Below are 57,671 nucleotides of genomic sequence, written 5' to 3' on the forward strand. Positions count from 1 at the left end.
TGACCGCTCTGATTCCGGCCATCCCAGCCTACATTGGGGTCGGTGGAATAGAACAGCCGTTTGCCGTCACGGGCGTAAACTTCTACGGTAGCGCTTTTATAGCATTTTAAATCGGGGATGATCCAGGTATCGTTCCTGCCATCGCCGTTGGGTGTAAAGGTGTTCACCAGCCTAAAACCTTCCAGTACGGTTACATCGCTGGAAACAGTTAATCCAAGCGGGTTTACTGTTCCGTTTGCCGGGATCAGTTTTCCAACCATGGTATAAGTGCCCATTTTAAACGGATTGTAAACAGTTTTCGGCGACCAGGTTATACCCGCCACACCGGTTGTACCATCCTCATAGGTTACAGCTACCTCTTTAGCTAAAGGCAGCAGTTCCTGGATGGTTTTTTCGGGTACCTGAATAGAGGGCACTGTGCCAACACTGGCAATTTTAGGAACAGCAATAACCGGCTCTTCATTTAATACGATATTATCAATATCAATAGTGGCCGTAAAATTTGGGTTATTAGAGAATTTATAGCTTGATAATTTGATACTTGGGGTATAAGCCGGATCTTCGTTTATAGCCAGTACCGCCATACCGTTCTCATTTACCAGCCAAATGTCAGAAGCGTCATCTCCTACGGTAGATATATTTCCTGTAGGGTCAATATAACCTGCCGGGGATCCGCTGTTATTCACATACCACACAATGGTTTGGGTACCAGAGAAAGTGCCATCAGCGGTTTGCGTAGGAGTAGCTACTTTAAATTCGCCGGCATTTTTGGTAGGGTTCAGGTAAAAGTTAGAGTGGGTAACAGCCAGGCTCGGCCCACCGGGCGCCCCGGTCACTTCGCCTAAGGTAAACATAAAACCAGTAGGCACATTGGCATTATTGCCGGATATGGTGACCTCTACAGATACCTTCAGGAAAGAAGCTCCCGTAGCAGGTAGCCCGCTAAACTGTGTATTTTTTACAAAGCCTGAACGGTTAGTGCCGTCGGCATTGGTTTTTGTAAACCGCAGCTTACCATCTACAATGCCCATCGTCGCGTTTCCGCTAACCGCTATACTGTTAAAATTGTTTTGCTTAGTGGCCGAGGTAGGAAAATAGTCGCTAACATTTGTTGAGGAACTAAAATCCTGGGTAAAATAAATTTTCTGGGATCTACCGATATGCCAGGTAAACAGTATCCCCAAAAGTATTATATATCTTTTCATGGTTGTTTAGTTTAAACTTTTACGTTATACGTGTTATTTTTTCATTATTCATTGTCAATTGTACATTGTCAATTGTACATTGTCAACTGTCCACTCTCAATTGTCCATTATCCATTGTCCACTGTCAACCCTCCACTCAGTTTCCCCATCCCGGGTTCTGTGGACCGAAGTTTTTATTCTGAAGCCGCTCTGTGGCCGGAACAGGGAACAACAGGAACCGGGGCACGGTTACATTAAGCGTAGGCTTGTAAACCGTATTATAAGCGCTGTATAATTTAGTGGTATTATTAAATGTAAGGGTAAGGGGATCCATTGCGGTGTATGTAGGATACCCGGCGCCGGTAATCTTATTTTGAAACCGGTACAAAAACTGGTACGCGTACATGGTTTCATCATAGCTGCGGGGGCTACGCATCCGCACCAGGTCAAACCAGCGCTGACCTTCGCCTACCAGCTCCAGGCCACGTTCATCAAAGATCTTCATCCTGAACTTATCCTTATCTCCCGCCGTAACGGTTGTTAAATTGGCAGGAATAGCCCTTGCAACACCATTGGCGTTGCGGGCCCGCTCTCTGACTTTGTTAAAGGCTGCCAGGGCGTCGGCGTTAGGGCCGTATAGCTCATTTAAGGCTTCGGCCTTGATCAGGTACAGCTCTGCCAGGCGGATAATAAAGAAATCGTTACCGTGATTACGGCTATCCTTGCCGGTAGGATCAATATATTTCCGGCACAGTGGGTACGGGATAGTATAATTAGAAGCACCCGACGGAACCGGGGTTGGATAGATATAATACGTACGGTTCTGCCGCCCGGTTGCACTTTGCCAGAAAGCGGCTTCGTTGCGGTAATCCAGTACATCGCCGGCAGAAGATGCATAATCGCCGGTACGGTAATAATCGGCAAACCAGGGCATTACCCGGTAGGTAGCATCGCCGTTCTGCTCATCGCCGTTGGCCGATACAAAATAGGTATCTACACCATTAAACCGTAACGCATACTCAGAACCGGCAGCTGACATTCCGCGGGTGGTACCATCGGTCTGAAAACGGATACCGAAGATCACTTCTTTATAGGCCTGCAGTTCTTTTGCCACTTCAAACAGATCGGCATAATCATTTATTAAAGAATATTGCCCGCTGGTAAGTACCGAATCGGCATAGGTAACCGAGCTCTGAAACTGTGCGGTTCCATCCTGGCCATGTAATGTAAGCTGGTCGCCATAGGTGAGGTATGCCTGTGCCAATAATGCTTGTGCTGCACCCTTAGAAGCACGCCCCAGCTCTGATATGGTAATGGAACTTTGTAGGGGAAGACGTTCTGAGGCTGCTTTAAAATCCTTAAATATCTGGGCGTAGGTTTCATCTACAGATGCCCTGGGCAGGTAAAAATTACTATTTATGGAAGTGGGTTCAAGCCGTAACGGAACTCCGCCATATAAGCGTACCAGGTAATAATAGCAAAAGGCCCGGATAAAATAAGCATCGCCATAGGCTCTTTTCTTAAAGTCAGCGTTAAGCTGCATGTTATCCAGCACATTGATCAGGTTATTGGCATTTGCAATAGATGCATACAGGTTATCCCACATGGGGGCGGTATGCTGGTTGGTAAAGGTACGCTGGCCATAAGGGCCGAAATCGTAACCTGCTTCCGAATAAAAATCATCTGCACAAAGCACAAGCATCAGGTGTCCTAAATATTTAAACATGTTTGAATCATTCAGGCGGGCATACGTGCCATTAATAATCGCGGTTACATCGTTCTGGGTGGTGATGGTTGCCGGGGTCGGCTGATCTTTAATATGCTCGTCAAGGCTACACGACTGGACAGTCAGCAATGCCACCGTGGTTAATACAATATAGAAACATTTCAGAGTTTTCATTTTCATTAAGTTTAAATCAGTTAAAATATCACTTTCACTCCGGCAGATAACGAACGGGCCTGTGGCAGGGTAGCTATATCAATACCGTTATTGAGCGAGCTTTGCCCGAATGAATTTACATTGGGATCATAACCGGTGTATTTGGTAAGCGTAAGCAGGTTGGTACCGGTTACAAATACCTTTATTTTACTGATGTTCAAAACCTTAGAAGTATTAAGAGTATATCCCAGGGTGATATTCTGTATTCTGAAGAACGATGCATCCTCCACCATCCAGTCGGGGAAACGCCCTTGTAAACGTACTGCATCTGCAGTAAGGGCCGGGTATAGATTGCTGGTACCTTCGCCTTTCCAGCGCCCCAGGTAAGCATCACGTAATGAATTTCCGCCTACATTGGCCGTGTTCGCACCGATCATCCAGCGGTTCATATTTAACAACTGGGCGCCATAGCTGCCAAAACAGGTCATGCTGGCCGAAAACTTCTTCCAGGTAAAATTGGTAGTAAACCCGTAGGTAAAATCGGGCGTAGCCTTTCCAATAACTGTTTTATCATCATCAGATATCTGCCCGTCGCCATTTACATCTACATACCTGATCATACCCGGGCGTATAGTTCCCTTAACCGGATCATTGGCCAGGGCAGGGTCATGATCGATCTCGGCCTGGTTCTGGTAAATACCATTGGTTTTAAATCCCCAGAAAGAGGATATGCTATGCCCCGGAACCGCCGCGGTAACCGGCAGGTTTAGCACATAGCTGCCATTGGCAAAAAACTTGCGCCCGTAAGCAATGCCGGCATCGCCCATATTATTTACCTTGCTGTTAACCAGCGAGAAATTTGCGCTGATATCCAGCGACTTGTTTCTCTTTCTGAGCAGCGAGTACGATGCTTCAACATCAATACCCTTATTGGTTACCTTACCCATATTGGTATAGTAAGTTGACATTCCCGCCGATCCGGGCAGTGGCAAATTGATCAACAGGTCTGTAGTTACTTTGCTGTAGGCATCAACGGTAAGGCTAAGCTTATCTTTCAAAAACCCGAAATCGCCACCCAGGTTATACTGTGTGGTCTTTTCCCATCTTAGATTAGGGTTTACAAAATTCTCTACCACGTAGCCGGTACTGGTGGTGGTTACCCCCATCGGGTAAAAATTCAATCCGTAAGATGCTTGTGAACCGCCAATGGAGATGTTATCATTACCGGCAACACCTACACTGGCACGCAGCTTGAGCGATGACATGAATTTAACTTGTTCTTTAAAAAAGTCTTCGTTAGTTGCGTTCCAGGCAAAGCCCAGCGAAGGGTAGAACTGCCACTTGTGCCCGGGTGCAAGACGGGATGAACCATCATAACGGCCGGTTGCCATAATAGAATACCGCCTGTTGTAGGTATAATTTATCCGGCCAAGCACTGATTCTAAAGCTCTTGCCTTATCGGTGTTAGAGTACCTGCCCGGATAGCCCGCCCCTTTCATATTAAAATAAGTCAGGGTATTTGACGGGAAATTAAGGTTGGTTACGCTACCCGAAGTCCTAAACCATTGCTGCCATGAAAAACCGCCAACAGCATTGATGGAATGTTTACGGTTATATACCTTTTTAAACGTAAGCAGGTTATCGATCAGGTAGTTTGAATTGTCATTCTCGGCCTGCATGGCAGAGCCTCCAGGTGCATTATCGCCAATGTTTGTACCGGTGGGGTAATACACATTACGGCGTGAGTATATATCGTTTATCCCGGCACGTAGCTGATACGATAACGAGGGATTGAATTTGTAATCGAGCGAGAAGTTGGAGATAAGCGTACGCATAGCGGTACGGTCAGTCACCTTATACAACAAGGTTAAGGGATTATTGGTAAAGGTTTCCTCATCCTCATCACCGCTGTTATCGGCACTTGTCGGTTCGCGTAAAGGGTTATACCATAAGGCGCCTAATACTACTGATGAACCTGCCAGACCTGTCCAGCTGGACTGTAAGCCAAATTTACGATCGGTCAATGACAGAGCTGTGCGTAACCCGAGCGTAAGCTTAGGACTTACATTCCGCTCATAATTTAGCCGGACGCCGCCTTTTCTGTACCCGGCGTTAATAATGATACTTTGCTGATCTGAATAATTGCCGCTAAGCAGGTAATTGTATTTTTTGTTTTCACGGCCAGAAAACGATATCTGGTAATCCTGCGAAAGCGCATTACGGTATATCAGATCCTGCCAGTCGGTATTGGGCATTCTGGATGCCGTATCAAGCTGGGCCTGCTTATAGGTAGGCGCCAGCCCATCGTTGACCATTGCTTCATTTTTAAACAGCATGTACTCGTAGTTATTAAGCAGTGGTATCTTCTTGGGCAGCTGGCTTACATCAAAACGGCTTGAGAACGCTATATTATCTTTGGCATTACCTTTACCGGATTTGGTTGTAATAAGCACTACCCCGTTAGAGCCCCGGGAACCATAAATGGCTGTTGAGGAGGCGTCTTTCAGGATCTCTATAGACGCAATATCGTTAGGATTCAAAGCGGCCAGCGGATCGGATGGCGGAATATCAGAGCCATCGTCAGAATTTGAGTCGCCGGCATACGTGGCGCTGAAAGAAGATTCTATAGGCTGGCCGTCAATAACAATGAGCGGTTGATTGCTGCCGGTAACGGAGGTCATACCACGTATATTAAACGTCATGGCCCCACCCGGCTCGCCGGTATTGGTAATGATATTTACCCCGGCTACTTTACCCTGCAGCGCTTCAGGTACCGATACCGCTTTTATTTCATCCACATCGCCCAGCTTTGCCGATGTGATCGCCCCGGTAATATCGCTTTTCTGCATGGTTCCGTAACCTACAACAACCACCTCATCAAGCGTTGTTGCGGTAGATGTCAATACTACATCCAATTGCGGTTTGCCGGCTATACGGACTTCTTTTCGCTCAAAGCCAAGATAAGTAAACACTAAAACACCATCTGATGGAGCGTTAATGGTGTACCGGCCTTCCGCATTGGTATTAACACCTTTGTTGGTTCCTTTAATTTTGATACTGACACCCGCCAACGGCTCACCGTCTGACGATTTGACGATACCCGTTACCCGGATATCTTCCAGAGAGCGCATTGCAGCCTTTGCCCCGGTATAGGTGCTGAGCAGTACCAGGAAAACAAGGCCCAATAGTTGGGAGCGGGCGCATCGGCCTCTCCTGATCATAATGGTTTTATTCATTGTGCTTATATTTAAGTTAAAGTTTTTATTATTTATTAAATCGGTACGGATAAGATAATAGCTACCACAGCCCTTTTTTCAAGCAAAAAGGCTGTGGCAGAATCAGATGTATAGTATAGTTAACTTATCGTTTTACAAACCTGTCGCTGCCAAGCAGCTCAAGCGTCAACGCATCACGCACCTCAAGTATGTATATTCCACTGTAAAGCGTAGAAACATTCAGGGCTGCATCTTTATCCGCAGCATTGATCAGAGAACGATGAACCTGCTTACCCTGCATGGTGTACACAGTTGCCTGCAACTGCTGCCTGCCCTGATCTTTAAGCAGCACATGCACCTGATCTTTTGCCGGGTTGGGATACACCTGCACGGTACTACCCGATCTTGCCATGGTAAAATCAAGCGCAACTATTGTTTTAAAATCTACTGATGTACCGTCAAAATCCTGCTGTTTCAGCCGGTAATAATTCAGCCCCGGGTACGGGTTGTTATCTAAGAATGAGTAAGCAAGGGGCCGGGCAGCATTTCCCGCCCCTTTTACATCCCCTAATTCATGAAACGAATTACCATCGGTTGACCGCTCGATGATGAAACGGGCATTATTTTGTTCTGATGCAGTTTGCCAGGTAAGGTAAGAACCGTTAAACTGCTTACGGCCTGTAAATGCCGTTAGCTCAACCGGCAAAGCCGAGTTTGTGCCGGGCCCGTTATAAAAGCCCAGGTTTGGCGCCTCCGAGGCAGAAACCGGGTTGCCGAAATAATCCAGCCCGCCGTTATTGGCTATCACGATGCCGGTTGTCAAGGCTGGCGAGCCGGGCTTCAGCTTATATCCGCCAACCGTACTCAGGCCGGTTGTAGCCGTTCCCGGCTCTACAAACAAAGGATCTGATGTGCTGTTCGACCCGGCATTGATCTGCGACGGTAGATTGGTACGGTAAAAAATATTATTGGTGATGGTCCTATTCTGTTTGCCATCATCAAACATAATATACCTCGGGTTTCCAACTGCATTGGCATCGGCATTATATACAATGTTATTCTGGTAGGTATAGGTATGCGCAACATTCTCAACTTCCTTGATGATGGCCGGCTTTAAGCCTGCACCGATATAAAAGGTATTATTATAGATCTGGGCGCTGGTAAACTCGAAATTGATCTTTACCAGGTCTCCTTTATCATTCTGGCTCACGTTGTATCGTGCTATAACATTATCGTCACGTGGATCTGTACAAAATACGATCAGACCGTCGCTATTATCGTGGCTGTAGCTGTACTGCCAGATGGTTCCCGGACTATTGAGATCCGGATCGTACAGACTACCGTCAAAGTCACCATTTTCAAGGGCACGGTTCAGGTAACCTTCGTTATACTGAAAAACGGTATTGCGTGAGCTCCTTGAAAAAATGGTATTGCCTGTCGTTCCGGTTGCGGTTTCATAACACAGGTTATGCTCTACCAGGCCACCGTCTGCCAGACGGATGATCATGGCATTTTTAGAAATATGATGGATCACGTTATTACGTATCACCAGGTTAGTAATTCTCCGATTGTTCCAGTTGGCACTGCCCGGATAATTGGAGGAAGAAACTTCATTGTTGGTTACAATACCCTGATTCTGGCAGTTATAAATCAGGCATCCTTCTACCAGGATATCATCATATCTTGTAGCTACTGCATCATCGTTACTCACCGTAAAGTAAATTCCTGCTGATCTTTTATCTGATAATGCACCGCCAATAGTCCCTCTTATATTGTGAACTTCCAGATTTTTTAAATGTATATGCTGTACCAGACCGAAATTTGACGCATTTATCTCTACCCCCCTTCTTTCAGCATCAGAAGATCCATCATTAACAATTTCCAGATTATTAATCTCCCAAAAAGACTGATTAAAGAGCTTAACTACACCATTCGCAATTATTCCATTGCCATCGAAAAGGGGTTTGGCACTATCACCATATTTATCTATAATTATAGGATTTCCTGACTCACCCGAACCTAAGGGAGCTAACTGGCCATTCCATATTCCACCGCCTTTAAACAATAGTTTAGAACCTGGTTTAAAAACAGATGAATTCACCCGGGCCAGTGATTTCCATGCAGTTGCTATTGATAATCCATCGTTATTATCATTACCATCATTAGAATCAATATAGTAAGTTCCTACAGCAACTTCTGTAAGAGACAATGAGGCCATCCCAGACCAGGTTGTTCCCACCCGCATTTCATCAATTTCTAATTTCATATTTTGATTATTAGTATTACCATGGCCAATGATAACACGTTTAATTGCCCCTGTATTAGTGACATTACCAGTGGCAGCACCTGAGGTACGCAAGGTATATGGGGGCTCATAATTACTATAAAAACTAGCCAAAGGAGGGTTTAACCATAGTTTTACAGAGTGGGAAGGACTTGAAGGATCTGCAGTATTAGGATCTGTATCTGAAGTGGAATATGACACCACGACATGGTAGGTCGTATTTGGATTCAGATCATAGCTTAACCACTGATTAAGCCCCCTTTTTCCGTACCCTATGTTAAATTTTGTATTGTCAGTGGGACTAGCCCTAATATATATCGGAACAATGATATTGGTAGCAGAAGCACCATTATTCAGCCTGATAAAATAGTCACCTTCAGTAGAACCAGGCACAGTTAAAACACGGAATACGAATGAGTAATACACATTATCAGGATAAGGTGTAGTAGCTGGGTCAAAAGCTGAATAAGCTCCATCCGCACTACCCATTAAGGTAATTTTATTGCCCGGGCCGGTCAGACCGGAATAAGGAAGTGATCCTTCGGTAACGAATATCCCTGAATTAGTTCCAACCCATTTACCGCTACTTTGTATTTCCAGACCACTTGTTTCACTTGGTGTATAATCAAAATGATCCTGAAATGTCTGTGCGCTCCCTATCATGGGAAGCAGAAACAGGAGCATCACATAAAGTAAATTATTTTTCTTCATAACAAGTTTATTTAGTTTATAATTATTTTGATGGTTTCATTCTGATTGCCGCCGCTTATGTTCAGTACATACATGCCTGGCGACGGCATATTTACCAGGTGTAAAGGATAGGTTTTCTGTCCGGCATTAACCCGGATGGTTTCCCGGTGCATCACCTGCCCGGCCATGGTGCTTAGCACCGCCTGAACATTCCCTGCCGGGTAATTTTTAAGCAGCACATTAATTGCTGTGCTTGCCGGGTTAGGATATATGCTTGCCTCTTGAGCGTCTTTCAAAGTAAAAGACACCGCCTTTACGCCCAGATCTGTTCTTGTTCCGTCCTTATCTACCTGCACCAGCCGGTAGTAATTCACTCCATTATAAGGATGATCATCATAAATCACGTATTCGTTTTGGTTAGCAGAAATTCCTTTACCCTGAACCTGTGTCAACAAACGGAAGGTTTCACCGTCTGCCGAATGTTCTATTTCGAAATGATCGTTATTAATTTCTGAATAGGTAATCCAGCTAATGCGGGCGCCGTTATTCACCGCTTTGGCTGTAAATTCGGCCAGTGTAACGGGCAATGCTGTAAGATCTGCCCACGAAGCAGAAACCCTCAGCTCATCCATTTCTACACCCATACCCGCCCTGGCAGTAATGCCATTGTAAATAACTATCCTGTTCATTGCCGAAAAATCTGCTATATCATCGCCCTCGCTGATCTCGGCAGCGGGGCCTGGCTCAGTCGCCAGGTCGGCTGGATTGAGCCATAGCTTCACCTTATCATTTGCATCGCCGCTTACGGCTGTACATGAAAAAACCAGGTAATGCGGTGTGTTGATGTCCAAATCATTGGAAAGCCAGGTTACCGGCAAGCCGGGTTGTTTTGCCAGCCCGATGTTAAACTTGCCGGCTGTTGCGCTTGCCCGCAGGTAAACCGCTGCGGTTAGCTGCGTTTCGCTTCCCAGGCAGGTAATGTAATCGCTTTGCGCAAACGTAGGTAACGATGTTACATTCAGGATAAATGAGCCATAAACCGTTCCGGAACTTTGCCCGGCAAAGGTGTGGTAATAAGCACCTTCTTCTGCCCCGAACCTGATCTTATTCCCGGTTGAGGCAGGCAATCCGGGATAAGAAAGGTTTCCTGAAGTAACAAAAACCGAATTATCCGAACCATCGGGCAGAGGACTTATTTGTTCCCATCCCGTTGAAACATGGATCTCATCAATATCCATTTTCAAGCCGGCATTCTTATTGGCATCGCTATGGTTAAGCCCAAGCCTGTTCAGGTTAGAAAATACACTCACATCTGCCCCGGCGGTAATAGTAATATCCGCCGCTGGTTCAGTGTCAAAGCTGGCCGGGTTTAACCACAAACGGGAAATATCATTTGTCACACCCGCTACATCGGTATAAGCAAAAACAATGTAATAAGCTGTGTTCAATGATAAATTATCACTCATCCAGCTCACAGCCGATCCTTTCCGCTTACCTAACCCGATATTGAACTTTCCGGGAGTTGCAGCAGCCCTGATGTACACGGCCGACATGGTTGCAGACGAATTACCCAAAAAAATAAAGTGGTCTCCGGCCGTTGAAGTAGGTAACGATGTTACATTAATGATGCATGACCCATATAATGTGCCCGTGGTTTGTCCAGGTATTGATCTGTAATAGCCTTTACCTGCGCCATCAAATTGTATTTTATTGCCGGCAGATGTATAGTATCCCGGATAGGTCAGACTACCCTCTGTTACCAGTGCAGGGCTCCCTGTTGAGGATTCAAAGACCGTCCATAAACCACCGCTTTGCTCATTCAGGTCATTGGACGAGCTGGCTGCATAATCAAACGATTCATTTAACAGCAACTGTGCACTTCCCACAAAGGGCAGCAAAAGTATACCTATCAGTGTTATATAAATCCGTTTCATAACGTTAGTTTATTGGTTAATACGATCTGCATGGCTATTTAAATTCCGGTGGACTGACATTGCTGATCTGAAAATTCCCCAGCGTGAGCCAGTTATCCACCGTGAGCCTGGTTCCGTTGAATATCACATTATCAAACACCAACCCATCGAATGGCTTTGACGGATCACTGCATAGCAGGTAATTGCTGAACCCTTTGCTCATGTTCATGTCTACCTTCCAGTTCTTAAAGATCATTCCGTGTCTCGTTCGGACTGGCCGCATTGGGCGATACGCGGGAGATCAATGGTACACAAGCTGGTCGGGATTTGAAATCCCGACCTTATTAATACCGGATTTGAAATCCGGAGCTATAGCCATCAGGATCTCAAATCTCAACGAGTGCAGCTACGGCACAAAAACTTTTACCGATCTATTTAATCCTTCATTACCTCTTACATGTAACACGTATATACCCGTAGCTGGCGTCGATTTAAGATCCAGTGAATAAACGGTTTGCCCGGATTTGGCCTCGGCCTGCTCCCGCGACAGTACCTTTCCGTTCACCGAGCTAAAGGTGAAGCTCAGCTTTTCGTCCCGGTCACTTTTCAGGAATACTTTAACTAAAGATTCAGACGCGTAAGCGCTTAATGCCGTGGCATTGGCCAGGCTAAAAGATACAGCCTTTACGCCGAGCTCGGTTTTATCGCCGTTTTTATCAAATTGCAGCAAACGGTAATAGTTAATGCCGTTCCGGGGGTTACCATCGTAAACTACATAATCAGATGGATTGCCGGTTGTGCCTTTGCCTGCTACCCGTTGCAGCGTTTCAAAGTTTTTGCCATCGGTTGAGCGTTGTACCTCGAAATGGTCATTGTTAATTTCCGAGAAGGTGGTCCAGCTGATTTTGCTCCGGTTATTTTCGGCTACAGCGTCAAATTTACCCAGGGTAACGGGTAAGGTTGCTGTTACTACCTGAGACCAGTTCAGGCCAAGGCGGAATTCATCAACCTCTATAGCAAAATTGGTAGTGTTACCCTTTTCTCTATGAAATAACGCCCAGGCTATTCCATTAAAATTAGCAAAGTCGCCACCATCTGAAGCAGTAACTGCAGGTGTAGTAGAGTTTATGTATAAGCTCATCACGTCACCCCGGGGAGCAGGCGAGATACCAGAGCCCTGGTCTGCTCCCAAAACCAGGTAATAGGAGGTATTGATATCCAGATCCTGATTAGACCATACAGGCGAAGAAGCAGGATCTACATTACTTTTTCGGATCCCAAGATTAAATTTAGCCGCATCCACCGGGCTTCTCCTGATATAGATCATGCCGCAATTATTCGTATTGTTACCCAGGCTAAAAAAATGATTACCGGCTTCGGATTCATCAGGCAATGTGGTTACCTTAAGAATAAAAGAAACATACAAATGAGGGGTGGAGGTTGTCAGACCGTTAAATCTCATATAATAGCTGGCCGAAGTTCCGGTAAACACTATTTTGTTGCCTGCAGAGCTCAGACCAGGGTAGCTCAGGCTACCGCTGGTCACCATGATATCGTCTCCTGTTGTTTCCCTGACCTTGGTTTTTGAAACGGTAGATGTACTTTCACGCACCCAAACCAATGAGGCTGCATCCAGAGCATCTTGCAATTTGCCGGCTGTATAATCAAAGGGGTCATAATAAGGATTGGTACCTACATTCTTAGTGAGCCCGTCTGGTTGTGCCTGCACCACCCCGGAGAAAAAGAGCAATGCCACCCCCGGCAGCAAAGCCCATAATACATTAAACTTTTTCATAACGTTAATTTTTAGTTAAGTAATGGGTATGATTTAGTTGTGTTGTTTAGCCCTCCTTATCTTCGGTTTTTCCCTTGTGCTCTACCCGCTCAATAATGGCCTTAAACTCGGCCACCTTATCAGGCATTTTATTGTACAGGTTATGCTTTTCGCCGGGATCGGTTTTGATGTTGTATAGCTGAAAATCCTTAGGGAAAGGACCGCCCTTATAAAATGTCTGACCCCAGGCAGCCTTACCAGATTCGATATATGTCCAGTCGCCGTGATTCACCACGTAAGCGCCCCCGCCACCCGAAACAATGGTCATGGATCTACGTACCTGCTTACTGGAAGTACCCAGGATATTGCCCAGGTAGCTGTAGCTGTCTTCGCCCTCATTGGGCGCCAGCTTATCGCCAACCAGCTCGGCAAAGGTGGCCAGCAGATCGGTATTGCAAACGGTATTATTGTTCACCGCACCAGCCTTGATCTCTCCCGGCCAGTGCATAATAAGCGGTACACGGTGCCCGCCTTCCCAGGCATCGGCTTTAAAGCCGCGAAATTCGCCCGAAGCCTTGTGCCCGTACGTGAGCCAACCGCCTGTGTCTTTACCGTTTTTACCGGGTTTTATGTACTCCGGCTTATAATCGCTGAAATAGTCCAGGTAATACTTATCTCCTAAATCTTTATGGTATTTCTGTATAGCATCAAAAGCATCGCCGGGAACACCGCCATTATCTGATGTCACAATGAGCAGGGTATTGTCAAACGCATTGTTCTTTTTCAGCGTTTTTACTATCTGGTCAACTACCCAGTCAAACTCCTCGATCTTATCACCCCGTAAGCCGGCACGGCTCTTACCCTTGGTAAAGGTTGGTAGCGCCGGCCTGTGGATAGCGCTGGTGGGGAAATACAAAAAGAGGGGCTTATCGCGATATTGCTTAAAGTGATCATCAATAACACTTACCGCCTTTTTGGTAAGCTCCTGGTCGATGGTTTCCAGGTTCCAGTTGGGCGCCCGCAGGCAGGGCTGATCGGTATCATATACGTACTCTTTCTGTACCGTTGGCGGTTCTACCACATGATCATTCTCAATGTACACAAACGGAATCATGTTATTGGAAGCCGAAATACCATAGTAGTAATCAAAGCCACGTTCTACAGGGCCCTGCTTTACCGGTTTTGAAAAGTCGATATAATCCTGTGTAGTACGTTCCCAGGAATCAAATACATCCTTCACCGGGTCGGCAGGGGCATTAGGTTTCAATGCCCATTCAAAACCCAGGTGCCATTTACCGATACAGGCGGTACGATAACCATTCCGTTTAAGCATCGATGCTATGGTAGTGCGCCCCTGCTCAATTAAAGGCTGGGCAAACCAGGTGAGCACGCCGGTACGCAGCCGTGTACGCCACGAATAACGTCCGGTAAGAATGCTGTAACGTGATGGTGAGCATAACGATGAGGCCGTATGAGCATCGGTAAACCGCATGCCGCTTTCAGCAAGGGCGTCAATAGCCGGAGTTGATACTTTGGTTGCTCCCTGGCAACTAAAATCGCCATAGCCCAGGTCATCGGCCATGATGATAACGATATTAGGCAGCTGCTTTTTCTTTGGCTTTTCTTTGCTGACAACCCATGCTGTTGCCAGTGTAAAAATTGCCACACCGGCAACGGCAAGTACTGATCTTCTTAAAATGGAGGCTACTGTTATCATCTGTTATTCAATTGCTGTTAGTGTCAGGTTAATTGATTATAAAACCATCGTGCAAATACGATTATGTTATTGATTTTAAAAGTTTTACCTTTTTTAATTTTGAATTTTTACTTAACATTAGTGTATAAATTCAAATGCGCCGATATCCGGGGCGCTGCCGTTCGGTATGGCGGTATTTATAAAATCTGATGTAAATCCTAAGTTTTGCCCCTGGTCAATTGCCGGGCTACCGGTAGTTATAGCATAATCTTCTGCCTGAGTACCATTGTAGTTCACAAACAGGGGATTACCGTAAACCGGCGTATCGCCAGGCCCTTCTTTACCGATAACCAACGTGCCGGAAGCCGCATAATAAAGGTTATTTTGTATGATATTCTGCGGCGTATGATCACTGTCTAAGCCGACATTAAAAATGGGAATGTCCTGCTCGGTGACAATGATATTATTCCTGATCTTATTACGTGACTGGTTTTGCGTGATGTTAAACACGCCCCAGTCGTTCGAGTTTTTCTTCCGCCGGATAATGGTATTGTTATCGATTTTACATCCGGCTCCGGCCCATAAGGCAATAAATTGCTGGTAATCATCACTAAGGTTATGGTGGATCTGGAAATTTACATAAGCCGGGTGCTGAAGCACATCTGTCCAGGTAACTTCCAGGAAGCCCTGGCAGTCGCGGGTATAATTATGATGAATGGAAATATTGGCTTTATCGTAACGGGCGTCGTCAATTTCAAAAGCGCCGCCATCAGCGCCTCCGGCATCGCCACCCCAGTTTATCCTGGGATCTTCGGCCCGGTAATTAAATATTTTATTATACCGTGCTTCCTGGTAGTCGCCGCCAAACCATATCCCGATAGGGCCCCAATTCCATTGGGCCAGCACACGACTGCAATCGTGAATATAATTATGCTCAATCAGCGTGTTTTTACCGTAACTTTTCACGCCAACCACACAATCATATATCTCGTTATTGCTTACAATGCAGTTCTCAGCGCTTTTATCAATATAAATAGCACCCATTTCCCAAACGGTAAGAAAACCTCCTCCGGATGAATAACTACCCGCTACATAGGCCGATGTATTGTGGCAATACAAGTTCTCCACCTTAACATAGCTGCCTTTTACACGCACACAATTGCCAAAATTACCTTCCGCGAATACCGGGTTGGTGAAGCTCGGAGCAGGATCGCCGGCATTACCATAATCAGTTAAGGTAATGTAAGCACCCGGTTTGCCGGAATCTGTAATGTATAATGGCCCCGTATATGCTGATCCTCTTTTAAAACGAACAATATCGCCGGGATGCAAACGGACATCCTGTATTTTGGCTAATGTTTTGAACGCACCCGTTTCTGATGTTCCGTTATTAGCATCATTACCGTCATTCGAATCAACATAATACGTTACCGGAGTAGCGCTCTCGTCGGGATTTACTACACGAACCCACGAGCCATTGCTTTGCTGCTGCAGTGTATTAACAGTACTTTCCGGATAATTAAAGGACTCATGTATAAGCACCTGCGCCTTCGCGGAAAAGAATACTAATATGCAAAAAGCAAATAAAAAGACCGTTCGTTTTATATATTGATTCATTTGCCTCGTTATTTAAATGTCGGCGTGGTAACATTGCTGATTTGGAATTTACCGAGTGTGAGCCAGTTGTTTGCCGTAAGTTTAGTGCCGTTCAATATCACATTGTCAAACACCAACCCGTCGAAGGGTTTCGATGGGTCGCTGCATTGCAGATAGCTGCTAAACCCTTTACTCATATCCATGTCTATCTTCCAGTTCTTAAACGTCATCCCGTGTATCTCATTCGGGCTGGCCGCATTGGGCGATACACGGAAAATTAATGGTACCGGTGTCTCTGTTACCAGGTCTTCTATCAAAAAGTTTTGCTGTAAACCGTACATCCCGCCTTCGGCAAACTTATCGCCTACGCAGCTCAGTACCCCACGATTTACTTCCTGGTTGTTCCACTCGGCGTGCAGGATATCTACTCGTTGTATGGTAACGTTGCTGGCATTGCCATTCCCCCAGCTCAGCTGGATTAGGCCGCCGTTGTTGAGCTGCCAGCATACAATGTCTTTGAACGTGATATTGTTGCGGTATACTTTGATGTTATCGTCGTTGGCCCAGATGAAGCAGTTGGATACGGTTGAACCGGCATAAGCGGCTATGCCATCGCAATTGTATGTCCAACTGCCAATGACTTTTACCCAGCTTACCGTATTGTTGGTACCGATTAAACGTACGGAGAAGTATTTGGGGTCGGCTATTACGATGCCTTCTAATTTGATGTTGTTGCTCTGGTTTTTGGCTTCAATGCAATGGCTTTCTCTATAGTTCAGCTTAGCTGACGACAGTACGCCTCTGCCATAGATGTGTACGTCCGGGCGCCCATCCATAATGATGCTGCCATATACCCAGGCACCGGCTTCCAGGTAAATGTTTTTGATGTTGGCGGGTACCTGATATACGCCGATGTTGTGCACGCCGCTTTTGAAGTATAGCCCGCTGTAGGTGGAGGGTACGGCATTAACACCGGCAGCTGTGGTATTTACGAGTTCTTTGTACTGGCTGCCGGGGGTAGGGATGTTGGTTTCTGCGGGATTAGCGAATATCATTAGCCCGTTCTGGTAGCCGGTTGAGCCTATTTCGACCGAGCATTGACCGGGTTGGGTCAGCGTAAAGCTGATGACATCGCCGCTGATAGTAGGTGTTATGCCATAACGTGAGGGTAGTATTTTTACGGTACTGCTTAACGGTACTTTGGCTTTGTTGAGCACCTTAACTTCTACCGTTACGCTGCCGCTGAAGGAGAAGTTGGTCCAGCTGATGCTGCGTCCTTTGAAGATGCCTAACGGATACTGGTCTGTATCGATCATGTTCATATATCCTGGCTGGTACTCGGGACAGCTGCTTTTGAATACGACCTGTGTTGTACGCTTATTTCCACTGATAACCGTTACGGAATAAATATCCGATAACGGTACACCGGGATATTCTTCTGTTCCCTCAATTACCGGGTCTTCCGGCAAGGGTACAGCGGGTAAGTTCTTTGTTTTCTTACAGCCAAAGACTAAAAATATAACCGCAGCTGATACAAGCCCTATTATTTTAGTTTTACTATTCATTATACGTTACTAACATTAAAGCGATAAGCAGGATATAACCGGTATCAATTGAGAGCAATACGCTTTGTCAATCTCCCTATTAATCATAAAATTACCTATCAAAGCACAATAAGATATACCAAATTCTTATCCAGTAATAAATTCCCAAAAATCAAAATTTCAGCAATAAATATTATAAGTTGCTAATAATAAGATACTTATATATAATTTCCCATAACAGGATCAGTATATCCTGGTTCGCCAGTTTCTACTTTCCCGGCATAACGATTTTCAAATTGCTTAAACCCGTCTATTTTAACCGTAAAGTCATACCAGCAAAAAGACGAGCTTAAATCCAGCACCACGTTTTTGCGACCGTTTGCCGGAAGCTTTGCCGTAGATATATTATTCTTCCGTATATGGTCAATAACTGTGATCGCATATTCAGCCGAAGGATCCGGGTTAACAAGCGCAATCATTACATTACCCGTAAGTTTCCTGGCGGATGCATCAAATTCGTATGCACACCTTATCTCAACAGGCGGTTCATTGGCATCGCCGGAAAATTCGCGGAAGAAGCCGTTGGGGCCGTACACTTTTAAATGGTAATGCTTTTGCGGAAATAGATCCAGCTCCCAGGAATCTGTTAATGAATCGCCTGCCTTAACGGCATAGTGCCAGTTAGCAAGCTCATCGGCAGCTTTTTTAGCAGAAATATCCGGGATATATACCGTAAAAGGCGCTCCCGCCGCCTTCCTGCCAAAGACCTGGTTACCTGCTTCCATATTCAGCTCAACATACTTTTTGTCTTTGCTTAACCGGCAATCAGCATACAATTGGTATGGCAAGGCACACGCCGGCCTGATACCCTTTTCCTGTACAGCTAACAGTTGGTAACCGGCTTTTTTGGCCCGCTCAACTTCTAACGTCGATAACGCTTTATAACTATCCGGCTCTTTCTTAAACTGCGCTTTATGTATCTTTTCAATATATCCATCCCTTGAAAGGTACGGAAGCCTGGTTTGCTCTTTGATAAAGGGCCTGAATACCGAAGTCAGGTCGCCGCATATTGTGCGGCGCCAGAGGCTGATATTATTTTCTTCTATTTTTTTGCCGTACTTCTGGCTCAGAAAGCCTTCCAGGAACTGCAACACCGAGGTATGATCAAAAACCTGCGAGCATACCTGTCCTCCCCGGCTCCAGGGCGAGGCCACAATAAGCGGAACCCGGAAACCAAGTCCGATAGGTGCTTCGCGGGCCTGCTTATCAGGCAAACCTTGTTCTAACTCCTGCTGTAGCCGGATATGCTCAACAGCTGTATCTGTTCCGGGCGAACATTTACCTGTATTTGACTTCAGTGGGTCGGGCGGCAGAAAAGGCGGCACATGATCAAAGTACCCGTCATTTTCATCATACGTAAGTATAAAAATGGTTTTCTTCCATACTTCCGGATTTTTAGTGAGAATATCGAGCACTTCTGAAACATACCATGCCCCATACCAGGGAGCGCTGGGATGATCTGAAAAACCTTGCGGCGCTACCAGCCAGGATACTGTTGGCAGGTTGCCGGTATCCACATCTTTTCTGAACTGATAAAGAATATCGCCCTTAGGCACAGTAACCTCCCGTTGTTTGCCTTCATCGGTATATTGCAGGGTGGTTAGCTGCTGGTAAAAAGGATCACTATCGTTCCTGGTGAAAGCCCGGTTGTACAGGCTCTTTTCTTTTTCTGATAACTTTTCATAATTATCTTTTCGCCACCTGGCCAATCCTTTTCTTACATTCTCCAATACCGTTTGCTTTTTTTGAATAGCTGTTTGGACTTTTTTAAAGGCATCACCACCTGTGGCCAATGTTTGGGCTTTTTCCTGCAGCTCTTTAATTTCACCGGGTAAACGCTCTGCCTGCAGCTGAAGATTTCCTATGTAGCGGGCCGAAAATTTAACATGATACTGCGAAAAATATTCGAGCGGATTACATCCAAAATTCGATAACCAGGTTCTTTCCTCGCCCTGGTAACCGCCACCGCAGCTCACATCATTCTGATATACTTTCCACGGTATGTTATTTTCCTCAAGCAGCTCAGGGAAGGTACGCCAGGTTGATTTGGAAAAGCTGAGATCTTCGTTACGAATATGTGCCTTTGAGCTGCCATTTTGCTGCTCACGAATAGTTCCCGTCCACAGATAAAGCCTGTTAGGATACGTGCTGGTCATCGCCGAGCAAAAATTCTGGTCGCAAACGGTGAACGCATCGGCCAGCGCATAATTAAAAGGCAGGTCTTCACGGGTATAGTAGCCCATGGTTAAAGGCATATCCTCGTACTTTTTATTTTTTGATCTTTTAGCATTAAGCCATTGATCAAACCGGCCAAGGTTATTGGCGTCAACCTGGCTGGCACGGGCATGGGGCAAAGCGCCCATCCAGGTAGCCTTGGTATCTTTGATATTTAAACGGAATGGTGTGTAAACCTTGCCTGCAGCATTCGTTTGTAACCACACCGGTTTATTATCAGGCAACGTCACAGCCCGCGGATCATTAAATCCGCGTACGCCTTGCAAAGTACCGAAACAATGGTCAAATGACCGGTTTTCCTGCATTAATATTACCACATGCTCAGCGTCTAAATAGGAGCTTCCCGGCTGCGGATCAATAGCCAGGGCACGAGCTATGGAGGCCGGCATAATTTCTGCCAAACCTATACTACCTGAAAGCAATAACGATTGCCTGATAAAATCACGACGTGTACTCATAAAAAAGCAATAGAATGATCTGCCTTACGGTTACGTAAAGCTTACTGTGAAATTCTTCCTGGTCTGGATAGAGTCTTAACTCTTTAAGAAAGAGTTACCGGAAGTTTATTTGCCTATTCTACCTTCGGCACTATCTGTTCAAATACCACCCCGTTATCCCTGAATACCAGCGTATCGGTTACGTGATGGTTTACCGCACCTTCTTTATAGGTATAATCCAGGTACATGGCATGATGCTTTTGGCCTCCCCACACCTCGGCATTTTTAACATAGCTACCGGTACCGGTTGCGGTAATGGTTGAACCTGTGCCGGTTGTAACTGTAATCTTTCCATCGCTGGCTACGTTAAGCGTCATTTTGGCGGTCGCCTTGGTCGATTGCAGCTGTGAGCCTATACCACTGGTTATCAGGGTAGTACGACCGGTAGTTTTCAGTGTCCAGAGCTGATCCTGCTCTACATATTGTGCATGATATGTGGCTGTTGATGCCGGATTTCCGCCTGCATCTAAGGTTACATCCTTACCCCGGTGAAGGTACGTTCCGTGGTACGGGTTAATGTATTTGATACCGAACAGCACAAAATCACGCGGCTGGGCATTGGCATCCCAGTCTGCTGACCGTAATTTATCAGGGTTAGTCACCAGAGGCACACCTGTTAATACCGAATCAGCCGTTGAACCTGTTATCCGTAAAGGAATAACATAGTTTCCGGTTACCGCTATGGGGTCATCCAGGAAAGCATCGGTTAACTGCACCAGTATCAGCCCGTTAAACGAACCCGCCGGAATGGTTACCTTGTTTAGCGGTGAAAGTGTATAATAGTTATCGGGCAAAACCTTAATAGGAACACCCGCGGCGTCAACAAGTGTTGACGGAACCAGTGATTTATCAAGGACATAATTTACATCCCACGATTTTTTGTTTTCATACATACCGCCAATACTTACGCCGATATGGAATTGCAGCTTTTTATCCAGCGAGTTATCACTCGGGCTATCGCCTAAGATCAGTGTCCGGAACGGGTATTGCAAAGGGAAATACACCGCATTATAGGTATAATCAGGATAAGAAACGTCTTTGTTCCTGCACGATGCAAGCAATGCAAAAAGTACCAGGATATAATTTAACTTCTTCATGTTACTGCCAGTTTTTATTTTGCTTTAACTGATCGGATTTTAATAGTTCATTTTTAGGTAGCGGGCTATAGATCATATAATCCTCATACTTACGCTCTTCAACCTGCTGGTAATCATACGTATAGGCTGAACCTGTTTTGGTGATAAATGCACCGCTTACAGGCGCCTTGAAATCGGTCAGGTCTTTCCAGCGCCGTACATCAAAGAAACGTTGCCCTTCAAAGCACAGCTCAAGCCTGCGCTCGTTACGTATCAGATCACGAAAGGTAGCTTTGCTGGTTATGGTGGCCAGATATGCGTCAGGCTGTGTAATGCCTGCCCGTTTGCGGATACCTGCAATAACAGCCCGGGCGGTAAAACCAAAACCGTTAGGATCGGCATCGGGGCCATAGGCCTCATTAGCGGCCTCGGCATAGGCCAGGTAAACCTCGGTAAACCTGAAATAAGTGTTAAAATGGTTCTGGTTAGTTATTGTGCTACCCAGGCTCACGTTATCCAGCACGAATTTTTTAAGGTAATAGCCGGTACGTGTTGAGTTGGTTTGCACGTTAATGCCGTCTTTCGGAGCGCCGATATAAGTGCTGATAGCCCCCTTTGCACCCAATGTGTTACCATTATACAAAATATAGGTTGCTAACCTTGGATCACGGTTTGCATAAGGGTTAGCCTGGTTGTATAAGCTCAGCGTATTGGTGATCGGGTAACCATTTTTCATCGGGAAAGCATTGACCAACTCCTGTGTAGGGTTGGTGCGTCCGTTGCCCAATTGCGAGGGTGGGAAATTATCGGTTTCCAGGTTATGATTTGATACAATAGCCCGCGACCAGATTATTTCGGCGTTTACACCTGTAGTACTGGTGTACCAGTTAAGTCCTGCTGCCGGCATTGTAGCCGGAAGCCCCCCATTAAGCTTGAGCAATTCGCCGGCGGCTTTGGCTGCATTCGCCCACTTATTCATATCTCCCGTAGGGTTATACGCCGGACTTGCGGCATACAGCAACACGGTAGCTTTCAGGGCACGGGCGGCATAACCGGGCATACGGTTGGTCCAGCGGGCGCCCATAGCCAGGTTATAATTTGTATTACCCGAAACATCGGCAAACGTATTGGGCAAATTGGCTATGGCCGAATCACAATCGGTCACGATCCGGTTCACACACTCTTCGAACGTATTACGGGGCAGGTTGAAATTATCTTCGGTAGACAGGGGTTTTAACACTATCGGGAAACCCAATAACTGACCATCTGTTGCTTCGCCTGCGTAATATTTTAACAGCTGAAATTGCCACCATGCCCGCAAGCCATACGCTTCGCCGGTAAGGCGTTTGAGATGGTATTTATTAACCTCGGGATTTTTATCGTCCCAAACTACTTTTTTGTACACCTCCATGAACGAGTTGATGTAATAGATCTCTTTATAGGCCTGGTTCCATTTGGAGATAGGATTATTGCCGGCATTCCAGCTGCCGGTCGCCATCTGGCGATAGGTCGAGCTGGGGTCATTGCTAACCGCATCGTCACTGATCACATCCTCGTTAAAGGTAACGTTAGCCGGCATGTCTTTATACGCGTTTAAGAGCAGGCCTTCGGTGTAAGCCGGAATTTTTAATAATTCCTCCTGTGTCAGGTTATTATCGGGCTTAGGCTCAAGATAATCTTTACAGGCGGTAAAGGATATCCCTGCCAAAGCAATTACTATATATTTTGAGATATTTTTCATCTTCTGATTACTATTAAAATGAACCTACTATACCAAACATATAGCTACGCACCTGGGGCGATGAAGCTACGTTCAATTCTCTTTGCTCACGGGTTTTTGAAATAGTGAACAGGTTATTACCTCTCAGGTACACTTTTACGCCTTTCCAGAAATACCTGGCAGGCAGGTTATAGCTAAGCTGGGCCCTGTTCAGCGTAAAGTAGTTATCGGTGTATAACCAGAACGTTGAGTTTCTGAAGTTATTAGAGCCGCTGGTAGTGGTTAAGCGGGGGTAAGTAGCCGTTTCGGCAGTAGCCGGTGTCCACCTGTTCAGTACTACTTCAGAATATTTCCGGTCGCCGTAAACCCAGTAGTAGGCATTGTTATAATAAACGCTGCTGCCGGTCTGTGCCGTTCCTAATGCAAAGAACTCAAAGCCGGCATATTGCAGGTTAATATTAAGCCCGTACTGGAAACGGGGATGCGAGTTACCGATCTGCACCTGGTCATCATCATTAATAATACCATCACCATTAACGTCCTTATACTTAATATCGCCCGGCTGAACAGTTCCGTACGATTGTACAGCATGGCCGGCAATATCAGCAGCATCTTTAAACAGGCCTTCGGCAACCAGGCCATACCGTACATCACTCACCCTGCCCTGGCGGTACTGGTAATCATAGGCATATTGTACTTCGCTCTTTTTTACCGAACGCGGTACGGCATATACCATGTTTATACCCAGGTTATAGTTGAATTTACCGGTTTTGCCCTTGTAATTCAGGGTGGCCTCTACCCCGGAAATCTTATCCGCATCATAATTCTCGGTTGGTATAAAGCCGCCTAAGTAAGAAGTATATGCAGAGCTTCTTATTACCGGCTCGCCTTCGGTATGGATATTAAAGTAGTTGGCTTCCAGCCAGATTTGATTTGAAAATAACGATGATTCAAAGCCCACGTTAAATTCCTTATTCTTCACAAAATCCAGGTCAGGGTTGCCGGTCACACTGTATTGAACGGTGCTGTTGCGATTAGCGTTGCCGTTATTATATACAAAATCGGCCCCAATACCATACGTGGTATTATACAGCCGGTAGGTAGTAAACCAATCGTCTGTATGGAGTATACCATAGCTTGCCTTTACTTTCAAATAATTTACCCAACGGTTTGATCGCAGGAAGGCTTCTTCAGATACTATCCAGGCTGCACCAAGCGAAGGGGAAAAGGCATAACGGTTTTTATAAGGAAGATATGACGAACCGACATACGCTCCGCTAAATTCGGCCACATATTTATTATTATACATGTAGTTGGCCCGCAAGCCAAAATGCTGATCTTTATTATTGGCATACGACGATGCTGCCGTAGCACCTATACTGTATGACGTCATGTAAGCCAATGCTGTAACATCAAGCCGGTGTACCGTATTAAATGTGTTTTTATAATTGACAGTTCCATACAAACCAAGCCTCCGCTGAAAGTAATTGCCGCTAACGGTCTGGTTATTATCTTTAAAGTCTGCACCGTATTGTGTAACAACCAGGCTGTCCTGCCCGGAAGAACCTGTAACATACGACGGTTCATATATGGCATAGGTGTTATTTTGCCGCAGTGTAAACGCATTCAGGAAATCATACGTAAAGTTGGCATTGGCTGTAAGCCCTTTTACAAACCGGTTGAAGTCAAATTTCAATCCTGTGTTGAACTGGATGGATTTTTGCAACGTGGTCTGCAGACCGCCTTTGGTTAAATTACCTAATAGATTATTCTGGTACTGGTTGGTTCCGCCCAACAGGTACTGACCATTGATCAGCGTGGCAGAATTGGTTATGGCATCGTTATGAACCTCGCTAACAGGTATCAGCGTAGGGAAAGCATTGGGTAATTGCGTTGAAGCGAACTGGAAGAAATCGCCGCTATAGCTGTCGCCATAAAAGCCGTTTGGATAGCGGTTAGTATTATATACAGCCACCGCGTCAAGGCTGGATGACAGCCAGCTATTTAGCTTATAATCGATGTTTCCACGGAAATTTATCCGGTCTGACCCGCTGTTCTTACCATCCTGCGGCTTATATAACGTACCATTGCGGTTTAAACCGAGTGTGGCAAAGTATTGTGCTTTATCGTTACCACCGGATGCTTCGGTTATAACATTGAAGAACTGGGAGGTATTCCTCAGAAAGGTAGAATTATAGAACGATTCGTCAGGGTAGCGTATAGGGTTTGTCTTGTTCCTGGTATTCTGAATATCAGCAGCGGCGTATTTAGGGGCCAGGCCATCATTAGCCAGGGCCTCATTATACAGGGTCATATAATCTGCTGCCGGCAGGTAGTTCGGATAGCTCACCGGATCGTTCATTCCCGCTTCGGCATATACCTTCATTTTTCTTTTATAAGGTGTGCCGCGTTTGGTGGTAATTAAGATCACACCCTGGTCGGCTTTTGCGCCATACAGTATTTTAGCGGTAGCATCCCGCAACACGGTAATTTCCTGTATCTCAAGCAGGTTCAGGTCATCGGCCATGTTCAGCCGGTCGGAGTTATCGGGAGCCGAACGTGGAATACCGTCTACCACCACAATAGCATTGCCTAAATTACCGTTAATCCCCACGCTTCCGCGAATGTCGCGGCTGTTATATACCCCGGGCACACGTCCGTTAATAGCGCCCAATACATTCTGGTTCAGGTCATAACTCAACAGCTCATCGGGTTTGAGGGCACTTACAGCCCCCACAATACGGCGCTTTTCCAGCTGACCGAAAGGTATATTGACCAGGCTTTGATCGCCTTCATCAAACAAGGGTTTGCTCAACACAACAACAGCATTGGCAATTGTTGATATACTGTCTATAGCCACCAGCCGGGCATTGTAGCCTGCCGCCTCTATGCGCAGCTTTTCGCCTGCCCTTTCGGGATCAATGCTAAATTTACCCGCATCATCGGTCTTTATATACCGGGAGCCTTCGTTATACCAGATAGTGGCGTCTTTAATGACCTTACCGTCTGGGCCGGTAACCGTTATGGTATTCTTCTTATTCTGTGCATATAGGCAGGGATCAAAGCTGCAGCTTATACACGTAACGGTTATAATGGTTAGTAGGTATCGTTTCATGCTAAAATTCTACTTTATGTATGCTAATCATCATCAATTACCAGCCGGGATTTTGGGGGAAACCGGGGTATATCTGAACCTGATATTTGAAGAAAGGCAGCCAGTAATGCTTGTCTTCAAATACCCGCGTACCGATCTGTACCCTGTTGAAGTATGTCCAGTTCTTATCGAATGTTACACTGTAGATCTTTTTGTATTCATCTAAGTGGGCTACATGCCAGCGACGAATGTCGAACCAGCGATGGCCTTCGGCAAAAAACTCAACAGAAAGCTCGTTCCATATCCGTTTACGGAATGTATCCTTATCGCCTGTAAACCTGGTGTTTACATTAGGCATATTGGCCCGGTTACGCACTTTATTCACAGCGTCTACTGCGGTAAGGCTTAAGCCTCCTGCTGTTCCGGCAGGGCCGGCAAACTCATTCACTGCCTCGGCATAGATCATGTACACTTCGGCCAAGCGCATGTGCGGGGTAACAAACACAAACTTATCCCACTCCTGGTCCACATTATTTACCGTGATCGGCTGGTATTTATGAGAAACATACGGTGTACGCATTTCACCAGGGTTTCCTTCGGGTGAGTCCCGCCCGGCTTTGTGCGTTGTGGTTCCGTCATCACTATAACTTTGCAGCTTATTCGCCTCGGCATTTTTAACGGTTACATAATCACGGTCTACATAAATACCTGCCCGGAACCGGGGATCACGGTTATCCCAGGGGCGCAAAGGGTTGTAAAGGGTCTGAGCCGGATCATCATACGGTAAACCGTTGGTCATTTCAAACATATCTACCAGGTTCTGTGTAGGCGCTTCGGTTATAGAGTTGCCGCCCAAACGGCCAAGTCCCATATTCCGCCCTAAGAAATTCTTATACCTGCCAGCTCCCGATCCATTACCTGTCCGTTCAAAAATAGTTTCTGATGTCCACGGATATTGGCCATTTATTTTAGCGAAATTATCCTGGTAATTGGCGAAGGGAACCAATGCGTACACGCCGTTATCTGCCAGCTTGATCACCTCGGCAGCTGCTTCGGCCGCACGTTTCATCAGATCAAGGTCGTACGTATAAGCACCTCCGGATTCATGCACCATTGTGGGACTGCCGGCATAGAGCAAGGCACGGGCTTTAAACGCCAGCGCTGCACCCCGGGTAGCCCGGCCGGCAGTGGCCCCTACAATCAGTTTACCAACATCTGTTTTATCCCAATCGGCTGGTAATAACTCGGCCGCCTTGTCAAAATCGGCAACTATCTTATCGGTAGTTTGCCGGTAGTTAAGGCGGGGAATATTGATATTCTCATCCGGCAGCAGGTAATGGTCTACATAAGGCAGGCCCCCGAAACAACGGGCAATTTCAAAATGGAAAAACGCCCTGAAAAAATAAGCCTGTCCTTCTATCAGGCGCTTCTGTTCATCGGTGGCATTAGCCAGTAACGGCAGCTTATCTAAAGCCAGGTTGGCGGCACGAATACCTTTCCAGCCGCTGGCCCAGATACCCGCATTATCACCATTAAGGTCTTTAGTGGTGGAGGTAGAAAAGTTGTTATGGATACCGCCGCCATCTGTTTCGCCGGTTATGCCGGTATAATCGCCCAGCTCAGCTTTTTTCTCTGTAGAGTAGTTTTGTACGGATGCAAAATGATCGGCCAGGTTCATGGATGTGGTAAAATCCGTCTGGCAATAATCGGTAACATACGAGTAGCATTGGTCTACAAATCCCTGAAAAGCATTGTAGTTACTGAATACATCCTGATCTGATACTTTGGCATCAGGCGTCTGATCCAGGTACTTCTGGCATGAGCTTGCAGCTACTAAAACCGAAGTAACCACAACATAAGTCAGTATTTTTTTCATTTTCATGATATTATCTTGTTTAAAAACCTACCGCTAAGCCCAATGTATAGCTCCGGGTTAATGGATAAGATAAGGTACGGTTTGCCAGGCCGCCGTTCTGCGATTCGCGGTCTTCACGCATCTTGCTCCATAACGCCAGGTTATATCCCCGCAGAAATACCTGCAGCCGCGACAGGTTCAGCTTTTTCAATACACTTTTGTTAAAGCTATAGCCCAGCTCGGCGCTTTTAATACGGGTGTATGAGGCGTCTTCCACGTTAAATTCCCCTTTAGGCGAAGTGGTATACAAGCGTAAGCCAGGGTAAGTGGCCGACGTTGTTCTGCCGGCAGCCGGATTCCAGGAGGCATCTGCAATGAAATCATTAATTACGGTGTACCCTTCATTAAATTCGATGTGGTTGGTTACAAAGCTTACATTCCAGGCCCCGTAGAATAATATGCCGGCATTAAAGCCTTTGTAATTGAAACCCAGGTTCAGGCTGTGCGTGTACTGCGGAACACCATTATAAGCATAGGGCGCAGCATCTTTGTTATCAATATAACCATCGGCATTGAAATCAATTATCCGGAAATCGCCGGGCAACCGCTGGGTATTATCCAACGCCATCACACCGGTATAGATCTCGTCCCACGACTGCATAATGCCCTGGCTGAGCTGGGTACGGATCTGCCCGATGGAATAACCCGCCCGTTTCTGGTAATCGGGGCGCAATGGCGCATCGTCAGCGGCTAATATCTTATTCTTATTAAAGCTTTGGGTATAACGTACATCAAAGCCTATTTTATTGGCAAACTGATGTCTATAGGCCAGGTCAAGCTCCCAACCCTGGTTCTTAACTTCGCCCAGGTTTGCCGATGGCAGTGCCGCCCCAAATATATCGTTGCTGGTACGCATATCGGCCGATACAAATACATCGGTATTTCTTGCCCAGTAATAATCAAAAGTCAGGTTTAGCTTATCTTTAAAGAAAGCGGCATCAACACCCACATTCTGCTTGTGTGCGGTCTCCCAGTGAATATTCGGATTAGGTATATCGCCTTCCAGGGTAATGGGTAAACCGGTTGACACTTCGAATGGCGAACCGAAGGTCCATTTCCGGGTCAAGGGGTTCCAACTGCCTACGTATTGCCAGCGCTTTATATCCTGATCATTACCTACCCAACCGTTAGAGTACCTGAACTTCATCTGATCTACAAACGGTAAGGCTTTTTTAAAGAATTTCTCATTGGATATTACCCAGCCAAATGCCATAGATGGGAAAAAGCCGAAGCGATATTTCCGGTCAAACTTCTCAGAACCGTTGTACGCCGCGTTAATTTCGACCAGGTATTTTGAATCATAGCCATAAGTAATACGTCCTACCCAATCTTCACGATAGTTCAGGAAGTCCGCATCCCAGGCCGATTCCGAACGCTTGAACAGGGCCAAACCAGAGACATCGTGCTTACCGAATGTGCGGGCATAATTAAAATTGACCTGGTAATCGGTAGTCCGACGAAAAACCTTGCTATTACTTCCGCCTGGTAAAATAGAATATTCATCGGTATACTGATTGGGGAGGTCGGTATAATTGTAGCCATTCGGTATAGAGGTTGGATAGGTATAAATGGCATACTGATCCCACTGATCTTCCGGTAAACCCAGCACGCTTGGCGGAATATATTTCATTACCACGCCATCGTCAGCAATAACATGACGTGTAGTATAATAGCTATCCATTGAAAGCCGGCCACCAACAGAGAAACCCTTCGTGATAAAATCCAGCTTCTGATCCAGCACCAGGTCTGTGTTGATCTGGGTACGGTTATCACTCTTTACCCCGTTAAAGTTTACGGCGGTTATACCGTTGTAAAACTTATCGTCTGACGGGTTCTGCCCCCATGTGCCATCAGAGTACCGTACGGGATAAACATCCGGCGGATGCCCGTAGAGCGATTTCCAGAAAGTAGCATAGTCACTATTATTACCGTTGGGACTTTTTTGTATACCGTATAATCCCGACAGGTTAACGCTTAACCTGGTGGATGAGGTGATATTAAAATCCACGTTACTTCTGAAATTAAACCGATCATACGTAAAGGATGGCGTATAACCCTGCCCGTAATCCTTAGTGGCTATCAGGTCGCCCTGGCGCAGGTACGATAGCGAGCCGAAATATTTGGCAAACTTGGTACCGCCGTTTACATTAATGTTGGCCCGCTGCGAGGTAGAGTAATTACGGGTATATTCATCCAGCCAGTTCACATCGGGATATAGATCGGGATATTCCTGTGTTTTGTAATAGTTCAGTATCTGCTGCGGTTTGTACTGCTGCCATGAGCTGGGATTTACGGCCATTTCATTCACTATAGCTATGTTTTTCTGAACATTACCATCGTACGAATTCATTACCGTTGGCTGCCGCGATAAGGTATTGATCATGGTTTCGGCATCTACGTTTAATGTTGCCGTACCCTGCCTGCCCCGTTTGGTGGTGATCAGGATAACGCCATTAGCTCCTTTAACCCCGAATACCGCAGTGGCAGAAGCATCTTTCAAAATAGAAATCTTATCGATCTCGAACGCGTCTACATTATCTATACTACGCTCAACGCCATCTACCAAAATGAGCGGCGATGCCCCATTCCAGGTTGATTGTCCGCGAATAAATATTTGTGTAGCCTGGTCATTAGGGCCTGAGCCTCCGGGCAGGCTGGTTGACTGTATGGTTGCCAGGCCCGGCAGCAAACCGGAAAGCGCATTGGCCACCTCGGGCACGTTTTGCCGCAAAATGTTATCGCCACTGGTCTGCACAATTGCAGCTACTACACTCTCTTTTTTCTGGCTGCCATAGCCCACAACTACTACCTCATCCAGCGCTTTTGAATCTGCAACAAGCTTTACGTTTAAGCTTGTCTGCTGTGCTTCTAACGGTATTTCCTGTGTAACAAAGCCTATGCTGGTAAATACCAGAACCGGGCCTTTTTCGTCTTTAAGCCTTAAACTGTAGTGACCGCTGGCATCAGAAGTGGTACCATTTGGCTGCCCTTTCTGCCTTATACTCACGCCCGGTAAGATCTCTCCCGATTTAGCATCTGTAATTCTACCGGATATCGTTCGTGTTTGCGCAAAGGCAACAGTAAACGTTAAGGTAAATACCACTAACAGAGAAATAAACTTTACACACACCGGACCGCCAATCCTGGGTAAATATTTGCTCATCGTTTAATTTGCTTTAATTATATGATATATGAGTTTGGTTAATTTGTTAGAATAAAGATACAGGCCTGGCCAGGTCAAAATTGTACCACTTTTTACCTGAATTTGGAAATCATAAAAACAAAAATTTTATACATTATAATTACAATTATTTGATTATAAGAAGTTTATGTAACATACAATAGCATACTTCATGCTATAAATTATATCCTAAATAATAGGGTTGGAGACACAAATCCATATACACCTGTATTTTATCATACTGATCCGGGAAGCACTTTGGAGGAACATCTCCGGGCAGGTTATCCGGCATTCAGATACTTGTTCCGTACATACCCAAAGGCTTTTTGTACGGAAATGGATATTTGTAGTGCATCCTATTGTGTAGGGCCTCAATCGTATTCACTGCTTGCCTGTTATTCTTCATGGAGGCAAATATAGTATAAATCACAATAATCTATAATTTCTGTAGATTAAATATCTTATCAATTATACTCCGTTCAATGTTGTTTTGTTCGCTAAATAATATTCAATTAGATTGTAAGCTCGTATCTTCGCACATGCTATTATATAATGTTACAGTTATTGTAAATGAAGCAATAGAAGATGCCTGGCTTGCGTGGATAAAAAATGAACATATTCCTGAAGTAATGTCTGCCGGCGCCTTTGTTTCTCAACGACTGTTAAAAGTACTTAACTCGCCAAACGAGGGCGTTACCTATTGCCTGCAATACATTGCAGATTCCCAAAATGCCATCAATCATTATTCGTTAACATTTGAGCAGGAGCACCTGGCACAACATTATCAGAATTTTGGCCAGGGTGTTGCCTTGTTTAATACACTTATGGAATTTATAGACCACCAATGAATTTTATAGAAACGTCTATACACGACCTGCTCCTGATTGAACCTAAGATCTGGAGAGATGAACGCGGTTATTTTTACGAAAGCTACAACAATAAGGTATTTGCCGAAGCCGGTATTCATGCAGAATTTGTCCAGGATAATCAATCGTTCTCACAACGGGGCACTTTACGCGGATTACATGCGCAGGCTGATCCATTTGCGCAAGGCAAACTGGTTAGGGTAATACAGGGAAAAGTGCTGGACATCGCCGTAGATATCCGGAAAAGCTCACCTACTTATGGCCGGCATTATTCGGTTGAGTTATCGGGCGAAAACTTCAGGATGTTATGGGTTCCACCTGGTTTTTTGCATGGTTTTGTAACCCTCGAAGACCAAACCATTTTTTCTTACAAGGTTACTAACCTATATAACAAGGCATCTGAAATTGGTGTGCGCTGGAATGATCCGGATCTGAACCTGGACTGGGGAATTGACCCCGGCGAAGCCATACTATCTGAAAAAGACCAGGTATTGCCTTTCTTTAAAGACTTACAAAGTCCCTTTTAATTTTTAAGCGCTGTTTGATAAAACACTATTACTACAATATAATGAATCATTCTTTTGACATACTGAAAACCACCCGTAACAATTTCCTGGCATTAACAGAAAATCTTTCGCTTGATGATCTGAATAAAATTCCGGCAAACTTTAATAATAACATTATCTGGAATCTGGGGCATATTGTCTCATCACAGCAATCGCTTTGTTATAAACTTTCGGGACTCACGCCGCATGTTAGTAATGAATTTATGGCTAAATACGGCAAAGGAACCAAGCCGGAAGGCCCGGTATCGCAGGAAGAGGTTGACCTGATCCGCTCGCTGGCGATATCTTTAGCCAATCAAACTATAGCCGATTACCAGGCCGGACTGTTTAAAACGTACACCGAATATACCACCAGCTATGGCATTACCCTGCATAACATAGATGAGGCTATTTTATTTGTAAACACACACGAGGGTTTGCACTATGGCTATGCTATGGCTCTGAAACGGGCAATCAGGATGTATTGAGGCTGAGGATAAGATTGAGGGTTGAGTTATGCTATTAAAAGGCTACCTGAGTATTGAGGCTTACAAAGTTTACTTTTCAGCTTGATATTAAACTTTGTAAGTCTATAAACGCAAACATGGAGTCTCACCTCGGCTCTCTACAAAGAAGAGGAAGCCAACTTATGAGTGACTTTAGACAATTAGCTTCTTAATAAAATAGTGGCGTATAAGCCTAGTATCATTATTGTAAGCGTTATAAAAATACTAAGCTGCCATCTGCCTTGTTCCTTAAATCCTCTTTCCAAATCTTCTTTGGTAGCCAGATGCCTTGTTTGTTGCTGAATATCTTTTTCTATTTTTTCTTCTATATATGCTGTAAGATTTTCTGCTGTTTCTTTACCCATAAAGCATATAAATGTGTTATAGATACCATACTCATAAACTATTCTTTTATTAATAAATAGTTTAAATATACTAATTTATATAAAAGGGCTCAAACAAATATTTGTTGTCGTCCATTTTAACCTAAAATCGCAATTCTCCCTGCTGCCTTTCGGTTCCTACTTTATCAGATTACCTATGCAAACCGCAGGGTAAATGTATTAAGGATAAGATTGAGGGTTGATTTAAAAAACCTCACAGGGTTTTTAAAATCTGTGAGGTTCTATGCCCGGGCTAATCTTTGTTCTTCAATGTCGTTTTGCTTTTGGCCTTAGACCTTTAGCTCCCTGCCTTTCAGCTCCTATTTTATCAGATTATACAATTCGTCGAGCTTCGGCGAAAGCACAATTTCTATACGCCGGTTATGGCTCCGTGCTTCGGGAGTATTGGCTGCATCAATAGGCTGATACTGACCCTTACCTGTTGCAGTGATGCGGTTATTCTCAATTTTTTGCACTTCGGTTAAATACCGCACAACCGATGTAGCCCGCAGCACGCTCAAATCCCAGTTATCCTTAATTTGTCCCAGGTTAACCACCTTTTGATTATCAGTATGACCCTCAACCGAAATATTAATATCAGGTTGGGTTTTCAGCACTTTGGCCAGTTCAGCTAAAGCCTGCTTACCTTTCTCATCAATAATAATGCTGCCACTGCTAAACAGTAGCTTATCGGTTAACGATACATACACTTTTCCATCACGAATATCTACCGATAAGCCGCTTTGTTTAAAGCCAAGCAATGCCTGCTGCAGTTTTTCTTTCAATGCATTGGTAGCGGCATCGCGTTTACGCAGGGCTTCTTCTACTTCCTTCAACCGTGCTTCACGTTTCTTCAGGTCTTCAGACAGCTTGTTAATTTCTGATGAGCTGTTTGCTCGTAGCAACGCATAGTTTTTATCCAGACCAGACACTTTACTTTCCAGCTCAGCGATACGGCTGTTCATACGTGAGGTATCGGCTTTCAGACGTTGTACCTCTTCTTCCAGGCTTCCTATCTTCACGTTTGCCTGATCCCAGCCTGCCGAAAGTGAATCCCGCTGCGCTACCAGGGCGTTAAACTTTTTGGTTGACAATACTACGCAGGAATTTAGCGAGGCAGCTAAAAAACAAGCGAAAATGATAAGGAATAATTTATTCATGGCCATTAAGTCAAAATTCAAAAGTAAAAACAGTTAACATGCTATAAGCAGGAACAACAAAAATAAATTTACACATCAGTTCATCATTTAACTGATGCTAAGCTGTTGCGTTTCGTAAAAATTCCATTAACGGATATGCCGCCCGGTAACGATCTGCCAGCAATTGGTCGGCATTAGCCCGTAAAAAGTCATCGTCTTTCAGATCGCAGGTTATAATATAGCTCTTTAAACGCAGGTATTTTATATCAGGATGAGAGGCTTCGTAGCCTTTCGGCGATGTTTTGAGCGTATCTTCGTAAGACAAGTCGTTGAAAAACTTCTTAAATGCAGGCTCGTTCAGAATATGATGAAAATCTGCCGCGTTATAATCGATCTCCTGCCGGTAAGCTTTTAGACGATCCGCCTCCGGCTGCCAGTCGCCGGCAGCCAAAAAAGATTTGCCCGGCTCAATATGCAGGTAATAACCCGGCCCGTTAAAATTTTTCCCGTTAGGGGATATGCCGACTCCAAAATTAGTTTTATACGGTGTTTTAATTTTGCTGAAACGAATGTCGCGATAAATGCGCATGACACAATTCCTGGCGCTTAAATCCGCAGGTATCAGGGGATCTACAGCCGACAGTAATCTGATCTGATTGGTTACAAAATTCAGTATGTTTTCTTTCTCTGTTTCGTACCGGCTTTTATTGGCCAAAAACCAGTCGCGGTTGTTGTTGGCCGCTATATCTTTTAGAAATGAAAAAGTAGTTTTAGCTATCATTCTGTATCAAATGCTGCGTTATATTTTACTTTTGGCGTTAGCAGGTGCAATAAAATCACCCGCGAATACCTGAAATTAAAGGGAGCCAGCAACAACATACCGCCAAGCACTACACCAATATAAAGCCCTATCTGTTCATACTCTATGCTACCGGTTACCAGGTAAGTAAGCACACCTAAGGCCACCATTTCGGCAGTGCTCATGGCATAGCTTACATACATGGCCGCATAAAAATAGCCCGGCTCTATCTCAAAACGCAGTCCGCAATGCGAGCAAAGCTCATTGACATGCTGCGCTCTGAAGCTATAGGCAGGCCCCTGAAACATACGGCCACGCCTGCATCTCGGACATCTGGCATGTGTAATAGCATAGAGTTTGGATGTAGCCATATAGCGCTAATTCAGGTGTATCTTCTGATCTTTAATATCTACATTAATGTTCTTACGGCGATATTTTTTATACCAGACAAATCCTACCACAGCTACCGCGACATAAGGCGCAGCCAGTAAAAACAAAATCCCATCATTCAGGCCTTTACCATCTGTATTGCCGTTCTGCACAGAATTTTCCGCATTTAAGGTACACATAGCGCACTGGCTTTGTGCCCGATGTGCAGGGAGAACTAAGAAACTTATGAATGCAACTGCAATAACAACTAACCTTTTTACTGTCTTCATTGCTTTCTTCTTTATTTGGAGCTTTTTGATACCTGCACAACAATTGTTGCAGGATACAAAGTTAACGAATAATATCCCTTAAAACGTATAATAAGGGGATATCATTACATAAACTATTACCCCGGTTACCGTTACGTACAGCCATATCGGGAAACTCCAGCGTACCAGCTTACGGTGACGGTTTACCTGCAGCCCTCCATCCGGATGTCGGGCCTGCAATCCCCGGTAAAAGCTCAATAAAATCAAAGGTAACACGGCTGCTGCCAAAATGATATGCGTAACTAAAATGATATAATAAATGTACCGTAAGCTGCCGGCGGCTTCTTTTTCATACAACGATAAGGTACCATCGTGATCCAGATCGCCGAAACGGGTTTCGGGGGCCAGGTAATGAAACAGGATATACGACACCAGGAACAACGATGATAAAATAAATGTCAGGATGTTAATACGCATGTGCATGGTTACGTTCTTTCGCCTGATGAAATACAGGGATATCAGCAGCAGAACGGTGCATGTTCCGTTGATAATGGCATTTAGTTTAGGCAGAAAATAAGTAAATGATGGCAGGGTTTGGGGAGCCGGAATAATCTTCCGGTTCAGGATAACCACCACCAGGAATACAAAAACGGAAACTGCGGCTACCAGCCTGAAAATCACTTTATCGCTCATAATTTACATTTCGGCAGCTCTTATCTGCCGTAGCTCTTCTACGATTAATACCTTTATTTCGTCAATTAACTGATCTACCTGTTCTTTGGAATTCGAGTCGTAATAGCCGCGTATCCGCTTATGCGGATCTACCAGGATCAGCATCGGGCTGTGGATATAGTTCGGCGATGCAGAAAGGGTATGTGTTAACGCATCAACCAGAAATCCGTCATGTGCCAGCCCGAAGATCTGCTGCTGGTTGCCGGTCAGGAAATCCCATTTGCCGGATGATGCCCCAAACTGTGCAGCATACTTCTTTAATACCGAAGGGGTATCGTAATCCGGGTCTACCGTTATGGATAAAAACCGCAAAAAATCGTTCTTTTTATACCGCTCTGCAACCCGCTGCATTTCGTTGTTCATGTTACGGCAAAAGCTGGGGCACCGGGTAAAAAAGAAATTGACTACGTAAATTTTATTGGTATCTGCCGGAAAGGAAACTGCTATGCTATCCTGGTTAAGCAGCTTAAAATCGCTGATAGTATGATAGATCGTATCGGGGATCTGCTTACCGTGCCAGGTATGAAATGTTTTGGCTACCTGTTTGGGGCCATAGATAGCCAAAGGCTTGTAACGGTTTTTCCCTTTTTCTTTTAGTAAATAATATAAAAATCCCGGTAGGGCTAAAATAGCTACCAGGATCAGTACTTTTTTTATCGGTATTTTCATTAGTTCATGTGCACATGCAAGTAGGTACCTTCTGTAAGTAACAGGATAATAAAATATATAACCAGCACCAGCACGGCCACAATGGTGGTTTTAAATGCAACCCGTTCAAACTTCAGGTGCATAAAATAAGCAACAATGTAAAATGCTTTTAAAAGTGTTAACACGATATATATGCAGTTTCCTACACCGTGCGACAAATGTTTTCCCGGCAGCACCCATAACGCGATGATAAATTCTACAATGGTTATTGCCAGCAGGATACCAAATACCTGCCAGATTTTTCTCCTGGTCATGCCTTCATGCTCTTCATGGGCATGTTCTTCTGCTGCATGTATATTTTGATCAGTCATAAAATTGATGCTTTAACTGTTAAACTAAATAAAAGAAGGTAAATACAAATACCCAAACCAGGTCTACAAAGTGCCAGTACAGCCCTACTTTTTCAACCATTAAATAGCTGCCGCGACGGGCAAACGTTCCGCTTATGGTCATGAACAGGATAATGATATTGATAAGAACTCCTGTAAATACGTGGAACCCGTGGAAGCCGGTAATGGTAAAGAACAGGTTGGCAAATTGCTGCGCAGAAACTTCTGATACAGGCTCTGTAAAGAAATGTTTCAATTCTTCTACCGGCGGAATGCTGCCCCACCAAAAGCCTTCGTGATGCAAGTGTGTCCATTCGGCAGCCTGGCAGCCCAGGAACATTAAACCACCTATTACGGTAGCTATCATCCAGCCAATAACTTCTTTTTTAGCATTTCTGTGTCCTGCTTCTACGGCCAGTACCATAGTAACAGAGCTCATGATCAGGATAAAGGTCATAATACCCACAAAAACCAGAGGATAGCCGGCATCTGCAAGCCCGGGAACCGACTGGAACACCAGGTCTGGATCAGGCCATGTGATTTTGCTGAAGCGCTGTGCTCCGTAATAAATCAAAAATGCCGAAAATGTAAATGCGTCTGACACAAGGAAAAACCACATCATGATTTTACCATACTCAATAGAGAATGGCGATTTACCACCATTCCAGGGTCCGGTTTTAACCTCGTCTAATTGTGATACAGCAGTAGTACTCATTTATAAAAAATTATTGGTTCAAAAGTAAGAAAACATATATATAAATCCATAGTATATCTATAAAATGCCAAAAGATAGAGGTTGTTTCCAGCCTGAACATATTGCGCACTTGTGATATATTCCTGATTTTACCGATAAGGGCCGTAAGTACCATGATCAGACCGGCAAAAATGTGCAGCAAGTGCATACCGGTAAACACGTAAATGAATGATTGCGAAGCGTTATAATTTATAAAATAAACGCCCTGTTTGATCAGCGTCCCCCAGGCTGTTAGCTGTGCATAAAAAAAGGCAATGCCCAGCAATATGGTCAGCACCAAAAACAGCTTCTGTTTGCCAAACTGCAGGCGCTTACCCGACAGGTATGCCAGGTGCATGGTCACACTGCTTAATATGATAATGGCCGTACTGTAAATAAAGGTATGCGGTAATATGGTTTTTATACCGCGGTTAGGGCTTCCGGCAGTGTACACAATAAATCCACTGGTGAAGCCGGCAAATAATATGAATGACGAAACAATAAATAACCAAACCAGAAACTTCTTCGCCTTCAGATTCTGCCTGTCCTGTTCTGTGGGTATTTGTGCCATAATTAAGTTAAAAGTCAAAAGTACAAAGTTAAAAGTTGAGCACAGCGAAACCGGTATTCACGCTATATCCTTGGTCTGTCCCCTGACAGACCAATTTCTCCATCCTGTCAGGGGACAGGCCGGGGCAAGAACATTCAAAACCAGTATCCGCTTCAATCTCAAAAAAATAATGTAAAATCATATCCGTGCGGTTTAAACTCATTTTACAATAAAATCAAATAATAATACCAGTTGCACCACGGGCAAATAAAAAAACGACCCGAACATCACCTTGCGTGCCGAGGCAATATCCAGTTTCCATACCAGCTGCCAGGCAAACCAGCAGAATATCAAACCGAGTACCAGCGATACGCCGCCAATGATATAACCACCAAATCCCATAATTGTGGGCAGTAAGCTTACCGGAACCAGTATAATGGTTGATACCAGCGTAAATATTGCGCTTACGCGATCGCGTTTGGTGGTAGGCAATAAACGGAATCCTGCTTTTTTATAATCATCGTCCAGCACCCAGGCTATGCCCCAGAAATGCGGGAACTGCCATACAAACTGTATCAGGAATAACACAATGGGTATCCAGGATATCCGCGGATTATCAAATGCTGCAAAATAACCGATCAACGGGGGCAATGCTCCCGGAAACGCACCAATAAACACGGCAACAGGAGACTTGCGTTTCATTGGCGTATAAAAAAATGCGTACAAAAATATAGAGAAAACGGAGAGTATACCGGTAAGGAAATTAAGCTTTACCAGCACTAATGTTCCTGTAAGACCCATAAATAAGCTCAATACCAATGCCTGTCCTGTGGTCATCCTTCCGGCCGGGATCGGCCGGTTGCTTGTACGTGCCATCAGCTTATCCAAATCTTTCTCTATAATTTCGTTAAACCCGTTTGCCGCTCCCGTTACCAGGAAACCGCCAATGGTTAAAATAACCCAGTTTACCCAATTTATATTTCCCTGCTCTTTGCTTCCTATCAAAAATGAAACCGATGCAGAAAACACCACTAAGAAGGTTAGCCGTAACTTAATTAATTTCTTAAAATCCGATAAAAAGCCGTTCACTTATATTACGCTAATTTCCTGCTATAAAGCCGTTTACGGCTTAATATTAATATTAAATAAAACTGTGCGCCAAACAATAGCGTGGCCAGCACCAGGTGCACTGTCTGAGCTACAGCGGGTAACGCCCAATACGATAGTATGATACCGCTGATCACCTGCAATACGATCAGAGCAGCCGTATAGGTTACATACCTGAACCGTTCCCCGGAAGGGGAATAATTGCTGCGTATAATAAAAAATAACGCACCATTAATTACCAGTACCAGCAAGGCCATATCACGATGGGTATTAAATACGCTGCCAACCTGGCTTAGCCATTCGCCCCGGTTAACATAACCCATAGCGGATGCTATCGCATCTACTCCTTCCCTCACTTCGGTACCGATAGTGATCTGCACAATGGTTAACAACAAGGCTATGATAGCCAGTCCTTTTGCCCATTTCACGTTTTTGATAGACAGCAGCATCCTGTTTCGTAATATGCGGGCCTGGTAATACGTATAAATGCTGATAGCCAGTATCACTAAAGCCAACAGCATGTGTACCGTTACAATCCAGGCCAGCAGGTTGGTTGATACTACAATAGAACCCAGCCATCCCTGGAAACCAACCGCCACCAGGTTAACAACACTTAAAAAGAATATACGCTTACGCGATTTAAGATAGGTTACTGAAAACAGCGCACAGCCCAACAAAGCCAGACCGCTCAAAACACCTATCACACGGTTCACATATTCTGTCCAGGTTTTTACGGCGTTAAAATCCTCCGGTTGTAAAATAGATTCATCATGCCGTATGCGATCTGCAAGCTTAGTATAGCCTAAGGCATCCAGCATGTTGGCAAACCGTTCATTCTTCGCCACCCGTTTACTTACATAATGCTCTTTATATCCTTCGGGTAACTGACTGGCTGATGTTGGCGGAACATACTGGTTAAAACATTTCGGCCAATCGGGACAACCCATTCCAGAACCTGAGCTTCGCACTACTCCTCCCGCCAGTATCACCGCAAAAAGAGCCATAATAGCTATACGATTAACTATTAAAAACCGCTTTTCGCCTGGTGGATATATCATGAGTATATTAAAAAAATGGGGTATCTGTAAGTAGTTCTTACAACAGATACCCCAACTTATTTTGTTAGCTAATTAGTCAACCCGTTGGGTTTCATGCTGCTTGTTCCACTCTTCCTGTATACGCTCTGCTTCGGTATTGCCTTCAAAATCATGCGGCAGGTTCGAGCTCATAGTTTGAGAGAAAGGAACAGTTTGAGGTATAAAATCTTCCGGATGTCCGGGCTTGCTGTAATCATAAGGCCAACGATATACGGTTGGTATTTCGCCGGGCCAGTTGCCATGAAGACGCTCTACCGGAGTTGTCCATTCCAAAGTATTCGACTGCCATGGATTTTGTGATGCTTTCTTTCCATAGAAAATAGAATGGAAGAAATTGTACAGGAAGGCTATCTGTCCTAAACCTGCAATAATGGCAGCCCACGAGATCAGCTTATTAACAGTTAACCACTCTTTCATAAACTCAAATTCGGTAAAGGCATAGTACCGGCGTGGCACACCGTCCAAGCCCATAAAGTGCATGGGGAAGAACACCAGGTAAGCGCCGATAAATGTTATCCAGAAGTGCAGATAACCCAATTTCTCATCCATCATACGGCCAAACATTTTAGGGAACCAGTGGTAAACACCGCACAGCATACCAAAAATTGCCGCTGAACCCATTACCAGGTGGAAGTGGGCAACTACGAAATAGGTATCATGTAACGGAATATCCAATGCGGCATTTCCTAAGAAAATACCGGTTAATCCACCTGAAATGAAGAATGAAACCAGCCCGATACCGAACAGCATGGCTGGAGAAAACCGGATATTACCCCGCCATAAGGTAGCCAGGTAATTAAAAGTTTTTACTGCCGAAGGTACCGCAATGATCAGGGTAGTGATCATAAATACGCCGCCCAGGAACGGATTCATCCCGGTAACGAACATGTGGTGTCCCCAAACGATGAACGATAATACCGCGATACCAATCAACGAATACACCATGGCATGGTAGCCGAATATCGGCTTACGCGAATTGGTGGATATTACTTCTGATGTGATACCGAAAGCCGGCATAATAATGATGTATACCTCAGGGTGACCCAGGAACCAGAATAAGTGCTCAAACAGGATAGGGCTACCTCCCTGGTTTGGTAAGATCTGTCCCGAAAGAACAATATCCGAAAGATAGAAGCTGGTACCGAAGCTGCGGTCAAAGATCAGCAGCACCACGCCGGCTACTAAAACCGGGAATGATAACACACCTACAATGGCAGTGATGAAGAACGCCCATACAGTAAGCGGCATTTTCCATAAGTCCATTCCTTTTGTACGCATGTTCAGCACCGTACTGATATAATTCAGCGATCCCATAAGGGATGAAGCGATGAACAATACCATACTGATGAGCCAGAGGGTCATACCTGTACCCGACCCCGAGATAGCTTTTGGCAGTGCCGATAGCGGCGGATATATTGTCCAGCCTGCACTTGCCGGCCCGCTTTGTACAAAGAAAGATGAAAGCATGATCACGCTGGAAATAAAGAATAACCAGTATGACAGCATGTTCAGGAAAGGCGAAGCCATATCGCGGGCACCGATCTGTAATGGAATAAGCAGGTTACTGAATGTACCGCTCAACCCTGTGGTCAATACAAAGAATACCATGATGGTACCGTGTATGGTAACCAGCGCCAGGTAAAAATCGGGTTTTATACGCCCGCCTTCAGCCCATTTACCTAAAAAGGTTTCCAGCAACGGAAATGTCTTATCCGGCCAGCCCAGCTGTATACGGAAAAGGATAGATAAAAACATCCCGATCACTGCCATAATAATCCCTGTGATCAGGAATTGCTTGGCAATCATTTTATGGTCCTGGCTGAAAATATATTTGGTCAGGAAAGTTTCTTTGTGATGGCCATGAGCACCAAAATGGTCGTCGTGATGCTCTATTGTAGTATACATTGCTGTGCTTGCCATGATCTCTGTCTATTAAAAATTATTTTAACGCAATTTTATTATTCTCTTCACTTGCTGCTTCTTTCGATGCCATCTGAAGCTCTTTCTTTACATCGTCGTTATAAAACAGCGGTTGCTTAGCCAACCATTCCTCATATTCTTTTTCTGATACAACGGTAACTTTAGCCTGCATGTTGTAGTGACCGGCACCACATATTTTAGCACAAAGCAGGATATAGTCATACGTCGGGTTTTTCATCTTTACCCGCATTTCTGCTGTAGTAAAGCGTGGCGTAAACTGGAAGTAGGTAGGCATACCCGGAACAGCATTGATCTGTACTTTAAACGCCGGGATATAAAAACTGTGTATAATATCTTTTGAATTTACAGTAACACGTACAGGCTTGTTAACCGGCAGTACAATTTCGCCGCCCAGTTTATCGTCCCAGCTATGCTGATCTTTGAAATTGATACCTAATGAGTTGGTAGGGGTGATCAGCTTGTAATTTTTAACACCTAACTGGTTATCGGCTCCTGCATAACGGATATTCCATTTAAACTGCTCGCCGGTTACTTCCATGCTGATGGCTTTTTTCTGCTCAGCTTCGGGCACATTGGTAATGCTGCGCCAGGTTATAAACCCGTAAAGTACCAGGATTGCCAGCACTACCGCCGGAACAATGGTCCATAAACGCTCTATCGCGTTATTATGCGGGTAATAATATGCTTTACGTTTTTCCCGGCCACGGTATTTAATAGCAAAGCCAAATAACAGGAACTGGGTAATGAAAAATACGATCAATGTAATTATCGATGTTATGGTAAACATCTGGTCAAGGCGTATACCGTGCACCGAAGCAGATTCATGCACACTCATTGCTCCCTGCACTTTTAACGACCAGTAAGCACCGTATAATCCTGCTACCAGGGCAATACCCATCAGCACACTCTGAATAATATTGGCATTGTATTTTTTCTTCTTGCCCTGCACTTCGTTGGTTTGCTCATAAACCTTCATGGCCTTACCAATAATGGCCAGGAAAACACAGAACAAAATGAACAACAAGGTGTAGTAAGCGGCAGTTTTGTATGTTTCGGAATGATCTACCTCAGGTTTTGGAGCGTCTACACCACCACCTGTCCACGATAACATCATGGTATCTACATCGGTAGATATGGCAGGCTGTTGCGCAGCTAATGAAGCCGACGAATTATTACTAACAGCACTGTCTGTTGCAGCAGTATTCGAAACAGAAGTTGAATCGGTGGCCTGTGCATACACCGGCGCCTTAACTGCCAGCATACAAACAACCAGCAATGCTAAAATTGGCTTTATCTTAAATAAATTTCTCAAACCCATTTTTTTATCGTCAATACGTGTATAAGCTTATATATGATGGTGCAAACTCTCTTCAAGGAACGGATGCTTAACCGGAATCAGTGAATGTTTACTTAATGCATTAAGTGTTAACAGGCTGAATAATCCGGCAAAACCTAAGGCTGTTCCAATTTCTACAATGCCGAATGTCCGTTCTGCACCTACTGTGCCGGGCATGATCATAATGTAATAATCCAGCCAGTGACCACAAAGTAATAATATGGCTACAAAAAGTAACGTGGTCTCACGGCGTTTTGCATCACGGGTCATTAATATCAGCACCGGCGATACAAAGTTAATAATGAGGTTTAACCAAAACCAGGGTTTATACTCAGGTTCCCATCTTTTGTAAAAATAAACGGTTTCCTCGGGCATGTTCGCATAGTAGATCAGTAAGAACTGGGCAAACCAAACGTAAGTCCAGAAAATAGAGAACGCAAATATAAACTTACCCAGATCATGCAGGTGGTTTTCATTGATCCACGACATGTATCCGCTTCTTTTCAGCAAAATGGCAATTATCGTGATCACGCATAAACCGCTAACCCACATCGCTGCAAAGTTGTACCAGCCAAACATGGTAGAGAACCAGTGCGCTTCCAGCGACATGATGGTATCAAATGCCCACAGCGGTGTTGTAAATCCAAATATCACCAGGAAGAATACCGAGTATTTGAATGATTTCTTATACGAACTTAAACCGCCTTCCAGGTCTTCATTAACAGAAAGCTTAGCCAGCGTTACTGCAAAGAAGCTATATAAAGCCAGGAAGCCAACCAGGCGTATCATAAAGAAGGGCACGTTCAGGTAACCTGACTTACCGGCTATGATAGCATCATAGTTCGGGCTGTTTGGATCTGTTATGCCGTCGGCATGCCAGTGGTGATATAGTTCATGCGTAGCTAAACCTGATGCACAGATAATAATTAATATGATTGAAGCTACCGGCAGTACCCGGGCCATTGCCTGCGGAATACGCAATAAACCGGTGGCCCAACCGGCCTGGGCAACATATTGTATGGCCAGGAAGAATGCCCCGGCAGCACATACGCAGGCAAAATAATACCCCATCAATAACAGGTTAGCAAATGTGCGCTCGGTATGGTGTGTTAAAAAACCATAGGCAATTGCAAGTACACCAATAACGATGGCTATTAAACTCCAGGTTTTGGGCTTTCCTGAAAAGTCAAAGCGTTCAGTGAAATTATGAGTATGATTATGAGTTCCCATCTGTTTTATAGCGGTTTACTGTAATTTTTGTAATTCATGTACGTACAGAACAATTTTCCAGCGTTCTGACGGTGTAAGCTGATAACGGTGAGGCCCCATCAGGTTTACACCGTAAGTTATGGTATGGAATATCTTTCCATCGGTAAGGTCTTTCATAGCGCCGCCGCGAGATGAATTACCTTTTGAATACGATGGCGGAGCCGGAAATTTGCCGCGTTGTACGATAGAGCCATCACCTTGTCCGGTTAAGCCGTGACAGTGTGAGCACATCTTCAAAAACAACATCTTACCATCATACAGGTTGGCGCTGTCTGCCGGCAACGGATTTTTCAGGTTCTTGCCTGCTGCTTCATAACCTTCCAGTGTATTCGGATAGTCTTCTGCCGGCTCATCAAAACCTACAGGCACAGTGTGCGGCGGAGGTAGCTGAGCGGTCATACCATTTTTAAAATTCTTATTAGGCTGGTCCGGATTATAACCAATCGGGTCGTACATGTTACGGGCATATTCCAAACCTGTACTACGCTTATCAGAACAAGAAGACACGATAGCAATAGCTGCTACAGCGAAAAAAGCAGCGCTTATTATTCTGAGCTTATTCATAACTAACATATTTTCTTTCATTGTGCTTAATTTCTACAGCACCTGCTTCTTTTAATAAATTATCGATTTTTTCAGGGTACGGATTATGCTTCGCATTAATAGCGATAATGAAACGATCGTCTGTTGCCCTGAGGTCCATTACACGAGGTGCACGTCCCGGGAACAAATGGTTTCTGAAAAAGAATGTAAAACACATTCCGTATGATGCAAAAAGCACCGTAAGCTCAAACATGATCGGAATAAAATCGGGCATAGCAAAAGCCGGTTTACCGCCGATATTCATGGGCCAGTCGTAAACCAAACAGTAGTACATCAGACCAAATGCGAAACATGTACCGGTTATACCGAAAAGAAACGCAACAATCGGAAGCCTTGAGCGCTTAACACCCAATTTTTCTTCAATACCATGTATCGGCATCGGCGTAAACACATCATAAATGCTGATGTTGTTCTTTTGCAGCTGCTCTATCCCGTGCATCATATCATCGGGATCTTCAAAATGACCTAAAATATATTTTGTATTGCTCATTTTTAATTTACGCTAAACGGTTTCTACTTCTGAAACGCTGTCAAATTTCTTTAACGACTCCTGGTAAAACTCAGCATATTCTTTTTCTACCTTGCCTTCGCGGATCAGCTTTTGTTTAGACTGGTCGCTTGAGCTCTTCAGCAGCAGCTTAACTTCTGCCATAGCGATAGACGGTAATACTCGAAGGAATAACAGGAACAAGGTGAAAAACAAACCGATAGAACCTACAAACACGCACACATCCACAATAGACGGGTAAAACATGGCCCAGCTTGATGGCAGGTAATCACGATGCAATGAGATAACGATAATTACGAAACGCTCAAACCACATCCCGATATTTACCACGATAGACAGCACCCATGAAATACGGATGTTTGTCCGTATCTTTTTAAACCACATCAGCTGCGTCATCAGTACGTTACAGCCGTACATCATACAGCCTGCCCACCAGTACGGACCGGTAAAGCGGTTCAGGAAAGTATATTGCTCATATTCACTGCCAGAGTAATAGGCAATAAAGAACTCGGTAAGATAAGCTATACCTACAATTGAACCTGTTACCAGGATAATTTTGTTCATCGATTCGATATGAAACATGGTGATATAGTTCTCAAAGCCCATTACCTTACGTACAATGAGCATAAGCGTTTGCACCATAGCAAAGCCCGAGAAGATAGCACCCGCAACGAAATATGGCGGGAAAATGGTAGTATGCCATCCCGGTTCCAGCGAAGTTGCAAAGTCCATAGATACGATAGTGTGCACTGATAATACCAACGGTGTAGCTACACCGGCCAGGATTAAACACACTGCTTCAAAACGTTGCCAGGTTTTTACCGAACCGTTCCATCCGAAAGAAAATATGGAATAGATACGGCGGCGAAGACCGGTAGCACGGTCGCGGATAGAGGCAATATCAGGCAAAAGACCGGTGTACCAGAATACTAACGATACGGAGAAATACGTAGAGATAGCAAATACGTCCCAAACCAGCGGCGAGTTAAAGTTAACCCACAATGAACCGAACTGGTTAGGAAGCGGCAACGGCCAGTATGCCAGCCAGGGACGCCCCATGTGCGATACCACGTAGGTGGCGGCACAAATTACGGCAAAGATGGTCATGGCCTCGGCAGAACGGTTGATAGAGTTTCGCCAGTTCTGGCGGAAAAGTAACAAGATGGCCGATATCAGCGTACCAGCGTGACCAATACCTACCCACCATACGAAACCGGTAATATCCCAGGCCCAGCCAACAGTTTTATTCAAGCCCCAGGCCCCAATACCTGTCCAGAACGTATAGCTGACTGCACAAACCCATACCAGGGCAAAAGTGGCAGCAATACCAAAGCCTATCCACCATGCTTTATTAGGTTTGTTCTCAACGGGAATAAGAACCTCCCGCGTGATTTGCGCATAAGTAATATTCTCGCCGGTAATTAATGGCTCTCTTAATATTGATTCCTTATGTGATGACATATTCTATTCTATGTTTAATATTAAGCCTCTACTGTATTTCTAACTTTTACCTGGTAGCCAATGCCCGGCTGTGTACCAATTTCTTCCAGTACATAATAGGTGCGCTCGCTCTTCAGGGCTTTTGCTACTTCAGATTCAGGATCATTCAGATCGCCGAAAATAATAGCGCCTGCAGTACATGCCTGCTGACAGGCCATCTTAATATCGCCGTCTTTCAACACACGTTTATCCATCTTCGCCTGAAGCTTACCGGCTTGTATTCGCTGGATACACATCGAGCATTTTTCCATTACACCTCGCGAACGCGGCGTAACATCAGGATTAAGCAGCAGCTGGGTAAACTCGTTATTCAGGTAGTTATCAAAGCGTGAATCGTTCCAGTAGTTAAACCAGTTAAAGCGACGTACTTTGTACGGACAGTTGTTTGCACAGTAACGTGTTCCTACGCAACGGTTATACGCCATGTAGTTCAACCCGTCTGATGAGTGTACGGTTGCCAGTACCGGGCATACGGTTTCGCATGGTGCGTGGTCGCAATGCTGGCAAAGCATAGGCTGGTGTACAACCTTTACATTGTCCAGGTTTTCCATACGGGCGATCTCGCCTTCTTCGGTAACCGATTTTCCGTCTTCCTCAAAGCTGTAGTAACGGTCAATGCGTATCCAGTGCATCTCACGGCGGCGACGTACTTCATCGCGTCCTACAACAGGAATATTATTTTCTACGTTACAAGCTACAATACAGGCTCCGCAACCGGTACAGGCATTCAGATCGATAGCCATTACCCAGTTCTGGCCGGGCTTTTCGTAATCGTACCACAGATCGAATTCTTTGGTATCGGTGCGTTTCCCTGAACCTGCGGCAGGGTTTTTCAGGTATTCTTTAAAGGTGGTTTCGCGGATAACGTTACGTCCTTCTATAGAATGGTGTGTCTGCGTTTGCGCCAGCTCATGGGTATCGCCGGTTTTGTTGAAGGTAACCGTAGAGGTATAGCGTTTGGTACCATTTACCAGGCTTGTGAACGGATAAGCATTTTGTCCTACGCCGTTTCCGGCCTTACCGGCTTTGGTACGACCATAACCTAAAGCTATAGAAACTGTTCCCTGCGCCTGTCCGGGCTGGATTAATACGGGTAATACAACCGAATATCCTTTTGAATCTTTGATTTCTATCAGGTCAAACTGCGAAAGTCCAAGTTTCTCGGCATATTTCGGGGCAATGGCAGCATAGTTATCCCAGGTAACTTTTGATACCGGATCAGGCAGCTCCTGTAAATATGCATTATTTGCATAGCGGCCATCGCGGATAGCAGAACCTTCATAAACATGAAGCTCTATATCTTTGGCAAGCTCTTTACTTTGACTAACAATAGTACTTACAACCGCTGCAAGCGACAAATTAAATGAATATGCTCCGGCAGGTTTTTCGCCAGTGTAAATAAAGCCTTTTTGCAACAGGCCTCTCCAGGTCTGACCGGTTTGTGCCAATACGGTACGCTCCCAGTTGTTGCGTACATACTGGTAGTAATCTTTCACCGGGGCATCGGCCCAGGTAAGCAGGCTTTCTTCTGCCTGGCGGGAATTATAAACCGGATTAATGGCAGGCTGCACAACGGTGTAATATCCTTCGAAGGCATTTTCATCACCCCATGATTCCAGGTAATTGTGATTGATAGCGATTACGTTACATAACGAAGCGGTTTCATCTTCACGGTCAGCGAATGACACGCGTAAGTCTACTTTTTTAAGCGCTTCGGTAAATGCCTTGCTATCAAAATAATCGTAAGCGGGATTGGTATCCAGGAAAAATACAGCGCCAACTTCGCCACGGCTCATCTCGTTGATGAATTCGGCAAACTCGGCATCGTTACCTGCATATTGATAAGATGGATTGTCTAAATCGATAGTAGCGCCGTAGCTGCCTAACGCGGCATTGATAGCGTTTACCAGTATCTGGATAGAAACATCATTTGAACCTGAAACTACCAGTGCACGGCCTTTTGCGTTAACCAGCTCTTTAGCAGCCAGCTTAACTACCTTATCGGCTACGGTATTTGCCAAAGGTTGTGTACCCGGCAAAACAGTGCCTGTTACGGCATTATACAAGGCGATAAGCGCCAATCCCTGCTCTGAAGGTTTTACAGGGACACGTGAATCGGCATTTGTACCTGTAAGGCTCATACCGGTTTCGAACTGGATATGCCGCGACATTTTTTTGTTAGCCAGCGATTTTGCATTCCGGTTGCTAACGTATTGTTTGGTGTATTCTTCAGGGGTGATCCAGGTTCCCAGGAAATCGGCACCGAAGCTTACAATGACATCGGCCTTATCAAAACGGTAACGGGGTAAAACGGCTTTACCGAAGCTATTCTCGTTAGCTTTGATAATACCGGTATACGATACCGCATCTATATTAATGTGTTTTGTATTGGGGTATTGCGCTGTAAAATCGGCAATAACCGCTTTGGTTGACGGGCTGTTTACGGTTGATGATATGATACGGATCTTTTTACCACCTGCCTGTACTTTGCTCAATTCGCCTTTCACAAAGCTGTCTACTTTGTCCCAGGTAGCTTTTGAGCCGTTTAATTGCGGATCCTGAAGTTTAGAAACATCGTACAGGTCTAACACAGAGGCCTGAGCCTGCGCATCTGTACCACCGTTTCCTAATAATCCTGACGGGTTACCTTCAATTTTGATCGGACGGCCTTCGCGGGTTTTTACCAGGATACTCTGACCTTTATAACTTGATACGTAATAATTAGGTATGCCCGGAATAACTTCTTCGGGTTTTACCAGATACGGAATGGATTTATGCACGGGTGTACGCTGGCATGCTGCCAGTGATACGGCTCCAAGTCCGAAACCCAGTGCTTTCAGAAAATCACGGCGGGGAGTAACTGTGTTTAATCCTCCTTCGCTCAACACCTTTTCTATTGGTAATTCTTCCGCAAATTCATTCTTATTGGATTCAACAAATTCAGGTGTCTGATGTAACTCTTCTAAACCTTTCCAGTATTTTTTATTGCTTTCCATTTAAGCCTTATATAACTGTAATTGTACGTTCTTTTAACTATTAATAATGGCACTTACCACACTCTGTTCCACCCAGCACAGCGGCCGTAATTTTCTCACCTTTCTTGATCTTATCATGAGCAGCGATCAGCTTGTCATAATAAGCATTGCCTTTGTGGTTAACTTCGGTTGCTTTATGACAATTGATACACCATTTCATGGTTAAAGGTGAATACTGGTACACTTCTTCCATGGTCTGGATAGGACCGTGACATTTCTGACAACGTATTCCGGCAACTTTTACGTGCTGAGAGTGGTTGAAATATGCAAAGTCGGGAAGGTTGTGGATACGCACCCATTCAATAGGTTTTTGATTGGTGCCGTATTGACGTGTATCAGGGTTATAATCTAATGCGGTGTATATTTTTTGTATCTCCGGCGAGATCTGACCGTTGTATTTGTCTGATGCTGTTACATAATCGTGGCAGTTCATACATACGTTCAGCGATGGTATAGATGCATTCTTTGAGCTATATGCACCGGTATGACAGTACTGACAGTCTATTTTATTGATACCGGCATGCAGCTGGTGCGAGAATTTAATAGGCTGTACCGGCTGATAACCTGTATGAACACCGGTGTTCCACATGCCCATCCAGCCTGCCGAACCTAAGAATATCACCACCAGGATAATTACAAAGAATACAAACTTCTTATTCTTAAGCAGGCGTTTGAACTTAACGGATGCATTCTCTTCCGCTACTTCTTCCTCAACTTCTATACCTTGTTTCTTAAGCAGCAGGCGATCCAGGTTTTTAGATACCCGGCCAAGCACCACTACCACAAACAGGGCAATGATGATAACCAGCACCAAGCCTCCCAGCATCACATCGCTTACACCTTCCTGTGCGGCAGCACCAGCTTCGCCGTTGGCGGCAGCGGCGCCTCCTGCAGGAGCGGCAGGCTTATCGCCTTCTTCCTTAATATAAGCAAGAATGCTCTTGATGTTATCATCAGTAAGCTCAGGGAATGGTGTCATGGCTACCTTATTGTTTTCTTCAAACAATTTCTTAGCAGCCGGATCGCCCGATGCGATCAATGCCTGTGAGTTCTTAATCCATTTCAACAGAAATGCTTCGGGGTGACGATCATTAACACCCTTCAATGCCGGGCCAACCACTTTCTGGTTCAGGGCGTGGCACGACGTACATTTTTGCTTAAATAATGCTGCCCCTTCGGTTGCGCTTTGCGCATTCGTTACCGAAACTGCAACAAAATTTAATAATAGAAATAAGAGTAAAGATTTTACAACACTTCTAAAAAACAATGAGAGTTGACTCATATTGAATGCTTTATTCTATTTTTAATTGAAATTTTTACGAAAAGCGGGCTGATTTACATCTGCTTTGCATTTCGGTTGACAAAAGTATAATTAATTCGGCTATGCCTGACATTTTAATGACCGTAATTAATAATTTATAATCGTTCTAAACTAAATAAAAAAGTGGCTTCATAATAAACTGAAGCCACTTTTCGCCCATTAAATGTCTAAACGCCTTTTACAGCGGTTTGTATTACTAAAACAATTTTATTATTGTTTCAGTATCCAGGCAAAAATAAGAGGCGCAACAATGGTAGCATCAGATTCTACAATAAACTTTGGCGTGTTGATATCCAGCTTACCCCAGGTTATTTTTTCATTGGGAACGGCTCCCGAATAAGACCCGTACGAAGTTGTTGAGTCTGATATCTGGCAAAAATAGCTCCAGAACGGAATGTTTTCCATTTCCATATCCTGGTACAGCATCGGCACAACGCAAATCGGGAAATCGCCCGCGATGCCACCGCCTATCTGGAAAAACCCGATTCCTTTGCCCTCACTGTTCTTAACATACCAGTCGGCAAGCCAGGCCATATATTCTACCCCGCTTTTCATGGTGGTAGCTTTTATTTCGCCTTTTATTACGTACGACGCGAAGATATTGCCCATAGTAGAATCTTCCCAGCCAGGTACTACAATGGGCAGATTTTTCTCGGCCGCAGCCAGCATCCACGAATTTTTGCGATCAATCTCATAATATTGCTCCAGCTCGCCGCTTAGCAGGATCTTATACATGAACTCATGCGGAAAATAACGTTCGTTATTGCTATCGGCATCCTTCCATACCTTATATATATGTTTTTGCAAACGCCTGAAGGCTTCTTCTTCGGGTATACAAGTATCGGTTACCCGGTTGTAATGGTTCTCTAACAGATCCCATTCATCCTGCGGACTCAGATCGCGGTAATGCGGAACACGTTTATAGTGCGAGTGAGCCACCAGGTTCATAATATCTTCTTCAAGGTTAGCACCGGTGCATGAAATGATAGAAACTTTATCCTGCCGGATCATTTCTGCCAGCGATATGCCCAATTCGGCAGTACTCATAGCTCCGGCCAGGGTGATCATCATTTTACCGTTTTCATCCAGGTGTGCCTCATAAGCTTTGGCTGCATCTACCAGTGCGGCAGCATTAAAATGCAGGTAGTTTTTTTCAATAAATTGGGATATTGGCCCTCTGTTACTCATGATCTAAAAGTTTTTGAAGCGCAAAAATAGGGAATCGTATCGTGATTTACGATGTTAGATTACCGGTTTGCAATTGAAGGCATGGATCCATTGCGCTGTTTTAACGCAGGATATTGTTTCCGCTGGTTGTAATTTTATCTACACATCCGGTAATTATATCATTAAAAGCATTTATTTTAAGCCCGATTTTCTGATACGCAGCTAATCATAAACAAGCTCATGAGTAATATCTTTTTTAAGGAAGAACAAAAGTTTTTAGAGGGCCCTCGAGCCAGATGGAAAGAATTAAAATACGTAGGCGGTGTAATGATGCAGTTTATAACAGGCTTTCGTACGCTGCACTTTATCGGTCCCTGTATCACCGTTTTCGGCTCTGCCCGTTTCAAGGAAGATCATCCGTATTATATGATGGCAAGGGAGCTTTCCAAAGAACTGGCCCAACTGGATTTCGCTATCATGACCGGTGGCGGACCGGGAATTATGGAGGCCGCGAACCGGGGTGCCAAGGATGCCGACGGGCTTTCTATTGGTTGCAATATCGTACTGCCCCATGAACAAAAACATAACCCGTACCTGGATAAATATGTTACCCTGGGCTATTTCTTTGTGCGGAAAGAGCTCTTACGGAAATATTCTTTTGCTTTTGTCATCTTCCCCGGAGGTTTTGGCACGTTAGATGAATTTTTTGAAACAGTAACCCTGATACAAACAGGTAAAATTGACCGTTTCCCGATCGTGGTTATGGGCAGGGAATTCCACAAAACCATTGAGGAGCATATCGCGACTATGGCCAGGGAAAAAACCATCAGCGAAGAGGATATGCACCTGATACTGTTTACAGACTCTATTGAAGAAGCGATAGACCACATTACCACTTATGCGGAAGCCAATCATACCAAGCTGCAGCCATCGCGTAAAACAAGCTGGATCTTAGGCGAGAAAAAATTAAAGAAATCGCCGCCGCCCACAGCTACCACGCAGGAGTTGGGTGCAAGCTAAAGATAAAGGCTGCTTTTGCAGACCTCACCTTGGGATATTTAGTAAACTATCATTTTCCTAACTTCAATATTGTCTGATCTCTGGGGTTTTCTTTCATTTATAAAGGCCTTGTAAATTCAAATCCCATACTTATATCTCGCTTTTTTATTTATTCCTCGTTTTCTTTACCAATTTATCAAAATCGCTTTCATAAGTTTGATCCTGGATTACCCGGAATTTCTCAAACTCACTTTCTGCCTTTAATTTGGCTTCCAGCATGGTTATTTTTCCTTTATCTCTTAAAATCGGATAGCTGGAAAGTTCCAGGAAGCCATCCAGAAACTTTGCCCATTGCTGCATATTGAAGGCTATGCCCCGCTGTGCATTGTTTTCTGCCAGATCCAGATAGGCGGAAACAATGCGGTTCAGTTCTGCTATATGCTGATGAGATAAATAGTTTTTAGCTACAGACACATCGCTTTTCTGAATTTTACCATCAGGAGCATCCTTCCAGGTTTTCAGTCCCATATACAGTTTAGTAGCATCTGCTTCGGTATAGATAATTTCGGCTGCTGTTCTTCCGGTAATTGCCCAATGCAGTTTGTTCTGTACCATTGCAAAGAAATCACGGGTTTGTACGCTGTCTTTATCATAATCAGTACTGAGCGCATACAAGTCGGTAATTTTCTGATAAAATCTACGCTCGCTGGCTCGTATCTCCCGTATGCGCTCAAGCAATTCATCAAAATAATCCTGCCCGAAATGTTTCCCTTGTTTTAATCGTTCATCATCTATAACAAAACCTTTGATAATAAATTCATTAAGCGTTTGCGTAGCCCATTTTCTGAAATCTGTTGCCTGTGCAGAGTTTACACGATAACCAACCGCAAGGATGGCTTCCAAACGGTAGAATTTGGTAGCATAATTTTTTCCATCAGCAGCAGTTGTTTCCAAAATGGAAATAGCTGAAGTCTGATCGAGTTCCTTAGTCTCAAAAATATTTTTCAGGTGTTTGCTTACAGCAGGCACATTTACACCGAATAATTCGGCCATCGCTTTTTGTGTCAGCCAAAATGTGCCGTTTTGGAAATAAACAGAGACATTCACTTTTTGGTCAGTGGTATTGAATAACAGAATGTCTTTTGGGTGCATAGCTATTCCGTTTTAAGCTTTTTCAAATTCCACAAAAATCTTCTCGAAAATATTGGTAGCTACTCTACAATTCTGCTGGCCTAAAAGGATATACTGATACCCTGATCGTATTAAATGCAATATCGCCGGAATTTTAACGCTCGGGTTTTCGTTAAAGGACATGAGTAATTCGTTTGACCCCTTAAAGATAAACTATTTTGACTTTACACTAAGAGCATGTTAAATTTTTATATGTGGCCATTCTGAATAGAATATTATTTATCAACCTGGCTGAAGAAGCGATAGACCACATCACCAATGATGCGGAAGCCAATCATACCAAGCTGCAGCCATCGCGTAAAACAAGCTGGATCTTAGGCGAGAAAAAATTAAAGAAATCGCCGCCGCCTACAGCTACCACGCAGAAGCTGGGTGCAAGCTAAAGTACTGTGCAATTGTTCGTTTGTTGTTGACCGATATTCTCTTGTTGTCTGCCCTTGGCGTGGAATTTTTTCACGCAGAGGACACAAAGATTTTTACGCAAAGCTCGCAGTTACCGGTCATGCTAAAAGACGACACAACCAACAGAAACCCAACTGTAAACCGATAGGCAAAATGCGCCAACGCTTCGCAAAATAAAAAGAGCTGCAACCTAACACTCAAGCCGACACAAATTGCAGCACATTTTATTTTGCCCAACCGCACCAAAGCCAACCCACCACCCCGACTATTTCTAACAAAAAATGTGAGAATAATTTGCCAGACTAAAAAACTTAGCTAAATTTGTCATCTGTTGACAAGTTAATTTTTACAAGCAAATGAAAGCAACTTTTGGCGAATATATCAGACAGTTACGGACAGACAAAGGTTTAACATTAACACAACTTGCGTCACAACTTGACCTTGACTCAGCGAATTTGAGCAAAATTGAGAACGGTAAACGTGAATTTGACGAGAAGCGTTTAGACAAATTAGCGATAGCTTTTAACCTTAACATTGACGAACTGAAAACAGAATATTTTGGCGACCAATTCGCTAAGAAAATGTATCAATACAACTGTTCACCCGAAACATTGATTGTTGCAGAAGAAAAAGTAAACTATCTAAAAAGTATAAATGTAAAACAAGCCGAAATAAAATTCTAAACTATGAACAAACCATTGACATATATAAGTT

45 protein-coding genes (1 of these 45 running past the window's edge) are annotated in these 57,671 nt (G+C 44.5%); 7 read left to right on the forward strand and 38 right to left on the reverse strand.

Features of this window, described 5'->3' with window-relative positions; translation table 11 throughout:
- The 16 genes from FW774_RS20285 to FW774_RS00080 form a co-directional block, all read right to left on the reverse strand.
- The coding region (locus FW774_RS20285) for a T9SS type B sorting domain-containing protein (protein WP_187774758.1) at positions 1 to 1,205 on the reverse strand (1,205 nt) is incomplete at its 3' end.
- A gap of 136 nt (positions 1,206 to 1,341) precedes the next feature.
- Positions 1,342 to 3,084 carry a RagB/SusD family nutrient uptake outer membrane protein gene (locus tag FW774_RS00010; RefSeq protein ID WP_187774759.1) on the reverse strand — a complete coding sequence of 581 codons (1,743 nt, stop codon included), beginning with the start codon at positions 3,082 to 3,084 and terminating at the stop codon, positions 1,342 to 1,344.
- Between the two features lie 20 nt (positions 3,085 to 3,104).
- Positions 3,105 to 6,299 (reverse strand): SusC/RagA family TonB-linked outer membrane protein, encoded by a 3,195-nt coding sequence (locus FW774_RS00015; RefSeq protein ID WP_149346118.1) that lies wholly within the window; start codon positions 6,297 to 6,299, stop codon positions 3,105 to 3,107.
- Between the two features lie 124 nt (positions 6,300 to 6,423).
- On the reverse strand, positions 6,424 to 9,273 hold the full coding sequence (locus tag FW774_RS00020) for a T9SS type A sorting domain-containing protein (protein WP_149346119.1): 2,850 nt from the start codon (positions 9,271 to 9,273) through the stop codon (positions 6,424 to 6,426).
- A gap of 11 nt (positions 9,274 to 9,284) precedes the next feature.
- Positions 9,285 to 11,186, reverse strand: coding sequence for a T9SS type A sorting domain-containing protein (locus tag FW774_RS00025; RefSeq protein ID WP_149346120.1), 1,902 nt, complete (start codon positions 11,184 to 11,186; stop codon positions 9,285 to 9,287).
- A gap of 34 nt (positions 11,187 to 11,220) precedes the next feature.
- Entirely contained in the window at positions 11,221 to 11,421 is a 201-nt protein-coding gene (locus FW774_RS00030; RefSeq protein ID WP_149346121.1) for a hypothetical protein, read from the reverse strand.
- A 150-nt stretch (positions 11,422 to 11,571) separates the two neighbouring features.
- Positions 11,572 to 12,960, reverse strand: coding sequence for a hypothetical protein (locus FW774_RS00035; protein WP_149346122.1), 1,389 nt, complete (start codon positions 12,958 to 12,960; stop codon positions 11,572 to 11,574).
- A gap of 46 nt (positions 12,961 to 13,006) precedes the next feature.
- Positions 13,007 to 14,656, reverse strand: a complete 1,650-nt coding sequence (locus tag FW774_RS00040) for a sulfatase family protein (protein ID WP_149346123.1) — start codon at positions 14,654 to 14,656, stop codon at positions 13,007 to 13,009.
- A gap of 117 nt (positions 14,657 to 14,773) precedes the next feature.
- On the reverse strand, positions 14,774 to 16,252 hold the full coding sequence (locus FW774_RS00045) for a choice-of-anchor Q domain-containing protein (RefSeq protein ID WP_149346124.1): 1,479 nt from the start codon (positions 16,250 to 16,252) through the stop codon (positions 14,774 to 14,776).
- Positions 16,253 to 16,260: 8 nt separating this feature from the next.
- Positions 16,261 to 17,796 carry a hypothetical protein gene (locus FW774_RS00050; RefSeq protein WP_149346125.1) on the reverse strand — a complete coding sequence of 512 codons (1,536 nt, stop codon included), beginning with the start codon at positions 17,794 to 17,796 and terminating at the stop codon, positions 16,261 to 16,263.
- Between the two features lie 197 nt (positions 17,797 to 17,993).
- Entirely contained in the window at positions 17,994 to 20,528 is a 2,535-nt protein-coding gene (locus FW774_RS00055) for a phosphocholine-specific phospholipase C (protein ID WP_149346126.1), read from the reverse strand.
- A gap of 113 nt (positions 20,529 to 20,641) precedes the next feature.
- Positions 20,642 to 21,664, reverse strand: a complete 1,023-nt coding sequence (locus FW774_RS00060) for a DUF5627 domain-containing protein (protein ID WP_149346127.1) — start codon at positions 21,662 to 21,664, stop codon at positions 20,642 to 20,644.
- A 1-nt stretch (position 21,665) separates the two neighbouring features.
- Positions 21,666 to 23,384, reverse strand: a complete 1,719-nt coding sequence (locus FW774_RS00065) for a RagB/SusD family nutrient uptake outer membrane protein (RefSeq protein ID WP_149346128.1) — start codon at positions 23,382 to 23,384, stop codon at positions 21,666 to 21,668.
- Positions 23,385 to 23,397: 13 nt separating this feature from the next.
- Positions 23,398 to 26,478 carry a SusC/RagA family TonB-linked outer membrane protein gene (locus FW774_RS00070; protein WP_149346129.1) on the reverse strand — a complete coding sequence of 1,027 codons (3,081 nt, stop codon included), beginning with the start codon at positions 26,476 to 26,478 and terminating at the stop codon, positions 23,398 to 23,400.
- 37 nt (positions 26,479 to 26,515) lie between these two features.
- On the reverse strand, positions 26,516 to 28,339 hold the full coding sequence (locus tag FW774_RS00075; RefSeq protein WP_149346130.1) for a RagB/SusD family nutrient uptake outer membrane protein: 1,824 nt from the start codon (positions 28,337 to 28,339) through the stop codon (positions 26,516 to 26,518).
- A 13-nt stretch (positions 28,340 to 28,352) separates the two neighbouring features.
- Positions 28,353 to 31,535 carry a SusC/RagA family TonB-linked outer membrane protein gene (locus FW774_RS00080; protein WP_149346131.1) on the reverse strand — a complete coding sequence of 1,061 codons (3,183 nt, stop codon included), beginning with the start codon at positions 31,533 to 31,535 and terminating at the stop codon, positions 28,353 to 28,355.
- A 557-nt stretch (positions 31,536 to 32,092) separates the two neighbouring features.
- On the opposite strand from FW774_RS00080, the gene FW774_RS00085 reads away from it, so the two are divergent.
- Genes FW774_RS00085 through FW774_RS00095 form a run of 3 tightly spaced genes read left to right on the forward strand, consistent with a single transcriptional unit; the run spans position 32,093 to position 33,452 of the window.
- Positions 32,093 to 32,401, forward strand: coding sequence for a DUF4286 family protein (locus FW774_RS00085; RefSeq protein ID WP_149346132.1), 309 nt, complete (start codon positions 32,093 to 32,095; stop codon positions 32,399 to 32,401).
- Positions 32,398 to 32,946, forward strand: a complete 549-nt coding sequence (gene rfbC / locus FW774_RS00090; RefSeq protein ID WP_149346133.1) for a dTDP-4-dehydrorhamnose 3,5-epimerase — start codon at positions 32,398 to 32,400, stop codon at positions 32,944 to 32,946. Before FW774_RS00085 ends, rfbC begins: the two co-directional genes overlap by 4 nt.
- A gap of 41 nt (positions 32,947 to 32,987) precedes the next feature.
- Positions 32,988 to 33,452: a DinB family protein gene (locus FW774_RS00095; protein ID WP_149346134.1), complete on the forward strand. Its 465-nt coding sequence runs from the start codon at positions 32,988 to 32,990 to the stop codon at positions 33,450 to 33,452.
- A 179-nt stretch (positions 33,453 to 33,631) separates the two neighbouring features.
- Here FW774_RS00095 and FW774_RS00100 read toward each other — a convergent pair whose 3' ends face one another.
- The 21 genes from FW774_RS00100 to FW774_RS00200 form a co-directional block, all read right to left on the reverse strand.
- Entirely contained in the window at positions 33,632 to 33,835 is a 204-nt protein-coding gene (locus tag FW774_RS00100) for a hypothetical protein (protein ID WP_149346135.1), read from the reverse strand.
- A 338-nt stretch (positions 33,836 to 34,173) separates the two neighbouring features.
- Positions 34,174 to 35,013: a flagellar motor protein MotB gene (locus tag FW774_RS00105; RefSeq protein ID WP_149346136.1), complete on the reverse strand. Its 840-nt coding sequence runs from the start codon at positions 35,011 to 35,013 to the stop codon at positions 34,174 to 34,176.
- A 97-nt stretch (positions 35,014 to 35,110) separates the two neighbouring features.
- Complete coding sequence (locus FW774_RS00110; RefSeq protein WP_149346137.1) at positions 35,111 to 35,773, reverse strand: DUF2461 domain-containing protein; 663 nt, start codon at positions 35,771 to 35,773, stop codon at positions 35,111 to 35,113.
- Complete coding sequence (locus FW774_RS00115) at positions 35,770 to 36,162, reverse strand: DUF983 domain-containing protein (protein WP_149346138.1); 393 nt, start codon at positions 36,160 to 36,162, stop codon at positions 35,770 to 35,772. The genes FW774_RS00110 and FW774_RS00115 overlap by 4 nt, the downstream gene beginning before the upstream one ends.
- 6 nt (positions 36,163 to 36,168) lie before the next feature.
- The gene (locus FW774_RS00120; protein ID WP_242457659.1) at positions 36,169 to 36,360 is read right to left on the reverse strand and encodes a hypothetical protein; all 192 of its coding nucleotides are present in this window, start codon (positions 36,358 to 36,360) and stop codon (positions 36,169 to 36,171) included.
- Positions 36,361 to 36,528: 168 nt separating this feature from the next.
- Positions 36,529 to 37,122 carry a DUF420 domain-containing protein gene (locus FW774_RS00125; RefSeq protein WP_149346140.1) on the reverse strand — a complete coding sequence of 198 codons (594 nt, stop codon included), beginning with the start codon at positions 37,120 to 37,122 and terminating at the stop codon, positions 36,529 to 36,531.
- Positions 37,123 to 37,125: 3 nt separating this feature from the next.
- Positions 37,126 to 37,830, reverse strand: a complete 705-nt coding sequence (locus FW774_RS00130) for an SCO family protein (protein WP_149346141.1) — start codon at positions 37,828 to 37,830, stop codon at positions 37,126 to 37,128.
- Entirely contained in the window at positions 37,830 to 38,180 is a 351-nt protein-coding gene (locus tag FW774_RS00135) for a cytochrome C oxidase subunit IV family protein (protein WP_149346142.1), read from the reverse strand. Before FW774_RS00135 ends, FW774_RS00130 begins: the two co-directional genes overlap by 1 nt.
- Before the next feature lie 19 nt (positions 38,181 to 38,199).
- Positions 38,200 to 38,913: a cytochrome c oxidase subunit 3 gene (locus FW774_RS00140; protein ID WP_149346143.1), complete on the reverse strand. Its 714-nt coding sequence runs from the start codon at positions 38,911 to 38,913 to the stop codon at positions 38,200 to 38,202.
- 10 nt (positions 38,914 to 38,923) lie between these two features.
- The gene (locus tag FW774_RS00145) at positions 38,924 to 39,502 is read right to left on the reverse strand and encodes a heme-copper oxidase subunit III (RefSeq protein ID WP_187774760.1); all 579 of its coding nucleotides are present in this window, start codon (positions 39,500 to 39,502) and stop codon (positions 38,924 to 38,926) included.
- 198 nt (positions 39,503 to 39,700) lie between these two features.
- The gene (gene cyoE / locus FW774_RS00150) at positions 39,701 to 40,570 is read right to left on the reverse strand and encodes a heme o synthase (RefSeq protein ID WP_149346145.1); all 870 of its coding nucleotides are present in this window, start codon (positions 40,568 to 40,570) and stop codon (positions 39,701 to 39,703) included.
- 5 nt (positions 40,571 to 40,575) lie between these two features.
- Positions 40,576 to 41,646, reverse strand: a complete 1,071-nt coding sequence (locus tag FW774_RS00155; RefSeq protein ID WP_187774761.1) for a COX15/CtaA family protein — start codon at positions 41,644 to 41,646, stop codon at positions 40,576 to 40,578.
- 72 nt (positions 41,647 to 41,718) lie between these two features.
- Positions 41,719 to 43,605 carry a cbb3-type cytochrome c oxidase subunit I gene (locus FW774_RS00160; RefSeq protein ID WP_149346146.1) on the reverse strand — a complete coding sequence of 629 codons (1,887 nt, stop codon included), beginning with the start codon at positions 43,603 to 43,605 and terminating at the stop codon, positions 41,719 to 41,721.
- Between the two features lie 19 nt (positions 43,606 to 43,624).
- Positions 43,625 to 44,944: a cytochrome c oxidase subunit II gene (locus FW774_RS00165; RefSeq protein ID WP_149346147.1), complete on the reverse strand. Its 1,320-nt coding sequence runs from the start codon at positions 44,942 to 44,944 to the stop codon at positions 43,625 to 43,627.
- Between the two features lie 27 nt (positions 44,945 to 44,971).
- A complete protein-coding gene (locus tag FW774_RS00170; protein ID WP_149346148.1) occupies positions 44,972 to 46,192 on the reverse strand; it encodes a quinol:cytochrome C oxidoreductase in 1,221 nt (406 codons plus the stop codon).
- A 15-nt stretch (positions 46,193 to 46,207) separates the two neighbouring features.
- The gene (locus tag FW774_RS00175; protein ID WP_317132747.1) at positions 46,208 to 46,795 is read right to left on the reverse strand and encodes a cytochrome c; all 588 of its coding nucleotides are present in this window, start codon (positions 46,793 to 46,795) and stop codon (positions 46,208 to 46,210) included.
- A complete protein-coding gene (locus FW774_RS00180; protein WP_149346150.1) occupies positions 46,788 to 47,324 on the reverse strand; it encodes a DUF3341 domain-containing protein in 537 nt (178 codons plus the stop codon). Before FW774_RS00180 ends, FW774_RS00175 begins: the two co-directional genes overlap by 8 nt.
- A 12-nt stretch (positions 47,325 to 47,336) precedes the next feature.
- Positions 47,337 to 48,803, reverse strand: a complete 1,467-nt coding sequence (gene nrfD / locus FW774_RS00185; RefSeq protein WP_149346151.1) for an NrfD/PsrC family molybdoenzyme membrane anchor subunit — start codon at positions 48,801 to 48,803, stop codon at positions 47,337 to 47,339.
- Between the two features lie 20 nt (positions 48,804 to 48,823).
- Positions 48,824 to 51,838 carry a TAT-variant-translocated molybdopterin oxidoreductase gene (locus tag FW774_RS00190; RefSeq protein WP_149346152.1) on the reverse strand — a complete coding sequence of 1,005 codons (3,015 nt, stop codon included), beginning with the start codon at positions 51,836 to 51,838 and terminating at the stop codon, positions 48,824 to 48,826.
- A gap of 40 nt (positions 51,839 to 51,878) precedes the next feature.
- Positions 51,879 to 53,159, reverse strand: a complete 1,281-nt coding sequence (locus tag FW774_RS00195; protein WP_149346153.1) for a c-type cytochrome — start codon at positions 53,157 to 53,159, stop codon at positions 51,879 to 51,881.
- Between the two features lie 249 nt (positions 53,160 to 53,408).
- On the reverse strand, positions 53,409 to 54,386 hold the full coding sequence (locus tag FW774_RS00200; RefSeq protein WP_149346154.1) for a deoxyhypusine synthase family protein: 978 nt from the start codon (positions 54,384 to 54,386) through the stop codon (positions 53,409 to 53,411).
- A gap of 219 nt (positions 54,387 to 54,605) precedes the next feature.
- On the opposite strand from FW774_RS00200, the gene FW774_RS00205 reads away from it, so the two are divergent.
- Positions 54,606 to 55,385, forward strand: coding sequence for a TIGR00730 family Rossman fold protein (locus FW774_RS00205; protein ID WP_149346155.1), 780 nt, complete (start codon positions 54,606 to 54,608; stop codon positions 55,383 to 55,385).
- A 144-nt stretch (positions 55,386 to 55,529) separates the two neighbouring features.
- Here FW774_RS00205 and FW774_RS00210 read toward each other — a convergent pair whose 3' ends face one another.
- Positions 55,530 to 56,516 carry a virulence RhuM family protein gene (locus tag FW774_RS00210; protein WP_149346156.1) on the reverse strand — a complete coding sequence of 329 codons (987 nt, stop codon included), beginning with the start codon at positions 56,514 to 56,516 and terminating at the stop codon, positions 55,530 to 55,532.
- 233 nt (positions 56,517 to 56,749) lie between these two features.
- Between FW774_RS00210 and FW774_RS00215 the strand changes: the two genes are divergently transcribed.
- From FW774_RS00215 to FW774_RS00225, 3 genes are all read left to right on the forward strand, one after another.
- Positions 56,750 to 56,938 (forward strand): hypothetical protein, encoded by a 189-nt coding sequence (locus FW774_RS00215; protein ID WP_149346157.1) that lies wholly within the window; start codon positions 56,750 to 56,752, stop codon positions 56,936 to 56,938.
- 375 nt (positions 56,939 to 57,313) lie between these two features.
- Positions 57,314 to 57,640: a helix-turn-helix domain-containing protein gene (locus tag FW774_RS00220; RefSeq protein WP_149346158.1), complete on the forward strand. Its 327-nt coding sequence runs from the start codon at positions 57,314 to 57,316 to the stop codon at positions 57,638 to 57,640.
- A 3-nt stretch (positions 57,641 to 57,643) separates the two neighbouring features.
- On the forward strand, positions 57,644 to 57,671 hold the 5' end (the start) of the coding sequence (locus FW774_RS00225) for a DNA cytosine methyltransferase (protein ID WP_149346159.1). The gene runs 2,480 nt beyond the window's last position; only the first 28 of its 2,508 coding nucleotides appear in the window; its start codon is at positions 57,644 to 57,646; its stop codon lies beyond the right edge, outside the window.

Source organism: Pedobacter sp. BS3 (assembly GCF_008274585.1).
GTDB lineage: Bacteria > Bacteroidota > Bacteroidia > Sphingobacteriales > Sphingobacteriaceae > Hufsiella_A.

What these genes read in the sequence shown, in the direction of transcription:
- FW774_RS00120 (WP_242457659.1), bottom strand. Translation starts at nt 36,360, where the DNA reads ATGTGTACCTTAAATGCGGAAAATTCTGTGCAGAACGGCAATACAGAT.
- FW774_RS00195 (WP_149346153.1), bottom strand. Translation starts at nt 53,159, where the DNA reads ATGAGTCAACTCTCATTGTTTTTTAGAAGTGTTGTAAAATCTTTACTC.
- nrfD (WP_149346151.1), bottom strand. Translation starts at nt 48,803, where the DNA reads ATGTCATCACATAAGGAATCAATATTAAGAGAGCCATTAATTACCGGC.
- FW774_RS00210 (WP_149346156.1), bottom strand. Translation starts at nt 56,516, where the DNA reads ATGCACCCAAAAGACATTCTGTTATTCAATACCACTGACCAAAAAGTG.
- FW774_RS00080 (WP_149346131.1), bottom strand. Translation starts at nt 31,535, where the DNA reads ATGAGCAAATATTTACCCAGGATTGGCGGTCCGGTGTGTGTAAAGTTT.
- FW774_RS00010 (WP_187774759.1), bottom strand. Translation starts at nt 3,084, where the DNA reads ATGAAAACTCTGAAATGTTTCTATATTGTATTAACCACGGTGGCATTG.
- FW774_RS00055 (WP_149346126.1), bottom strand. Translation starts at nt 20,528, where the DNA reads ATGAGTACACGTCGTGATTTTATCAGGCAATCGTTATTGCTTTCAGGT.
- FW774_RS00025 (WP_149346120.1), bottom strand. Translation starts at nt 11,186, where the DNA reads ATGAAACGGATTTATATAACACTGATAGGTATACTTTTGCTGCCCTTT.
- FW774_RS00015 (WP_149346118.1), bottom strand. Translation starts at nt 6,299, where the DNA reads ATGAATAAAACCATTATGATCAGGAGAGGCCGATGCGCCCGCTCCCAA.
- FW774_RS00180 (WP_149346150.1), bottom strand. Translation starts at nt 47,324, where the DNA reads ATGAGCAATACAAAATATATTTTAGGTCATTTTGAAGATCCCGATGAT.
- FW774_RS00160 (WP_149346146.1), bottom strand. Translation starts at nt 43,605, where the DNA reads ATGGCAAGCACAGCAATGTATACTACAATAGAGCATCACGACGACCAT.
- FW774_RS00175 (WP_317132747.1), bottom strand. Translation starts at nt 46,795, where the DNA reads ATGAATAAGCTCAGAATAATAAGCGCTGCTTTTTTCGCTGTAGCAGCT.
- FW774_RS00035 (WP_149346122.1), bottom strand. Translation starts at nt 12,960, where the DNA reads ATGAAAAAGTTTAATGTATTATGGGCTTTGCTGCCGGGGGTGGCATTG.
- FW774_RS00165 (WP_149346147.1), bottom strand. Translation starts at nt 44,944, where the DNA reads ATGGGTTTGAGAAATTTATTTAAGATAAAGCCAATTTTAGCATTGCTG.
- FW774_RS00060 (WP_149346127.1), bottom strand. Translation starts at nt 21,664, where the DNA reads ATGAAGAAGTTAAATTATATCCTGGTACTTTTTGCATTGCTTGCATCG.
- FW774_RS00190 (WP_149346152.1), bottom strand. Translation starts at nt 51,838, where the DNA reads ATGGAAAGCAATAAAAAATACTGGAAAGGTTTAGAAGAGTTACATCAG.
- FW774_RS00030 (WP_149346121.1), bottom strand. Translation starts at nt 11,421, where the DNA reads ATGATCTTTAAGAACTGGAAGGTAGACATGAACATGAGCAAAGGGTTC.
- FW774_RS00070 (WP_149346129.1), bottom strand. Translation starts at nt 26,478, where the DNA reads ATGAAACGATACCTACTAACCATTATAACCGTTACGTGTATAAGCTGC.
- FW774_RS00220 (WP_149346158.1), top strand. Translation starts at nt 57,314, where the DNA reads ATGAAAGCAACTTTTGGCGAATATATCAGACAGTTACGGACAGACAAA.
- FW774_RS00085 (WP_149346132.1), top strand. Translation starts at nt 32,093, where the DNA reads ATGCTATTATATAATGTTACAGTTATTGTAAATGAAGCAATAGAAGAT.
- FW774_RS00110 (WP_149346137.1), bottom strand. Translation starts at nt 35,773, where the DNA reads ATGATAGCTAAAACTACTTTTTCATTTCTAAAAGATATAGCGGCCAAC.
- FW774_RS00140 (WP_149346143.1), bottom strand. Translation starts at nt 38,913, where the DNA reads ATGAGTACTACTGCTGTATCACAATTAGACGAGGTTAAAACCGGACCC.
- FW774_RS00155 (WP_187774761.1), bottom strand. Translation starts at nt 41,646, where the DNA reads ATGATATATCCACCAGGCGAAAAGCGGTTTTTAATAGTTAATCGTATA.
- FW774_RS00130 (WP_149346141.1), bottom strand. Translation starts at nt 37,830, where the DNA reads ATGAAAATACCGATAAAAAAAGTACTGATCCTGGTAGCTATTTTAGCC.
- FW774_RS00050 (WP_149346125.1), bottom strand. Translation starts at nt 17,796, where the DNA reads ATGAATAGTAAAACTAAAATAATAGGGCTTGTATCAGCTGCGGTTATA.
- FW774_RS00125 (WP_149346140.1), bottom strand. Translation starts at nt 37,122, where the DNA reads ATGAGCGATAAAGTGATTTTCAGGCTGGTAGCCGCAGTTTCCGTTTTT.
- FW774_RS00105 (WP_149346136.1), bottom strand. Translation starts at nt 35,013, where the DNA reads ATGAATAAATTATTCCTTATCATTTTCGCTTGTTTTTTAGCTGCCTCG.
- FW774_RS00065 (WP_149346128.1), bottom strand. Translation starts at nt 23,384, where the DNA reads ATGAAAAATATCTCAAAATATATAGTAATTGCTTTGGCAGGGATATCC.
- FW774_RS00075 (WP_149346130.1), bottom strand. Translation starts at nt 28,339, where the DNA reads ATGAAAATGAAAAAAATACTGACTTATGTTGTGGTTACTTCGGTTTTA.
- FW774_RS00095 (WP_149346134.1), top strand. Translation starts at nt 32,988, where the DNA reads ATGAATCATTCTTTTGACATACTGAAAACCACCCGTAACAATTTCCTG.
- FW774_RS00145 (WP_187774760.1), bottom strand. Translation starts at nt 39,502, where the DNA reads ATGGCACAAATACCCACAGAACAGGACAGGCAGAATCTGAAGGCGAAG.
- FW774_RS00205 (WP_149346155.1), top strand. Translation starts at nt 54,606, where the DNA reads ATGAGTAATATCTTTTTTAAGGAAGAACAAAAGTTTTTAGAGGGCCCT.
- FW774_RS00040 (WP_149346123.1), bottom strand. Translation starts at nt 14,656, where the DNA reads ATGATAACAGTAGCCTCCATTTTAAGAAGATCAGTACTTGCCGTTGCC.
- FW774_RS00170 (WP_149346148.1), bottom strand. Translation starts at nt 46,192, where the DNA reads ATGGGAACTCATAATCATACTCATAATTTCACTGAACGCTTTGACTTT.
- FW774_RS00200 (WP_149346154.1), bottom strand. Translation starts at nt 54,386, where the DNA reads ATGAGTAACAGAGGGCCAATATCCCAATTTATTGAAAAAAACTACCTG.
- rfbC (WP_149346133.1), top strand. Translation starts at nt 32,398, where the DNA reads ATGAATTTTATAGAAACGTCTATACACGACCTGCTCCTGATTGAACCT.
- FW774_RS00100 (WP_149346135.1), bottom strand. Translation starts at nt 33,835, where the DNA reads ATGGGTAAAGAAACAGCAGAAAATCTTACAGCATATATAGAAGAAAAA.
- FW774_RS00115 (WP_149346138.1), bottom strand. Translation starts at nt 36,162, where the DNA reads ATGGCTACATCCAAACTCTATGCTATTACACATGCCAGATGTCCGAGA.
- FW774_RS00020 (WP_149346119.1), bottom strand. Translation starts at nt 9,273, where the DNA reads ATGAAGAAAAATAATTTACTTTATGTGATGCTCCTGTTTCTGCTTCCC.
- FW774_RS00135 (WP_149346142.1), bottom strand. Translation starts at nt 38,180, where the DNA reads ATGACTGATCAAAATATACATGCAGCAGAAGAACATGCCCATGAAGAG.
- FW774_RS00045 (WP_149346124.1), bottom strand. Translation starts at nt 16,252, where the DNA reads ATGAATCAATATATAAAACGAACGGTCTTTTTATTTGCTTTTTGCATA.